This window comes from gamma proteobacterium symbiont of Lampromicra miyakona, from assembly GCF_059730895.1.
On the sequence record NZ_AP035932.1, the window covers coordinates 626,698 to 683,817 of the forward strand.

51 protein-coding genes, 1 tRNA gene and 1 pseudogene (2 of these 53 cut by a window edge) are annotated in these 57,120 nt (G+C 56.9%); 31 read left to right on the forward strand and 22 right to left on the reverse strand.

The window, feature by feature from the left end; translation table 11 throughout:
- A protein-coding gene (locus AC6I8P_RS02935) for a putative bifunctional diguanylate cyclase/phosphodiesterase (protein WP_498030951.1) crosses the window boundary here: on the forward strand, positions 1–102 show its end. The gene continues 1,989 nt to the left of window position 1, outside the view; the window shows 102 of its 2,091 coding nt (coding positions 1,990–2,091); its start codon lies off the left edge, out of view; the stop codon is at positions 100–102.
- 292 nt (positions 103–394) lie between these two features.
- A complete protein-coding gene (locus tag AC6I8P_RS02940) occupies positions 395–1,825 on the forward strand; it encodes an aminotransferase-like domain-containing protein (protein WP_498030952.1) in 1,431 nt (476 codons plus the stop codon).
- Positions 1,826–1,837: 12 nt separating this feature from the next.
- Here AC6I8P_RS02940 and AC6I8P_RS02945 read toward each other — a convergent pair whose 3' ends face one another.
- The 4 genes from AC6I8P_RS02945 to pepA form a co-directional block, all read right to left on the reverse strand.
- Positions 1,838–2,344 carry a GNAT family N-acetyltransferase gene (locus tag AC6I8P_RS02945; RefSeq protein WP_370586218.1) on the reverse strand — a complete coding sequence of 169 codons (507 nt, stop codon included), beginning with the start codon at positions 2,342–2,344 and terminating at the stop codon, positions 1,838–1,840.
- A 63-nt stretch (positions 2,345–2,407) separates the two neighbouring features.
- The gene (locus AC6I8P_RS02950) at positions 2,408–5,263 is read right to left on the reverse strand and encodes a valine--tRNA ligase (RefSeq protein WP_498030953.1); all 2,856 of its coding nucleotides are present in this window, start codon (positions 5,261–5,263) and stop codon (positions 2,408–2,410) included.
- 5 nt (positions 5,264–5,268) lie between these two features.
- Entirely contained in the window at positions 5,269–5,727 is a 459-nt protein-coding gene (locus tag AC6I8P_RS02955; protein WP_021506718.1) for a DNA polymerase III subunit chi, read from the reverse strand.
- A gap of 303 nt (positions 5,728–6,030) precedes the next feature.
- The gene (gene pepA / locus AC6I8P_RS02960; protein WP_021506719.1) at positions 6,031–7,542 is read right to left on the reverse strand and encodes a leucyl aminopeptidase; all 1,512 of its coding nucleotides are present in this window, start codon (positions 7,540–7,542) and stop codon (positions 6,031–6,033) included.
- 267 nt (positions 7,543–7,809) lie between these two features.
- On the opposite strand from pepA, the gene lptF reads away from it, so the two are divergent.
- Positions 7,810–8,910 (forward strand): LPS export ABC transporter permease LptF, encoded by a 1,101-nt coding sequence (gene lptF / locus AC6I8P_RS02965; protein WP_031279533.1) that lies wholly within the window; start codon positions 7,810–7,812, stop codon positions 8,908–8,910.
- Positions 8,910–9,986: an LPS export ABC transporter permease LptG gene (gene lptG / locus AC6I8P_RS02970; protein WP_021506721.1), complete on the forward strand. Its 1,077-nt coding sequence runs from the start codon at positions 8,910–8,912 to the stop codon at positions 9,984–9,986. The genes lptF and lptG overlap by 1 nt, the downstream gene beginning before the upstream one ends.
- Positions 9,987–10,102: 116 nt before the next feature.
- On the opposite strand, the gene AC6I8P_RS02975 is transcribed toward lptG, so the two are convergent.
- From AC6I8P_RS02975 to AC6I8P_RS02985, 3 genes are all read right to left on the reverse strand, one after another.
- The gene (locus AC6I8P_RS02975) at positions 10,103–11,380 is read right to left on the reverse strand and encodes a DUF445 domain-containing protein (protein WP_141496420.1); all 1,278 of its coding nucleotides are present in this window, start codon (positions 11,378–11,380) and stop codon (positions 10,103–10,105) included.
- 23 nt (positions 11,381–11,403) lie between these two features.
- Complete coding sequence (locus AC6I8P_RS02980) at positions 11,404–12,906, reverse strand: helicase HerA-like C-terminal domain-containing protein (RefSeq protein ID WP_498030954.1); 1,503 nt, start codon at positions 12,904–12,906, stop codon at positions 11,404–11,406.
- A gap of 170 nt (positions 12,907–13,076) precedes the next feature.
- Complete coding sequence (locus AC6I8P_RS02985) at positions 13,077–14,648, reverse strand: ABC transporter substrate-binding protein (protein WP_498031150.1); 1,572 nt, start codon at positions 14,646–14,648, stop codon at positions 13,077–13,079.
- A gap of 530 nt (positions 14,649–15,178) precedes the next feature.
- Between AC6I8P_RS02985 and AC6I8P_RS02990 the strand changes: the two genes are divergently transcribed.
- The 3 genes from AC6I8P_RS02990 to AC6I8P_RS03000 are packed head-to-tail and all read left to right on the forward strand — an operon-like array spanning position 15,179 to position 18,967.
- Complete coding sequence (locus AC6I8P_RS02990; RefSeq protein WP_031279537.1) at positions 15,179–15,910, forward strand: gluconate 2-dehydrogenase subunit 3 family protein; 732 nt, start codon at positions 15,179–15,181, stop codon at positions 15,908–15,910.
- Positions 15,911–15,942: 32 nt separating this feature from the next.
- The gene (locus AC6I8P_RS02995; protein ID WP_498030955.1) at positions 15,943–17,712 is read left to right on the forward strand and encodes a GMC family oxidoreductase; all 1,770 of its coding nucleotides are present in this window, start codon (positions 15,943–15,945) and stop codon (positions 17,710–17,712) included.
- 4 nt (positions 17,713–17,716) lie between these two features.
- The gene (locus tag AC6I8P_RS03000) at positions 17,717–18,967 is read left to right on the forward strand and encodes a c-type cytochrome (RefSeq protein ID WP_498030956.1); all 1,251 of its coding nucleotides are present in this window, start codon (positions 17,717–17,719) and stop codon (positions 18,965–18,967) included.
- 111 nt (positions 18,968–19,078) lie between these two features.
- Here AC6I8P_RS03000 and AC6I8P_RS03005 read toward each other — a convergent pair whose 3' ends face one another.
- The 5 genes from AC6I8P_RS03005 to AC6I8P_RS03025 form a co-directional block, all read right to left on the reverse strand.
- Positions 19,079–19,756, reverse strand: coding sequence for a MarC family NAAT transporter (locus AC6I8P_RS03005; RefSeq protein ID WP_021506728.1), 678 nt, complete (start codon positions 19,754–19,756; stop codon positions 19,079–19,081).
- A 540-nt stretch (positions 19,757–20,296) separates the two neighbouring features.
- A complete protein-coding gene (locus tag AC6I8P_RS03010; protein ID WP_021506729.1) occupies positions 20,297–20,932 on the reverse strand; it encodes a hypothetical protein in 636 nt (211 codons plus the stop codon).
- A gap of 95 nt (positions 20,933–21,027) precedes the next feature.
- A complete protein-coding gene (locus AC6I8P_RS03015) occupies positions 21,028–21,507 on the reverse strand; it encodes a carboxymuconolactone decarboxylase family protein (RefSeq protein WP_021506730.1) in 480 nt (159 codons plus the stop codon).
- 12 nt (positions 21,508–21,519) lie between these two features.
- Complete coding sequence (locus AC6I8P_RS03020) at positions 21,520–22,125, reverse strand: FMN-dependent NADH-azoreductase (protein WP_498030957.1); 606 nt, start codon at positions 22,123–22,125, stop codon at positions 21,520–21,522.
- Between the two features lie 11 nt (positions 22,126–22,136).
- Positions 22,137–22,562, reverse strand: coding sequence for a GNAT family N-acetyltransferase (locus AC6I8P_RS03025; RefSeq protein ID WP_021314487.1), 426 nt, complete (start codon positions 22,560–22,562; stop codon positions 22,137–22,139).
- A gap of 120 nt (positions 22,563–22,682) precedes the next feature.
- Here AC6I8P_RS03025 and pdxR (AC6I8P_RS03030) point away from each other — a divergent pair, with 120 nt between their 5' ends.
- Positions 22,683–24,062: a MocR-like pyridoxine biosynthesis transcription factor PdxR gene (gene pdxR, locus AC6I8P_RS03030; protein ID WP_498030958.1), complete on the forward strand. Its 1,380-nt coding sequence runs from the start codon at positions 22,683–22,685 to the stop codon at positions 24,060–24,062.
- Positions 24,063–24,169: 107 nt separating this feature from the next.
- On the opposite strand, the gene AC6I8P_RS03035 is transcribed toward pdxR (AC6I8P_RS03030), so the two are convergent.
- The gene (locus AC6I8P_RS03035) at positions 24,170–24,685 is read right to left on the reverse strand and encodes a YjjA family protein (RefSeq protein WP_211727374.1); all 516 of its coding nucleotides are present in this window, start codon (positions 24,683–24,685) and stop codon (positions 24,170–24,172) included.
- A gap of 249 nt (positions 24,686–24,934) precedes the next feature.
- On the opposite strand from AC6I8P_RS03035, the gene AC6I8P_RS03040 reads away from it, so the two are divergent.
- The 9 genes and pseudogenes from AC6I8P_RS03040 (at position 24,935) to AC6I8P_RS03080 (ending at position 33,222) form a co-directional block, all read left to right on the forward strand.
- Positions 24,935–25,019 (forward strand) — tRNA-Leu (locus AC6I8P_RS03040).
- A gap of 654 nt (positions 25,020–25,673) precedes the next feature.
- Positions 25,674–25,826: a hypothetical protein gene (locus AC6I8P_RS03045; protein WP_481657336.1), complete on the forward strand. Its 153-nt coding sequence runs from the start codon at positions 25,674–25,676 to the stop codon at positions 25,824–25,826.
- A gap of 173 nt (positions 25,827–25,999) precedes the next feature.
- The gene (locus AC6I8P_RS03050; protein WP_481657337.1) at positions 26,000–26,611 is read left to right on the forward strand and encodes a hypothetical protein; all 612 of its coding nucleotides are present in this window, start codon (positions 26,000–26,002) and stop codon (positions 26,609–26,611) included.
- Complete coding sequence (locus tag AC6I8P_RS03055) at positions 26,608–27,750, forward strand: helix-turn-helix domain-containing protein (protein WP_481657338.1); 1,143 nt, start codon at positions 26,608–26,610, stop codon at positions 27,748–27,750. The genes AC6I8P_RS03050 and AC6I8P_RS03055 overlap by 4 nt, the downstream gene beginning before the upstream one ends.
- A 92-nt stretch (positions 27,751–27,842) precedes the next feature.
- Positions 27,843–28,793, forward strand: coding sequence for a hypothetical protein (locus tag AC6I8P_RS03060; protein ID WP_481657339.1), 951 nt, complete (start codon positions 27,843–27,845; stop codon positions 28,791–28,793).
- Between the two features lie 396 nt (positions 28,794–29,189).
- Entirely contained in the window at positions 29,190–29,285 is a 96-nt protein-coding gene (locus AC6I8P_RS03065; protein ID WP_481657340.1) for an integrase core domain-containing protein, read from the forward strand.
- A 67-nt stretch (positions 29,286–29,352) separates the two neighbouring features.
- Positions 29,353–29,607: pseudogene (locus tag AC6I8P_RS03070) on the forward strand (DUF4942 domain-containing protein); the annotation flags it as partial.
- 238 nt (positions 29,608–29,845) lie between these two features.
- Positions 29,846–31,909: an McrB family protein gene (locus AC6I8P_RS03075; protein ID WP_481657341.1), complete on the forward strand. Its 2,064-nt coding sequence runs from the start codon at positions 29,846–29,848 to the stop codon at positions 31,907–31,909.
- The gene (locus AC6I8P_RS03080) at positions 31,906–33,222 is read left to right on the forward strand and encodes an McrC family protein (RefSeq protein ID WP_481657342.1); all 1,317 of its coding nucleotides are present in this window, start codon (positions 31,906–31,908) and stop codon (positions 33,220–33,222) included. Before AC6I8P_RS03075 ends, AC6I8P_RS03080 begins: the two co-directional genes overlap by 4 nt.
- 119 nt (positions 33,223–33,341) lie before the next feature.
- On the opposite strand, the gene AC6I8P_RS03085 is transcribed toward AC6I8P_RS03080, so the two are convergent.
- Entirely contained in the window at positions 33,342–34,532 is a 1,191-nt protein-coding gene (locus AC6I8P_RS03085) for a hypothetical protein (protein WP_481657343.1), read from the reverse strand.
- A gap of 528 nt (positions 34,533–35,060) precedes the next feature.
- On the opposite strand from AC6I8P_RS03085, the gene AC6I8P_RS03090 reads away from it, so the two are divergent.
- Both AC6I8P_RS03090 and AC6I8P_RS03095 read left to right on the forward strand, forming a co-directional pair.
- A complete protein-coding gene (locus AC6I8P_RS03090) occupies positions 35,061–35,939 on the forward strand; it encodes an AraC family transcriptional regulator (RefSeq protein WP_498030959.1) in 879 nt (292 codons plus the stop codon).
- A 143-nt stretch (positions 35,940–36,082) separates the two neighbouring features.
- Positions 36,083–36,412 carry a DUF1493 family protein gene (locus AC6I8P_RS03095; protein ID WP_058757234.1) on the forward strand — a complete coding sequence of 110 codons (330 nt, stop codon included), beginning with the start codon at positions 36,083–36,085 and terminating at the stop codon, positions 36,410–36,412.
- A 37-nt stretch (positions 36,413–36,449) separates the two neighbouring features.
- On the opposite strand, the gene AC6I8P_RS03100 is transcribed toward AC6I8P_RS03095, so the two are convergent.
- Positions 36,450–37,229, reverse strand: coding sequence for an NAD(P)H-dependent oxidoreductase (locus AC6I8P_RS03100; protein ID WP_498030960.1), 780 nt, complete (start codon positions 37,227–37,229; stop codon positions 36,450–36,452).
- Between the two features lie 90 nt (positions 37,230–37,319).
- Between AC6I8P_RS03100 and AC6I8P_RS03105 the strand changes: the two genes are divergently transcribed.
- The 4 genes from AC6I8P_RS03105 to AC6I8P_RS03120 all read left to right on the forward strand — a co-directional run bounded on the left by AC6I8P_RS03105 (position 37,320) and on the right by AC6I8P_RS03120 (position 41,589).
- A complete protein-coding gene (locus AC6I8P_RS03105; protein ID WP_498030961.1) occupies positions 37,320–38,210 on the forward strand; it encodes a LysR family transcriptional regulator in 891 nt (296 codons plus the stop codon).
- 160 nt (positions 38,211–38,370) lie between these two features.
- The gene (locus tag AC6I8P_RS03110; protein ID WP_058776425.1) at positions 38,371–39,240 is read left to right on the forward strand and encodes an SDR family oxidoreductase; all 870 of its coding nucleotides are present in this window, start codon (positions 38,371–38,373) and stop codon (positions 39,238–39,240) included.
- 44 nt (positions 39,241–39,284) lie between these two features.
- Positions 39,285–40,463, forward strand: coding sequence for an arabinose transporter (locus AC6I8P_RS03115; RefSeq protein ID WP_058771424.1), 1,179 nt, complete (start codon positions 39,285–39,287; stop codon positions 40,461–40,463).
- Positions 40,464–40,542: 79 nt separating this feature from the next.
- Positions 40,543–41,589, forward strand: coding sequence for a DUF1176 domain-containing protein (locus tag AC6I8P_RS03120; protein ID WP_421039809.1), 1,047 nt, complete (start codon positions 40,543–40,545; stop codon positions 41,587–41,589).
- A gap of 33 nt (positions 41,590–41,622) precedes the next feature.
- Here AC6I8P_RS03120 and AC6I8P_RS03125 read toward each other — a convergent pair whose 3' ends face one another.
- Complete coding sequence (locus AC6I8P_RS03125) at positions 41,623–42,243, reverse strand: TetR/AcrR family transcriptional regulator (RefSeq protein ID WP_421039808.1); 621 nt, start codon at positions 42,241–42,243, stop codon at positions 41,623–41,625.
- A gap of 231 nt (positions 42,244–42,474) precedes the next feature.
- On the opposite strand from AC6I8P_RS03125, the gene AC6I8P_RS03130 reads away from it, so the two are divergent.
- Positions 42,475–43,704, forward strand: a complete 1,230-nt coding sequence (locus tag AC6I8P_RS03130) for an MFS transporter (RefSeq protein ID WP_498030962.1) — start codon at positions 42,475–42,477, stop codon at positions 43,702–43,704.
- 55 nt (positions 43,705–43,759) lie between these two features.
- Positions 43,760–44,728 carry an alpha/beta fold hydrolase gene (locus AC6I8P_RS03135; protein WP_498030963.1) on the forward strand — a complete coding sequence of 323 codons (969 nt, stop codon included), beginning with the start codon at positions 43,760–43,762 and terminating at the stop codon, positions 44,726–44,728.
- A gap of 49 nt (positions 44,729–44,777) precedes the next feature.
- Here the strand turns inward: AC6I8P_RS03135 and AC6I8P_RS03140 are convergent, their stop codons facing one another.
- The gene (locus AC6I8P_RS03140) at positions 44,778–45,461 is read right to left on the reverse strand and encodes a YecA/YgfB family protein (RefSeq protein ID WP_421039806.1); all 684 of its coding nucleotides are present in this window, start codon (positions 45,459–45,461) and stop codon (positions 44,778–44,780) included.
- Positions 45,462–45,667: 206 nt separating this feature from the next.
- On the opposite strand from AC6I8P_RS03140, the gene AC6I8P_RS03145 reads away from it, so the two are divergent.
- The 4 genes from AC6I8P_RS03145 (at position 45,668) to AC6I8P_RS03160 (ending at position 49,471) form a co-directional block, all read left to right on the forward strand.
- The gene (locus AC6I8P_RS03145; RefSeq protein WP_481658057.1) at positions 45,668–46,687 is read left to right on the forward strand and encodes an isopenicillin N synthase family dioxygenase; all 1,020 of its coding nucleotides are present in this window, start codon (positions 45,668–45,670) and stop codon (positions 46,685–46,687) included.
- 18 nt (positions 46,688–46,705) lie between these two features.
- Positions 46,706–47,488, forward strand: coding sequence for a MetQ/NlpA family ABC transporter substrate-binding protein (locus AC6I8P_RS03150; protein WP_481657348.1), 783 nt, complete (start codon positions 46,706–46,708; stop codon positions 47,486–47,488).
- Positions 47,489–47,599: 111 nt separating this feature from the next.
- Complete coding sequence (locus AC6I8P_RS03155; RefSeq protein ID WP_498030964.1) at positions 47,600–48,937, forward strand: serine hydrolase domain-containing protein; 1,338 nt, start codon at positions 47,600–47,602, stop codon at positions 48,935–48,937.
- Positions 48,938–48,976: 39 nt separating this feature from the next.
- A complete protein-coding gene (locus tag AC6I8P_RS03160; RefSeq protein ID WP_031279558.1) occupies positions 48,977–49,471 on the forward strand; it encodes an RcnB family protein in 495 nt (164 codons plus the stop codon).
- Here the strand turns inward: AC6I8P_RS03160 and pdxR (AC6I8P_RS03165) are convergent.
- Positions 49,461–50,912 carry a MocR-like pyridoxine biosynthesis transcription factor PdxR gene (pdxR, locus tag AC6I8P_RS03165; RefSeq protein ID WP_498030965.1) on the reverse strand — a complete coding sequence of 484 codons (1,452 nt, stop codon included), beginning with the start codon at positions 50,910–50,912 and terminating at the stop codon, positions 49,461–49,463. The two genes, AC6I8P_RS03160 and pdxR (AC6I8P_RS03165), sit on opposite strands and share 11 nt — an antisense overlap.
- 105 nt (positions 50,913–51,017) lie before the next feature.
- Here pdxR (AC6I8P_RS03165) and AC6I8P_RS03170 point away from each other — a divergent pair, with 105 nt between their 5' ends.
- On the forward strand, positions 51,018–51,728 hold the full coding sequence (locus AC6I8P_RS03170; protein ID WP_127834572.1) for a GNAT family N-acetyltransferase: 711 nt from the start codon (positions 51,018–51,020) through the stop codon (positions 51,726–51,728).
- 25 nt (positions 51,729–51,753) lie between these two features.
- Here AC6I8P_RS03170 and AC6I8P_RS03175 read toward each other — a convergent pair whose 3' ends face one another.
- The 3 genes from AC6I8P_RS03175 to AC6I8P_RS03185 all read right to left on the reverse strand — a co-directional run bounded on the left by AC6I8P_RS03175 (position 51,754) and on the right by AC6I8P_RS03185 (position 55,657).
- Positions 51,754–52,560, reverse strand: coding sequence for a hypothetical protein (locus AC6I8P_RS03175; RefSeq protein ID WP_498030966.1), 807 nt, complete (start codon positions 52,558–52,560; stop codon positions 51,754–51,756).
- Positions 52,561–52,756: 196 nt separating this feature from the next.
- Positions 52,757–55,057 (reverse strand): phosphatidylglycerol--membrane-oligosaccharide glycerophosphotransferase, encoded by a 2,301-nt coding sequence (gene opgB, locus AC6I8P_RS03180; RefSeq protein ID WP_127834570.1) that lies wholly within the window; start codon positions 55,055–55,057, stop codon positions 52,757–52,759.
- A 210-nt stretch (positions 55,058–55,267) separates the two neighbouring features.
- Positions 55,268–55,657 carry a tautomerase family protein gene (locus AC6I8P_RS03185; RefSeq protein WP_021506760.1) on the reverse strand — a complete coding sequence of 130 codons (390 nt, stop codon included), beginning with the start codon at positions 55,655–55,657 and terminating at the stop codon, positions 55,268–55,270.
- 120 nt (positions 55,658–55,777) lie between these two features.
- Between AC6I8P_RS03185 and AC6I8P_RS03190 the strand changes: the two genes are divergently transcribed.
- The gene (locus AC6I8P_RS03190; RefSeq protein ID WP_275028065.1) at positions 55,778–56,701 is read left to right on the forward strand and encodes a LysR family transcriptional regulator; all 924 of its coding nucleotides are present in this window, start codon (positions 55,778–55,780) and stop codon (positions 56,699–56,701) included.
- On the opposite strand, the gene AC6I8P_RS03195 is transcribed toward AC6I8P_RS03190, so the two are convergent.
- Positions 56,675–57,120, reverse strand: the 3' portion of a protein-coding gene (locus AC6I8P_RS03195; RefSeq protein WP_262265063.1) for a glycosyltransferase family 32 protein. It continues 574 nt past the right edge of the window; 446 of the gene's 1,020 nt are visible here — the last part of the coding sequence; the start codon falls outside the window, past its right edge — the gene reads right to left on this strand; its stop codon occupies positions 56,675–56,677. The genes AC6I8P_RS03190 and AC6I8P_RS03195 overlap by 27 nt on opposite strands.

Sequence of the window (57,120 nt, forward strand, 5' to 3'; positions counted from 1 at the left end):
ACCCTGCAGGGCTTCCTGCTGGGCAAACCGCTGCCGCCAGAGCGCATCAGCGAGCTGCCGGACTTTGTGAAGGACAAACCCGCGGCGCTGACAGCGGAGTAGGGGCTGTTTTCTGCCGCCTGTAGCTCCTCTCTCTCGCGTGCGTGCTGCGTGTCTTTTCTCCCTCTCCCGCGTGCGCGCTGCGTGTCTTTTCTCCCTCACCCGCGTGCGGGAGAGGGCCGGGGTGAGGGCCAGACCGCACCCAACCCAACAAAAAGCCGCAGCATCCCCGACACCTTCGCTCAGCTTCCAGTCGTACGGTGCAACATCAGTTCTGAATGTCTCTGAGGACGCGATATCCTCTCCGAACCAATCCATGTAAACTGGCGCGCGACATTTCCGCAGCGGAGGCGCCATGGCCAAATACCAGCAGCTGGTAGATCAGCTACGTACGCAAATCGAAGCACGCATCTGGCCGCCGGGTGAAAAGCTGCCGTCGCTGCGCCAGCAGGCGGAGCAGAGCGGGTTAAGCCTGATGACGGTGATGCACGCTTACGAAGTGCTGGAGAGCCAGGGCTGGATTGTGTCGAAGCCGCAGTCGGGCTATTACGTGGCACCGCGCGCGGCGGAGAGCCGTCCGCGTTTGCCAACCCAGGCGATCGCTAAAACCGATCAGGCCGATACCAACAGCTTCGTGTTCGATGTGCTGCAGGCGACGCGCGATCCGGCCATCATGCCGTTTGGTTCTGCCTTCCCCGATCCGGAACTGTTTCCCCAGCGCCAGCTGATGCGCTCGCTGGTGAAGGTCTCGCACAATCTTAAACCCACCGATGCCCTGAATAATCTGCCGCCCGGTAATGAAGCGCTGCGAAAAATCCTCGCCCAGCGTTATGCGCAACAGGGCATTACGCTGTCGCCGGATGACATCGTTATTACCAACGGTGCGATGGAAGCGCTGAACCTCAGCCTGCAGGCGGTGACCGAACCGGGCGACTGGGTGGTGATCGAGAACCCTTCCTTCTATGGCGCGTTGCAGGCGATTGAACGGCTCAAGCTGAACGCGATAGCTATCGCCAGCGATGTGGAGCAGGGCATCGATCTTGATGAGCTGGAGCAGGCGCTGCAGCGCTGGCCGGTGAAAGCCTGCTGGCTGATGACCAACCGGCAGAATCCGCTCGGCTTCACGCTTAGCGCCGGGCGCAAACAGCAGCTGGTGGCACTGCTGACGCGTTATCAGGTGGCGATGATAGAGGACGACGTCTACAGCGACCTGTATCACGGCCACGATAAGCCGTTGCCGGCCAGAGCGTTCGATCGCGAGGGTTACGTGCTGCACTGCGGCAGCTTTTCGAAAAATCTGGTGGCGGGATTTCGCGTGGGCTGGGTCGCGGCGGGGCGCTACGCGCAGCGCGTGCAGCGTATTCAGATGATGAGTACGCTCTCGACCAGCGCGCCGATGCAGCTGGCGCTGGCGGATTTTCTCAGCACCCGCAGCTACGATACGCATCTGAAAAAGCTGCGTCAGACGCTGGCGAAGCGCAAACAGCTGGCACAGCAAGCGCTGCGCCGCGTGCTGCCCGCCGAGGCGCACATCAGCGATACGCCCGGAGGCTACTTTTTGTGGATTACCTTGCCGGAGCAGATCAACACCACGCAGCTGTATCATCTGGCGCTACAGCAGGGCATCAGTATTGCGCCGGGCCAGCTGTTTTCCAGTAGCGAGAGTTTTAGCCACTGCTTCCGCTTCAACACCGCCTGGCCGTGGGATGCACGCGCTGAGGCGGCGGTAGAGACGCTGGGAGCGTTGATTGGTCAGCTGGCGCAGAGTGTTGCGGTAAAGAAGTGAGTGGTTTTTCCCTCACAACACCCGCAGCATTCTCACTTCGCAATCCACGTGGCCGGTACAGCCCATCGCGTCCGCAATCTGTTCAAAGCCCAGCGATTGGTAGAGCTTAATGGCGCGCGTCAGGCTGCCGGTGGTCTCCAGGTAGCAGCGCCGGAACCCGCGCTGGCGGGCAAAATCCATTGCGCGCAGCGCCAGTTCGCGCGCTAAACCCAGCCCGCGCACCGACGGCAGGAAATACATCTTCTGCAACTCACAGATATCCGGTGCGCTGCAGGCGAGCGGTGCCACGCCGCCGCCGCCGACCACCTGACCCTCATGCTCCACGATCCAATAGGCGCTGTCCGCCGCACTGTACAGCTCAAACAACCGATCGAGCTGCGGGTCGGACACGGTATAACCTTTATCCGCCGTCAGGCCGAACTCGGCGGAGACATCGCGGATCACCTGCGCAATCCGCGGATTATCGGCGGCGACAATCGGGCGCACCTGCAGGTTAAGTGGCGTGGCGGTGGTCATCATAATCTTCCGATAGAAAAAAGCCGGGCAGTGCCCGGCTTCGATTAAGCGTCAGGACTGAAGCGCTTACAATGCCGCAATCACGCCCTGCTGTTCAATCAGTTTTGCTTTTGATTGCTCCAGCTCGGCAACGCGCTCGCGCTCTTTCGCCACCACCGCTTCCGGTGCGCGCGATACAAAGCCTTCGTTAGCCAGTTTGGTCTGAATCTTCTCGATCTCGACATCCAGCTTCACCAGCTCTTTCGCCAGACGCTCCAGCTCGGCTTCCTTGTTGACCAGATCCGCCATCGGGATCAGCAGCTCTGCGCCATCAACAATCTTGGTCACCGATACCGGACCTTTCTCGCCGGCTGGCAGAATGGTCAGGCTCTCCAGACGCGCCAGGCGCGACAGGAAGTTGCGGTTCTCTTCAACACGACGCTGCGCCGCCGGCGAGCAGTCGCGCAGCAGCACGTCGAGCGGCTTGCTCGGCGCGATATTCATTTCGGCACGGATATTACGCACCGCCACAATCGCCTGCTTCATCCACTCGATATCGGCTTTGGCCTCCGCATCTTCCTTCGCCGCGTCATACTGCGGGAACGGCTGCAGCATGATGGTATCGTGGTCGATGTTCTTCAGCACTTTTACGCGCTGCCAGATGGTCTCGGTAATGAACGGGATGATCGGATGCGCCAGGCGCAGCAACGCTTCCAGTACCGTCACCAGCGTGTTGCGCGTGCCGCGCAGCTCCGCTTCGCTGCCGCTGTTCATCACCGGCTTGGTCAGCTCCAGATACCAGTCACAGAACTGGTTCCAGGTGAAGTCGTACAGAATGTTGGCAGCGATATCAAAGCGATAGCTATCCAGCGCTTCACGGTACGCTTTCACGGTGCTGTTGAATTCCGTCAGGATCCAGCGATCCGCCAGCGACAGCTTCAGCTCGCCGCCGTTCTGGCCGCAATCCTGATCTTCGGTGTTCATCAGCACGAAGCGGCTGGCGTTCCACAGCTTGTTACAGAAGTTGCGGTAGCCTTCCAGTCGCTTCATATCCCAGTTGATGTCACGACCGGTGGACGCCAGCGCGGCGAGGGTGAAGCGCAGCGCATCGGTGCCGGAAGGCACGATACCGTCCGGGAACTGCTTCTCGGTGCGTTTGCGAATCTTCTCGGCCAGCTGCGGCTGCATCATGTTGCCGGTGCGTTTCTCCAGCAGATCTTCCAGCGAAATACCGTCCACCATATCCAGCGGATCGATGACGTTGCCTTTCGACTTGGACATCTTCTGGCCTTCTTCATCGCGGATCAAACCGGTCATGTAGACGGTTTTAAACGGTACCTGCGGCTTGCCGTTCTCATCTTTGATGAAGTGCATGGTCAGCATGACCATGCGCGCAATCCAGAAGAAGATGATGTCGAAGCCGCTCACCAGCACGCTGGTAGGATGGAAGGTGCGCAGCGCTTCGGTGTTCTCCGGCCAGCCGAGAGTCGAGAACGTCCACAGGCCGGAAGAGAACCAGGTGTCGAGCACGTCGTCATCCTGGCGCAGCGTCACGCCAGCGGCCAGATTGTTTTCCTGACGCACTTCTTCTTCGCTGCGGCCGACATAGACGTTACCGTTGTTGTCGTACCAGGCCGGAATACGGTGGCCCCACCACAGCTGACGCGAAATGCACCAGTCCTGGATGTCGCGCATCCACGAGAAGTACATGTTTTCGTACTGCTTCGGCACAAACTGAATGTCGCCGTTTTCTACCGCTTCCACCGCGACTTTCGCCAGCGGGGCCGTGCGCACGTACCACTGATCGGTCAGCATCGGTTCGATCACCACGCCGCCGCGGTCGCCGTACGGCACCGTCAGATCGTGTGGTTTGATTTCGTCGAGCAGGCCGAGCTCGTCAACGGCGGCGACAATCGCTTTACGCGCGGCAAAACGCTCCATCTTCTGGAACTGCGGCGGAATTTCATCGGAACAGGCATCGCTGACTTCACCGTTTGTGTCGAACACTTCCGCACGCTCGCGGATGTCGCCATCAAAGGTCAGGATGTTGATCATCGGCAGCTTGTGACGACGGCCCACTTCGTAGTCGTTGAAGTCGTGCGCCGGGGTGATCTTCACGCAGCCGGTGCCTTTATCCATATCGGCGTGTTCGTCGCCGACGATCGGAATACGACGGTTCACCAGCGGCAGGATCACCTCTTTGCCGATCAGATCTTTATAACGTGGATCTTCCGGGTTGACCGCCACGCCGGTATCGCCCAGCAGGGTTTCCGGACGGGTGGTGGCCACCACCAGGTAATCTTTGCCTTCGGCGGTTTTCACGCCGTCCGCCAGCGGATAGCGAATGTGCCACATCGAGCCTTTGCTCTCGCGGTTTTCCACTTCGAGGTCAGAGATCGCCGTGCGCAGTTTCGGGTCCCAGTTCACCAGGCGCTTGCCACGGTAAATCAGGTTTTCTTTGTACAGACGGACGAAGACTTCTTTCACCGCGTTGGACAGGCCTTCATCCATGGTGAAGCGCTCGCGCTCCCAGTCAACCGAGTTGCCGAGGCGACGCATCTGGCGGGTGATGGTGCCGCCGGATTCAGCCTTCCACTGCCAGATTTTTTCGATAAAGGCGTCACGACCGTAATCCTGACGCGTTTTGCCCTCTTCAGCGGCGATCTTGCGCTCAACCACCATCTGCGTGGCGATACCGGCGTGGTCCGTACCTGCCTGCCACAGGGTGTTTTTACCCTGCATGCGCTGGTAGCGGATCATGGTATCCATGATGGTTTGCTGGAAGGCGTGACCCATATGCAAGCTACCGGTGACGTTCGGCGGCGGGATCATGATGCAAAAGCTTTCCTGGCTGGTATCGCCATTCGGTTTGAAGTAGCCCTGCTGTTCCCAGTGCTCGTAGAGCGGCTGCTCGATATCTTGCGGGTTATATGTTTTTTCCATATCTGCTATGTCGTTTGCGGCGGGGGTGGCGTCGCCGTATTCAATTGGAAACCAACGCTGCGATACGCTTTATAGCGGTCGCGCGCCAGTTGTTTCAGGGATTCTTCATAAGGTACGAAGTCTATCACTTCATGGAAACCGGTAGCAAAATCTGCAAACTGCGGCAGCAGGCTGATCAGCAGATCGCGCGGCGCACTGCCGCGTCGCTGCGGCCAGGCCAGCTCAACCGGCGCGCCGTAGCGCGGGCCTTCGCCGGCCAGGTTGTGCGGCACAAAAGCGTTGGCCGGACGCTGCCACAGTGCTTCATCCAGCCGATTGGCCTGCTGTTCATCTTCGCAGGCAATCAGGATGCGCTTACCGTCTCGCCAGCGGCTGGCGGCCAAATCGCACACCAGCGCTTCGATGGCGCTTAAGCCGTCGCTGGCGCTTTCAGACTCCATGACGAAGAAGGTGGCGTTTTTCATGGCAGGTTATTTCCATCAATGACAGTGGGGCGCATTGTGCGACAGTAAGATTGCGGCGTCCAATAATAAGGTCGCCATCAATGGCGACCCTGTAAACCGTGCGGCTGATAATCAGGTCGCCATAAATGGCGACCCTACACCCGTAGGGTGCGCATTCATGCGCACCGTATCAATGGCCGCACGGTATTTAACGCATTTATACGCACCATCACACCCGTAGGGTGCGCATTCATGCGCACCGTTCCAATGGCCGCAGGGTGTCAAACGCATTCATACGTACCGTCTCAGCATTCGCTCCGGCTCTTAATCGTCGCCGTTCAGGCCAGCGCGGTTCAGCAGGAACTGCGACAGCAGTGGCACCGGACGGCCGGTCGCGCCTTTGGCTTTGCCGGAGCGCCAGGCGGTGCCGGCGATATCCAGGTGCGCCCAGTTAAACTTGCGTGCAAAGCGTGCCAGGAAGCAGGCGGCGGTAATTGCGCCGCCCGGACGGCCACCGATGTTAGCCATATCGGCAAAGTTAGATTCCAGCTGCTCCTGATACTCATCGGCCATCGGCAGACGCCACGCGCGGTCGCCCGACTGCTCTGATGCGCTGATCAGCTCGTGCGCCAGCGGATTGTGGTTCGACATCAACCCGCTGACGTGATGGCCCAGCGCGATCACGCAGGCACCAGTCAGGGTAGCGACGTCAATCACCACTTCCGGATCGAAGCGCTCAACGTAGGTCAGCGCATCGCACAGCACCAGCCGGCCCTCGGCATCGGTATTCAGCACTTCAACCGTCTGACCGGACATGGTGGTCAGCACGTCGCCCGGACGCATCGCGCGCCCGTCCGGCATGTTCTCACAGCCCACCAGCACGCCGACCACGTTCAGCGGCAGATTCAGCTCCGCCACCATGCGCATCACGCCGTACACCGACGCCGCGCCGCACATGTCATATTTCATCTCATCCATCGCCTCGGCAGGCTTGATGGAGATGCCGCCGGAGTCAAAGGTTAGCCCTTTACCTACCAGCACGATAGGGCGCGCATCGGCGTCGCTGCTGCCTTTGTACTCAATCACTGACATCAGCGACTCGTTGTGCGAACCGGCACCGACCGCCAGATAGGCGTTCATGCCCAGCTCTTTCATCTGCTGTTCGCCAATCACGCGGGTGGTGACGTTTTTGCTGTACGCATCGGCCAGCTGACGTGCCTGCGATGCCAGATACGCGGCGTTACAAATATTCGGCGGCATATTGCTCAGGTCTTTCGCCGCTTTGACGCCGGCGGCAACGGCCAGACCGTGCTGAATTGCGCGCTCACCGCTGGTCAGCTCACGGCGGGTCGGCACGTTGAACACCAGCTTGCGCAGCGGACGGCGCGGCTCGACTTTGTTGCTTTTCAGCTGGTCGAAGTTGTACAGCGCCTCTTTAGAGGTTTCTACCGCCTGGCGCACTTTCCAGTAGGTATTGCGCCCTTTAACGTGCAGTTCGGTCAGGAAGCACACCGCTTCCATTGAACCGGTGTCGTTCAGGGTATTGATGGTTTTCTGAATCACCTGTTTGTACTGGCGCTCATCCAGCTCGCGCTCTTTACCACAGCCGATCAGCAGGATACGTTCGGACAGGATATTTGGCACATGGTGCAGCAGCAGCGTCTGACCCACTTTGCCCTCCAGCTCACCGCGGCGCAGCAGCGCGCTGATGTAGCCATCGCTGATCTTATCCAGCTGCTCGGCAATCGGTGACAGACGACGCGGTTCGAAAACGCCAACCACAATGCAGGCGCTGCGCTGTTTTTCCGGGCTACCGCTTTTTACACTGAACTCCATGCACTCTCCTGAATCTTAAAGACAACGGCCTTAGCTGTCGTTAGAATGTAGCGCGTTCGTAACCCATTAATTTGTTGCGACGCCATGACAATTTAACGCCGGCGGCCATAATGAGTGGGGTGACAATGTGTTGTTTTTTCACCACCCTAACGCGTTCGTCATACTATTTTAGCTACCATGACGGCCATTGATGAAGAAAAATGGCTGATAAGCGTTGAAACTAGCGATTTTCCTGCAAAAAGACAAGTTTTCACAGGCGTACTAAGCGTGATCATCATTAGATATCTGGTTCGGGAAACGCTCAAAAGCCAGCTGGCTATCCTGTTCATCCTGCTACTTATCTTCTTTTGCCAGAAGTTAGTCAGGATTTTGGGTGCGGCGGTGGATGGCGAAATCCCAACAAATCTGGTTCTGACATTGTTAGGACTTGGCGTGCCTGAAATGGCACAACTTATCCTGCCCCTAAGCTTGTTTCTGGCGATTTTAATGACCCTTGGGCGGCTGTACACCGAAAGTGAAATTACGGTGATGCACGCCTGCGGGCTGGGTAAAGGTGTCCTGATTAAAGCGGCGATGATCCTGATGCTGTTCACCTCGCTGGTGGCGGCGGTCAACGTGATCTGGCTTGGCCCGTGGTCCTCGCGCTATCAGGATGAAGTGACACAAAATGCCAAAGCCAACCCGGGAGCGGCTGCGCTGGCGGCGGGGCAGTTCCAGACCTCCAGCGACGGCAATACCGTGCTGTTCGTCGAAGACGTGAAAGGCAACAAGTTCGGCAGCGTGTTCCTGGCGCAGCTGCGACCGAAGGGCAATGCACGGCCATCGGTGGTGCTGGCCGACAGCGGTCACATGGAGCAGCACAAAGATGGCTCGCAGACCGTGACGCTGGACAAAGGCACGCGCTTTGAAGGCACGGCGCTGCTGCGTGACTTCCGTATTACCGACTTCGTCAATTATCAGGCGCTGGTGGGGTACAAAGAGGCGGTGCTCGATCCTAACGATGCCGATCAGGCCGATATCAGCACGCTGATAAAAACCAAAACGCCGCAGTTCCAGGCGGAGCTGCACTGGCGTCTGACGCTGGTGTTCGCTGTGCTGGTGATGGCGCTGATGGTGGTGCCGCTCAGCGTGGTTAACCCGCGTCAGGGCCGCGTGCTGTCGATGCTGCCGGCAATGTTACTCTACCTGATCTTCTTCCTGCTGCAGAGTTCGCTGCGCTCCAACGCGGCGAAAGGCCGGTTTGATCCGGCGATCTGGATGTGGGTGGTCAACCTGGCGTATCTGGCGCTGGCGGTGGCGCTCAACGTATGGGATACCGTACCGATGCGCCGTTTCCGCGCGCGCTTTAGCCGTGGAGGATCCGTGTGATGTTTAAGGTCCTTGACCGCTATATCGGCAAAACCATCTTCAACACCATCATGATGACGCTGTTCATGCTGGTGTCGCTGTCGGGCATCATTAAGTTCGTCGATCAGCTGCGTAAAACCGGGCAGGGCGCATATACCGCGCTGGATGCCGGTTACTACACGCTGCTCAGCGTGCCGAAAGATATCGAGATCTTCTTCCCGATGGCGGCGCTGCTGGGCGCGCTGCTGGGGCTGGGCACGCTGGCGCAGCGCAGCGAACTGGTGGTGATGCAGGCCTCCGGCTTTACCCGTCTGCAGGTGGCGCTGGCGGTAATGAAAACCGCGATTCCGCTGGTGCTGCTGACCATGGCGGTGGGCGAATTTGTCGCCCCGCAGGGCGAGCAGATGGCGCGTAACTACCGGGCGCAGCAGCTGTATGGCGGCTCGCTGGTATCGACGCAAAACGGCCTGTGGGCGAAAGACGGCAACGACTTTATCTACATTGAGCGCATTAAAGGCGACAACGAGATCGACGGCGTCAGTATCTATCGCTTTACCGACCAGCGGCGTCTGCTGAGCGTGCGCTATGCTGCCACCGCGGTCTGGAATAAAGATCGCAAACTGTGGGAGCTGTCGCAGGTGGATGAGTCGGACCTGAAAGATCCGAAGCAGATTACCGGTTCACAGAGCCTGAGCGGCGAATGGAAAACCAATCTGACGCCAGACAAGCTGGGCGTGGTGGCGCTGGACCCGGACGCGCTGTCGATCAGCGGTCTGTATAACTACAGCAAATATCTCAAACAGAGCGGCCAGGAATCCGGGCGCTACCTGCTGAATATGTGGGGCAAAATCTTCCAGCCGCTGTCGGTGGCGGTGATGATGCTGATGGCGCTGTCGTTTATCTTTGGTCCGCTGCGAAGCGTATCGATGGGCGTGCGCGTGGTCACCGGCATCAGCTTTGGCTTCCTGTTCTACGTGCTGGATCAGATCTTCGGGCCACTGAGTCTGGTGTACGGTTTGCCGCCGGTGCTGGGCGCGATTCTGCCAAGCGGCGCGTTCTTCGCCATCAGTTTGTACCTGTTGCTGAAGCGGCGGTAGTGATGGTTGCAGGGGCGCGATTCAGGGTGCCCCTGTCATTCCCGCACCGTTACCGTAGGGTCGCCATTCATGGCGACCTTTTTTTATTCATGGCGACCAGGTCGATGCCCGCACCGTTAGCGCAACGTCTGCACCCAGCCCGGCAGCTGCGACAGCAAAAACAGCACCAGGCCAATGGTACCGCCCACCAGCGTGCCGTTGATGCGGATAAACTGCAAATCACGGCCAATGTTCAGCTCAATCTGTTGCGACATCTCGCGCGCATCCCAGCTCTTCACCGTATCGCTGATGTGACGGGTGAGAAAAGCCGCAAACTCCGGCGCGACACTGCGCGCAGCGTCTTCCAGATGCTGATTCATTGAAGTACGCAGTGCTTCATCGGCGGCGAGCGTTTCGCCCAGCCACAGCGCCGCCAGCCGCACCCGCTCCTGCACGCGCGAATCGTCACTGTTGAGGTCGCTCTTCAGCCAGCGGCGCAGGTCCTGCCACAGCTCGCCGATATAACGGTTAAACGACTCATCCTCTTTCAGCCAGTATTTGATGGTCTCAGCCCGTTCGGCCATCTCCGGATCGCTTTTCAGTCGCTCTATCAGGCGCTGTACCGCGCGGTTAAAACCGAGGCGGAATTCGTGGCCCTGGTCGCGCGCCACTTCATCCAGAATCGAATCCACCGCGTTGGCGACCAGCTCGGCGCTGTGTTCGCCCAGCCATTCGGTCGGCAGCACTTTGGCCTTGATCGGATGTTCGCGTTTCAGCCAGCGCACAATCTGCAGCGCGATAAACTCGCGCGTGCCGGGTTTGTGCAGCAGACGCAGCAGCTGTTGCACAGCTGCGTCCAGCAGCTCCTGATGGCGATTGTTTTTGGTCAGGCTGTCCAGCAGCAGCGCGCTGGACTGGGTCAGATCGACCTTATCCAGTGCGCGATGCACCGCGCGGCGCAAAAAGCGCTGAATACGCTGATCGTCAGTAAGATCGAGGAAACCGCGCATCACCTGCAGCAGATGGCGACCAATGCGATCGGCGTTGCCCGGCGTATTGAGCCACTGCGCCAGCAGCTGTGACGGATCGTGGCGGCGAATCAGTGCCAGCAGCGAATCGGTATCGAGAAACTTCTCCTGCACGAAGCGGCCAAGATTCTCGCCGATGCGATCTTTGTTGCGTGGAATGATTGCCGTATGGCGCGAGATGAACGGTACCGGCACGCGACGAAACAGCGCCACCACCGCAAACCAGTCGGCCAGCGCACCGACCATCGCCGCTTCGGCAATCGCCTTCAGCCCCAGCACCCAGAACGTGGGCGGCAGAAACAGCGTCACGACAAAGGTCGCGGCGGCGATCAGCAGCAGCGACAGGGCCAGACGCTTGCTCCGTTTTAATTGTTGATATTTATCCATACCACGATCATAGCAGAGGGCGATTAACGGCGGCGTCCACCGAGCAGACTGCCCAGCACGCCGCGGATGATCTGATTGGTCACCTGGCGCGCCGCGCTTTTCGCCACGCTCTGCACTACGCCGTCGCGCTTGCCGCCGCGCGGCCCGGTGCTGCCGAACAGAATCTCTTTCAGCCCGCCCAGAATGCCGTCATCCACCGCCACGCTATTGCCTTTGCTGGGCGGCGCATCGGCCTGCTGCGGCGCGGCCTGCACGCCTTGCTGTAACATTTCGAACGCCGATTCGCGATCGACGGCACTGTCGTATTTGCCGTACAGCGGCGAATGGTTGATCAGGCTGTTGCGTTCATCAGGAGTGGCCGGCCCCATGCGCGAGCCCGGCGCGATCACCATGGCGCGCTGCACCATCGACGGGCTGCCTTTCTCATCGAGGAAGGAGATTAGCGCCTCGCCGGTGCCCAGCGCCTGAATCGCCTCCACGGTATTGAACGCCGGGTTGGCGCGCATGGTTTCGGCGGCGCTTTTCACCGCTTTCTGGTCTTTCGGCGTGAAGGCACGCAGCGCATGCTGCACGCGGTTACCCAGCTGACCGAGCACATTATCCGGAATGTCCGCCGGGTTCTGCGTGACAAAGTACACGCCAACGCCTTTCGAGCGAATCAGGCGAATTACCTGTTCCACTTTCTCCAGCAGCACCGGCGGCGCGTCGTTAAACAGCAGATGCGCTTCGTCAAAGAAGAACACCATCTTCGGTTTGTCCAGATCGCCGGCTTCCGGCAGCTGTTCATACAGTTCCGCCAGCAGCCACAGCAGGCTGGTGGCGTAAAGTTTCGGCTGCTGATAAAGCTTTTCCGCCGCCAGGATATTGATGAAGCCTTTGCCGTCAGCGTCGCAGCGCATCCAGTCACGGATATCCAGCATTGGCTCGCCAAAGAAGTGTTCAGCCCCTTGCTGCTCCAGCGCCAGCAGGCCGCGCTGAATGGCGCCCACCGAGGCGCTGCTGATATTGCCGTACTGCGTCTGAAATGCTTTGGCGTTGTCACCGATATATTGCGTCATGGCGCGCAAATCTTTGAAGTCCAGCAGCAGCAGGCCCTGATCGTCGGCGATACGGAAGATAATTTGCAGCACGCCGGACTGCACCTCGTTGAGGCTGAGCAGTCGCGCCAGCAGCAGCGGGCCGAGATCGGACACCGTCGCGCGCACCGGATGGCCCTGCTGGCCGAAGATATCCCACAGCATCACCGGATTTTTCTGCGCCTGCCAGTCGGTGACGCCAATCTTTGCCAGCCGCGCCAGCAGCTTTTCTGAACCGTCGCCTGGCGCCGCGATGCCGCTGAGATCGCCTTTGACGTCGGCCATAAACACCGGCACGCCGATGGCGGAAAACGATTCCGCCAGCTTTTGCAGCGTCACGGTTTTACCGGTGCCGGTCGCGCCGGTTATCAGTCCGTGACGGTTAGCCATGGCGGGCAGCAGATGCAGTTGAAGGTCAGGCGTCTGGGCGATCAGCAGTGGGGTAGTCATGATGGTTGCGTTCTCCGGCATTGCGTAATGACTCAAAGAATAGCAAGCGGTGCGCGGGAGAGAGAGGGATATTTGGGTGAAAAATAAGGGGGTGCCGGTTGCTGCCCGCGCGATCGGCCCCTTCTCCCGCGGGCGGGAGAAGGCTGGGATGAGGGACAGCGCGCACCAACCTACCTCTTCTCTACCGCATCGAAAAACAGCAGGCTCACGCCGATGCCCTGCTGCACGTGGCTGACATTATTCCGCACCGCCACCTGCTGCGCGCCCTGCAGCATCACCACGAACGGGGAATCCTGCTGCACGCGCTGTTGCAGTGCGGTATACAGAGCGCGGCGCTGGCTGGCGTCGCTCTCACCGGCTGCGGCGCGCGTCTGCGCGCTCAGTTCGGGAATCTCCCAGCCGACGCGCCACGCCAGCGTTTTCGAGCCGCCCGGTACGTTATAAGCAAAGGCGCTGGCGTTGGTATTTGGATCCACATAGTCCGCGCCCCAGTAAATAAAGATCGACTGGAAGTCACGGCCGCGCATTTTGCTCCACAGTTCCGATTCCGCCACCGGCTGCAGTTCAATCTGCACGTCGGCTTTGGCAAAGCTGGCCTGCAGCGCCTGCGCCACGTCAATGTACGGCGGCTGGTTGATCACCGTCAGCGAAAATTTGCTGCCGGGCCTGATACCGCCCTGCGCCAGAATCGCTTTGGCTTTGGCCACATCGTAATGGAACGGCTGATTCTCCAGCGCGCCATCAAAGCCCTGCGGCAGGAAGCTCTGGTGAATACGGTACTGGCCTTTCAGCAGATCGCGTGAAATGGCGTTGTAATCCACCAGCCAGCGCGCCGCCTGCCACAGCGCCGGATTACCCAGCGCCGGCTGGGCTTTGTTTTGCGTATTAAACGCCAGGTAATAGACCAGGCTTGACGGGAATGCCTCGATGCGCAGCTGCTGGTCGTTTTTCAGCGCATCGATCTGGTCCGGGCCCAGCTGATAAGCCACATCGACATCGCCCTGCTGAATCAGCAGGCGACGCGCACCGGCATCGGCCACGCCTTTTAACAGGATACGTTTTAACTGCGGCTGCGGGCTGGCGTGCGGATTTGCGCTCAGCACCAGCGCCTGTTGCGGCACGTATTGCTGGATGCTGAATGCGCCGCTGCCTGCGGAGTGAGTGTGCAGCCAGCCGTTGCCGCTGTCGTTGGCGGTGATGTGCTGCTGCACGGTTTTGCTGTCCACCACCGAGGCTACCGGCGCGGTCAGCAGGCGCAGCGCCAGGTCCTGACCAATCTGCGCCGGCCACTGAATCTCCAGCTGATGATCGTTCACAACCCGCAGCTGGCTGGCGATGTTGTCCGCCGTCCAGCCAAACTCAGCGAGAATAAACGACGGGGCTTTATTGAGCTGCACCGCGCGCGTCAGCGAAAACACCACGTCCTGCGCGGTCACCGGGTTACCGCTAACGAAATGCGCATCCGGTTTCAGATTGAACACCAGGCTGTGCGGCGTGCTGCCGGGCTGCCATGAGGTGGCGAGCAGCGGCGCGAGTTTTTGTGGCGCATCGCGATCGGCTTCTACCAGCGTCTGATAAATATTGCGCTGCACGCTGTTGCTGACGGTCTCAAAACTTTCTGCCGGGTCGAAGCTGATAATGCCGTCGAGCGGCACGGCCACCACCAGCGTGTCTTTTGGCGTGGCGGCCTGCAGGGTAAAGGCGCTGCTGAATAAGGTGAACAACAACAAGAGTGCTCGCATCATGTTTATCCTGAGTGATTGATTCAGCGACTTTATCGCTGTCGCGCTGCAGGCTAAATGCCGGTTTGTTCTGAGCTGTGCCGGAAATAACAATTAATACCGGAAATTAACTAATGGCGTTATTTTTGTGCGCGCGCTGTCATATTCAGGAAATAAACTGGTCAGGCGTTGTTCATTTAACCAGTAAGCTGTTATTGATAAGAATAAGCTCTGGTATGGAAGTATGATTTTTTCTGATTAATTAAGCTGAGCGACTATTTCTCACGCCGATTTGTTTCAGTCATTTGCCCAGTCTCTGGCGCTAATCTCCTGGCATTTGTACGGTTAAAAGCGCAATTCCCGCTGCGAAAGCGCGTCCACAGCATATGGCGATTTTCTGCCAGGTTGATGGTTTCTCATCAAAACACATTTCTAATTTAATGGTTACATCCTGAAATATCTGTATCCATAAGATTGCCAGCTTGTTTGCCGATTTATAAATCTATTAACAAAAATAATTTCCTTTCTTAGCAAGTGAGAGTCGTCGTGCCATGCTTTTAGAAAAACCGACCACCAGACGTAAGTTTTTACTTGGGTCGTTGCTGGCTTTGCCATTAAGCGACCTGGTTTTAAAAGGACTGACTGCAGCCCAGGCTGCGGAAATGGCAGCACCGGACCTTGCCGACTATAAACCGATCTTTTTTAGCGCTGAGGAGTGGCAATTTATTCTGGCCGCCACCGATCGCCTGATCCCTGCCGGTGGCAACGGCAAAGCGCCGGGTGCGCTGGAAACCAACGTGCCGATCTTCATTGACCAGCAGCTGCACAGCCCGGAGTTCGGCGCAGAGATCTACCTGCAGGGGCCGTTTGACGTGCACGCGCCCGCCACCATGGGCTATCAGATCCCGTTCACGCCGCAGCAGATGTATCGCACCGGCATCAAACTGGTGGAGCAGTGGACGCAGAGCACCTACCACAAAGCGTTCTCTCAACTGACGCTGGCAGAGAAAGACGCGGTGCTGACCAAAGTGAATAAAAACGACGGTATCGACTTCGCCGCGCTGGGCGAACCGAACCTGAAAGCCTCGCAGTTCTTCAGCCAGCTGCTTTCCGATACCAAACACGGCTACCTCGCTGACCCGATGTACGGCGGCAACAAAGGCATGAAAGCCTGGATCGCCATCGGCTTCCCGGGGGCACGCGCCAGCTTCACCGAGTGGGTGAAGCAGCACAACGTGCCGTATCCGCTCGGACCGGTCAGCCTGATGGGCGAACGCGCCTGAATCCCCGTATTTGGTATGTGAGACAGAAAAACATGGCACAGATTACAAAGAAAGAAGTCGACGTCGTGGTGTGCGGCCTCGGCTGGGCCGGCTCGCTGATGAGCATCGAGCTGGCAATGGCCGGACTGAACGTGCGCGCCCTTGAGCGCGGCGGCGAGCGCGACTACCCGGATTTCGCCTACCCGAAACCGGCCGATGAGTACGCCTATAACGTGCGCAACAAAGTGTTCGCCACGCCGAAAGAGGTGGCGGTCACCGTGCGTTACAACATGGACCAGACGGCGCTGCCAACCCGTAAATGGGGCGCGTTTGCCCCGGGTACCGGCGTCGGCGGCGCGGGCATGCACTGGACGGCGGTACTGATTCGCCCCACGCCCACCGATATCAAACTGAAAACCTACGTCGATCAGGCCTATAAGCCCGGCATCCTGCAGGATGACATGCGCGTGATGGACTTCCCGTTCACCTGGGATGAGATCGAGCCGTATTTCTACAAGTTTGAGCTGATTTGCGGCCAGTCGGGCACCACCGGCAACCTGCGCGGGCAAATTCTGGAAGGCGGCGACCCGTTTGAAGGCCCGCGTTCTGAGCCGTATCCGCTGCCGGCGCTGGACGATACGCTGAATAACGTGATGTTCAAAGAGGCGGCGAAGAAGCTGGGCTATCATCCGTTCCCGAACCCGTCAGCCTGCGTCTCGCGCGCGTGGAAAAACCCGTACGGCAACCAGATCGCTCCCTGCAACTACTGCGGCTACTGCTCGAAATATCCGTGCCTGAACTACTCAAAAGCCTCGCCGCAGACGGCAGTGATGGATGCGCTGAAGCGCATGCCGAACTTCTCGTACGAAGTGCACGCGGAAGTGTACAAAGTGGTGCTGCACGACGACGGCAAAACTGCGAAAGGCGTGCTCTATTTCGATGCCGACGGCAACGAAGTGTTCCAGCCGGCGAAGATTGTGGTGCTCTCCAGCTTCCAGCTGTACAACGTGCGCCTGATGCTGCTGTCCGGCATCGGCAAGCCCTACAACCCGATTACCGAAGAGGGCGTCGTCGGGCGTAACTATGCGTTTCTGTCCAACGGCGGCGCCACGCTGTTCTTCAAAGACAAGAACTTCAATGCCTTCGCCACCGCTGGCGCGACCGGTCAGATGTTTAACGACATCTCGCCCGGCAACTTCGACGGTCCGGGACTCGGCTTCCTGGGCGGCGCCAAAATCCACAGTTCGCAGGCAACCGGTACGCCGATTGGCACCGCGCTGCCGAAAGGCACACCGAGCTGGGGCATGGGGTACAAAGAGGGTCTGGAGCAGTGGTACAACCATTCGATGAAGATCAGCATCACCACCACCTGCCAGTCGTACCGCGATATCTATCTGGATCTGGATCCGCACTACACCGACCATCGCGGTCAGCCGCTGCTGCGCATGACCTTTAACTGGAAACAGAACGAGCTCAAGCTGCAGCAGCACCTGAAAGGCATCGTTGGCGATATCGCCAAAGAGCTGAATCCGGACAGCATGAGCATGAGCTTCCTGCCGATGGGCGCTGACTTTGACCTGACCAAATACGTCTCTACCCACAACGTGGGCGGCGCGGTGATGGGCGACAACCCGAAAACCTCGGCGCTGAACAAGTACCTGCAAAGCTGGGATGTGCACAACGTGTTTGTGCCGGGCGGTAACGCCTTCCCGCAGAACTTCCAGGCGAACCCGACCGACACCATCGGCGCGATTACCCTGATGGCGGCGCAGGCTATTAAAGAGCACTATTTGCAGAATCCCGGCCCACTGGTACAGGCATAAGCACATGAAATTAAAATCATTGTTAATCGCTCACGCGGTGCTGCTGGGCAGCTGTGCGGTGCAGGCGCAGGCAGCAGATGACGCATCACTGATTAAAAAGGGCGAGTATCTGGCGCGCCTCGGCGACTGCATGGCGTGCCACACCGTGGCGGGCAAAGCGGATTACGCTGGCGGGCTGGCGATTGAGTCGAACCTCGGCACCATTTACTCCACCAACATCACGCCGGATAAACAGCACGGCATCGGCAACTACAGCGAGCAGCAGTTCTCGGACGCGGTGCGCAAAGGCGTACTGCCGGACGGCTCGCGCCTCTACCCGGCGATGCCGTACCCGGATTACGCCAAAATCAGCGATGAAGACCTGCACGCGCTGTACGTCTACTTCATGCAGGGCGTGAAGCCGGATAGCGCGCAGCCGCCGGAAACAAAGCTGAGCTTCCCGTTCAGCCAGCGCTGGGGCATGCGTTTCTGGAACTGGGCGTTTACCTCAGACAAGCCGTTCCAGGCGATTGGCGGTGCGTCAGCGCAGGTTAATCGCGGTGCTTACATCGTGGAAAGCCTCGGCCACTGCGGCAGCTGCCACACGCCGCGCGGCCTCGGCATGAACGAGAAGGCGCTGGACAGCAGCGACGATCGCTTCCTCGCCGGCGGCAGCCTGAATAACTGGGAGGTGCCGTCGCTGCGCGGTGTGCCACGCTGGAGCGAGCAGGAGATTGTCGATTATCTGCAAACCGGACGTAACGATAAAGCCGCGGTGGGCGGCGAGATGACGTCGGTGGTGGAGCACTCCAGCTCGCACATGACGGATGCCGATCTGCAAGCAATTGCCGCTTACCTGAAGTTCCTCGGTGGCAATCCGCCGCTGCAGGCGTACGACGTGCAGGCGCAGCAGAAGACCGAAGCGAAGCTGACGGCGGCGAAGAATCTGTCCGAAGGCGAGCGTCTGTATCTCGACAACTGCGGTGCCTGTCACTTTGTCACCGGCAAAGGCGCACCGGGCATCTTCCCGGAGCTGGATCAGGCCACTATCGTCAATGCGCAGGATCCCAGCGGGTTGATTCACACCATTCTGGTCGGTGCGCAGCAGCCCTCAACAGAGAAAGCGCCGTCGACGCTGGCAATGCCGCCGTTTGCGTATCGTCTGAGCGATGATGAAGTGGCGCAGCTGGCCACCTTTATTCGTCAGGGCTGGAGCAACCACGCGCCGGCAGTAACGAAAGAACAGGTGGCGGATGTGCGGAAAACGCTGCACTAAAACGTAGCGGCGCGACCTGTCGCGCTGTCCTGATGGCAATGCCCGGCGTCGCGTGATGGCGGGCATTGCGCGATGAATCACGCCGCTACCGTACGGTGTGATTTTTTATTTTTAATGAAAGGTGTGCGCCACTTCCAGCACGCCGTTGATGACAAATTGCACGCCCATACACACCAGTAAAAAGCCCATCAGGCGCGAAATTGCTTCGATGCCGCCTTTGCCGACCAGCTTCATGATGGCGCCGGAGCTGCGCAGCGAAATCCATAAAATCACCGCCACCGCCAGGAACGTCAGCACCGGCGCGATGGCCACCACCCACGCTGGGAAATCGACGCCGGCTTTCACCGTCGAGGCCGAACTGATGATCATCGCGATGGTGCCCGGTCCGGCGGTGCTCGGCATTGCCAGCGGCACAAAGGCGATATTCACCGTTTCGCGCGGGTCGTCGCTGGCGTCGAGTTCATCCAGCTTGTGTTTGGCCTCCACCGAATGCCCGACTGGTTTGGCGGGAAACAGCATGCGGAAGCCGATAAAGGCGACAATCAGCCCGCCGGCCATGCGCAGGCCGGGAATCGAGATGCCAAAAGTGTGCAGCACCGCGTTACCGGCGTACCAGGCGACCATCATAATCAGGAACACGTAGATCGACGCCTGCAGCGCCTGGCGATTGCGTTCCTGAAAGTTCATGTCACCCGCGAGGCCGAGAAACAGCGCCACGGTGGTTAACGGGTTAGCAAGCGGCAAAATCACCACCAGGCCGAGCCCAATGGCTTTGAACAGTTCCAGCATGATTTATTCCACATCCAGGTGCGCCCATAATGGCGCGGTTAACAGGCACATCATTCAGACGCGCTCTTATTGCACCCAACCTGTAGCGGCGCAATTTATTGCGCATCAGACAGCGATGCAGCTGTCCAGGGCGCGCGAAAAATCGCGCCGCTACAGAATGTGCGATTAACGGGGGGCAGAATCAGTCATCTGCATTCCCCGTCGCGGCGCAAAGCATTCAGACGCGCTCTTATTGCACCCAACCCGTAGCGGCGCAATTTATTGCGCATCAGACAGCGATGCGGCTGTCCAGGGCGCGCGAAAAATCGCGCCGCTACAGAATGTGCGATTAACGGGGGCAGAATCAGTCATCTGCATTTCCCATCGTGGCGCAAAGCATTCAGACGCGCTCTTATTGCACCCAACCCGTAGCGGCGCAATTTATTGCGCATCAGACAGCGATGCGGCTGTCCAGGGCGCGCGAAAAATCGCGCCGCTACAGAATGTGCGATTAACGGGGGCAGAATCAGTCATCTGCATTCCCTGTCGCGGCGTAAAGCATCAATGCTTCGGCGTTTCCATCGCTTCCAGCAGCTCGGGGAAAAAATCTTCCAGCAGATCCGGCGTCATCAGCTCGGGATAATGAATCAGATGCTCGCGAATGCGTTCATTCACGTCTGGCAACAGGCGCTGGGCGGCGTCGCTGGCGCTGATTTTCTTCTGCTTCATCAGGCGCAGCACGTTATCCGGCAGGTTATCCTCATCTTCCTCGCTCTCTACGCCTTCCAGATCGTCCAGCTCATCCAGCAACTCCATCAGCGCTTCAATCTGCGGCGTGCGTGATTGATACTCTGCCGGCTTCTCGTTCTCCAGATAGCGCAGCAGCGCGCGCACCGGCGAGCCGTCCGGCGTGGCGGGCGGTTCACTGGCGAACCAGCTAAGCAGCGCATGCTGGCTCACCTGATGCACGTGATAACCGTTGTCCACCAGCTCATCGGCGAGGATATCGGCGGTGTCGTGCTCAATCAGGCAAATGTGGGTGCGACCCGGCGTGAACTGCTCCAGCCATTGATAAATCTCCTCAATCACGCTGTCGGCGTAATGAAACGTCTGGCTGAGGTAGCTGTCATCCGGCTGGTGAACGCAGATGCGAATCAGGTCGGGATCGAAGTAAATCGCAATGTTGATGCCTTTCATGCGCGGTGTCCTGTGTGGTGCAAAACTTCACTATAGCGTCAGGGCGCGCAGAAAAACATGCTATCGCCAGCAGCCGCAGCCACTGGCGATAAAAATTACCGCAAATCAGCACGATCCAGCCCGTAAGCGCTGTCGAGCGCGCCGGGTGCCATCTGCGACAGGATCATCAGCCGGTTCCAGGTATTGATCACCGCGATCTTAAAGGTCAGCTCGCTGATCTCCACCTCGGAGAAGTGCGCGCGCAGCTCGCCGTACAGCGCCTCGTCAACGCCGTGCTCGCCAATGCGCGTCAGCGCTTCGGTCAGGGCAAAGGCGGTTTTCTCCCGCGCGCTGAACAGCGGCGATTCACGCCAGATCGCCACATGGTGCAGCCGCAGCTCGTGCTCGCCGTCAATCGCCGCCTGCTTGATGTGCATATCGAGGCAGAACGCGCAATGGTTGAGCTGCGAGGCGCGGATATCCACCAGATGCCTGAGCGACTTCTCCAGCGACGCGCTGGCGACGCTGTTCGACAAATCCGACATCGCTTTGGCCAGCGCCGGGGTGGTTTTGAAATGGTTAACGCGTTGAGTCATGATTTTCCTCCGTCAGAACAGACGTTCAATGGTTTCGAGTGCTTCGGGTAACGCGCGGGCACGGCTGAGCGGATCGTGCGTGCCGTCGACGCGGATAAACTGCACATCGCTGATACCGATGTACGCCAGCGCCGCGCGCACGTACGGCGTGAACTGGTCATCCTGCATAAAGGGCCCGTGGGCAAACACGCTGCCGCTGGCCATCACGCAGTAAACTTTCTTGTCGCTCACCAGCCCGACTTTGGTGCCTTCAGGCGTAAAGGCGAAGGTACGGCCGGCGCGGGTAATATGGTCGAACCAGGCTTTCAGCACCGACGGCAGCCCGAGGTTCCACATCGGCGATGAGATAACCAGGGTGTCGCAGGCAAACAGCTGATCCACCAGTTGTTCCGAAGTGCGAATGGCGTCACGCTGCGCTTCATCACGCGCCTCCGGTGGGGTAAAAAAAGCCCTGATGGTAAAGGCATCCAGATGCGGCAGCGGCTGTTGCGCCAGATCCAGCACCGTCTCATGCAGATCGTGATGGCGGCTGCGCAGCTTTTCGATCAGACGCGCCGAGGCGATGCGCGACGCCGATCCCGTCAGATCCGGGCTGACTTTAATGTGCAGCACATTCATGCAGTGATTCCTCATACGATAGAGCGATAAAAATGCAGGCCGAGCGCCTGATAGCCGCAGCGCTGATAAAACGCCTGCGCCCGGGTATTACTGATTGCGGTATCCAGCACCATGCGGCTACAGCCGTACTCACGCGCCAGCACCGCTAAGCCGTCGAGCAGCGCGGCGCCGAAGCCCTGACCGCGCAGCGCTGGATCGCTCACCAGGTCATCGACGTAGCAGAAGCTGCCGTGGATAAAATTCTCCAGCAGGCGATAACCGGCCAGCACCGCTGGCTGTCCCTGATGTTCGATACCGGCGAGGCGATAACCCTGCGCCTGCTGACGCTGCGCCTGGGCGATAAACTGCGCCTCATCCGCCAGCCGCCCGCGCAGCGCACGCATCAGCGGGTAGCAGCGCGCGAGTTGTTCTGCGGTGGCGTAATGCACAATCTTCATGGCTGTCATCCGTATTGCGGGGGGAATGCCTGCATCTTAAACTGCTATGTCTGAGCGAACAGGGCCATTACGCGTGAAAACAGGTAGGACATAGCGCAGTGGCTGAGAAAGGAGTGACGCGTGGGTTACAAAGAGATTTACCAGCGCTTCCGGCAGCAGATTCTTGCCGGACAGCTCCGGCCGGGCGATCGCGTACCGGCGATCCGCATGCTGGCGGGCGAACTGCAGGTGGCGCGCAAAACGGTGGAGGCCGCCTATGAAATCCTCATCGGTGAAGGCTATTTTGTCAGCCAGGGCGCGAAGGGCACGCGCGTCAATCCGCAGCTGAAGCTGGCGAGCGCAGCCACGCCAACGCGCGCACCGGCGACGACGCCCGCGCTGCTGCCGGTGACCGAGGGCAAAGGCGAGCTGCGGCTCGGCATCCCGGCGCTGGACGAGTTTCCGCACAAGAAGTGGCGGCTGATGTCGGCGAAAGCGGCGCGCAGCCTGCGGCCGGACGAGATGATGATACCGCCGGTGATGGGATATGCGCCGCTGCGGGCGGCCATCGCCAGCTACCTGAACATTTCGCGCGGCCTCAACTGCCAGCCGGAGCAGATCTTCATCACCAGCGGTTACCGCGCCAACCTGCGGCTGATTCTGGCGGTGCTGGCGCAGCCGGGAGACAAAGTGCTGTTCGAAGATCCCGGCTACTTCTTCGGCCAGCAGCTGCTGAAGCGCATCGCACCCAACCTGCACTATGTGCCGGTGGATGGGCAGGGCGTCGACGTGGATTATCTGCTGCGCTATCACGCCGACGCGCGCTTTGCGGTGGTAACGCCAACGCACCAGAGCCCGCTGGCGGTCAGCCTGTCGCTGCCGCGCAAGCATCAGCTGCTGGCGTGGGCGCAGCAGCATGACAGCTGGATTATTGAGGATGATTACGACGGCGAATTTCACTACACGCGTAAGGTGATTCCGGCGCTGAAAAGCCTGGATGTGCACGACCGGGTGATCTACACCGGCACCTTCAGCAAAACCATGATGCCGGCGATGCGCATCGGCTATCTGGTGATGCCGCAGCAGACGCTGGCGCAGTTCGGCGAGCTGGGCGAGATTCTGGAAACCGGCCTGCCGCTGCTGCCGCAGAAGATCCTCGCGCAGTTCCTCAGCGAAGGGCATTTTTATCGCCACATTAAGAAGATGCGCATCCTGTATCAGCAGCGCCGCCGCATGATGCTGGAGGCCATCGAAGCCAGCTTTCCGGGGCTGTTTACCTTTGAGCTGACCGACGGCGGTATGCACATCGTGGCGTTTCTGCGGCGCGGCACGCAGGACGTGGCGCTGGCGACGCTGTGGGCGCAGCAGGCGTTGTACGTGCGGCCGCTGTCGGGCTGGTACGCGCAGACGCAAAAGCGCTATGGCCTGGTGATTGGCTACACCAATATTCAGTCGTTTGAACAGGCGAGGGCGCTGCTGGCGCGCGTGGCGAATGCGACGCGGGCGTTGCTGGCGATATAGCGGCAACGTGAGGAGAAGAGGGCGCGGGGGACAGCCCGCGCCGGCTGGCATAAGGTGAGCGGCGATTCAGACGGCAGGAAGGCGGCCTCTGAACCTGCGCGAAGGAATCACATGCCGATGTATTTTTTGCCCTGCTTCAGCACTACATCACAGGCTTTGGTTTTCAGCTTCTCACCCATCGGCGAGTTGCTCAGGCTCTGCAGATTCAGCTGCTGGCCGTTGCCGGTGTTCAGCAGGCCCTGAATCCCCTGCTGGTAATCGGTTTTCTGCTGCTGCGCCGTGGTGCTGCTCAGGCCCAGCTTGCTCAGCACCTGATCCTTCACTGACTTCACGTTGTTATCCACCACGTTGTGCTGCACGCAATATTCCATCACCCCGGCGGCGTTGGTCATGCTGTTGGCGCTCACCGCTTTATCGCCGCCGTTCAGCAGGCCGCTGAGCGAAGAGAGCGACAGCCCGCCGTTCTGCGTGCTGCTGGTGGCGGTGTTGCCGCTGTTCTGCTGCGACAGCTGCGATGCGGCGCTGCTCAGCTGATCCTGCCAGCTCGCCGCCGATGCGCTACCGGCCACCAGAGCCGCCGCGATACCCCATCCCCAAACTAATCGTTGTGTTGCTTTTTTCATCTCAACCTCGTTGTGCTTATACGTCTGACTGCGTCAGTTGTGGTTAAGAGGCATGCGGCGGCAGAAAGTTCCGGAGAAGTGGCCGCCGCGCGCGAGTTTGGGAGTGTTCCGGAGGCGATTGCTGGGGTTTTACGCAGCGTTTTTGGCAGCGCTGCTTTTTTCGACGCTTAGCGCACATCCCCATCGATTCCGGTTGCGCCGCAAGCGCGTAACGGTATAATCGCCCACGTTTTCCGCATCCTCTTCAGTGCCGAAGTGGCGAAATCGGTAGACGCAGTTGATTCAAAATCAACCGTAGAAATACGTGCCGGTTCGAGTCCGGCCTTCGGCACCAATAAAGAAAAAACCCTTTATAAGCAAAGGGTGACTCAAATTACTCTACCTTTCCTGCCTGTGTTTTTTGGTTGAATAATATCACCAACGATTGCCGCCATGTTTGGTAGTGGCTTTTGAGATGTTATCACGCAGCGGCAAGTAGTTTCCTTGCTCAACCCTGTACAAAATGTGAACGGTCAGAGTTGAGGACTTAATTTTATGTCACTGGTCTATCCGTTGCGCTTTTCCTTTGAAGCCGGAAGACGCCGCCAGCGTCTCTAATCCTTTTCCCATAACCCTTGTCAATGTGGCTCGCGCTTCGTGTGGTGCTCCATGATGCAACACGTCGAGATGACGTTGCAGCGAATAAACAGGCTTAATGTTGGGAAGACTAACCAGAGCGGGAAAGAATCCGGCTCTGCCACAGTTTCAGCCATCGGATCACAGAGGCTACCTGATAAGAAGCCATGATAAGGCGTCATCATTCTCGCGAAGGGATCATACTTGCTGATGTCGCTTCGCACCGCCTCTCCTTATGTGCCCAACACGGCACGTAAAAGTCACTTATTGCCTTCGGCATCATTTGGTAGGGTATTTTAGTATCTAAATTTGTCACTGCGAATTTCTGTAGCCTGCCTTTGTGGGCCAGCAGCGGGCCGACCTAGCGGCAATCATGGTGAAGAATGCAGCAGTAACCAAACGCAACAACCGTAAAATTCACGCTCGTAAGTTTATTGCAACACCGGAAGGTAAAGCCTGCCTTGAACAGAAGAAGTCAGAAGAAGCGGAGTTAAAATTGGTGGCAGAAGCCAGCAAATTCATCTAACCGTAGATGACTAAAAGGGGATTGCTAATGCTCTACCAAAGTTTTTGGTCTCGTAAATGTGCCTCCCGCACAAATCTTTACCTACCAATTGTGGTTCAATCTAATTTTCACGGTTGACAAAATTTATGTTTTTCGTAAATATGGTTGACAAGATTTTACCAAGGTAAGCCGTTATGAGCAATTATCGAACAGTATTAATGACCGCCTTTGATGTAAATCATCGTAGTTCCATGACTCGTTCTATATCTCAGGCTTACCTGATGTCTGCCGAGCGTAGCCGCGAATTTGGTGTGTTTTCTCGTGAGGCACAACCGTATCTTCGCTGGTTCTATTGTGAAGCATTACTGGAAAAAACAGCTATCAATCTTGGGTTGGATTTTCACGCCGCACCAAATGCAGCCCGTAACTGCCGACACTTATCGATTAAGTCTAACAACTGGACTCTCACGGCTCACCATGTTAACGGACCGGGACAATTACCGCGTAAGGCTCGCTACCGAGCTGCATATGCACAAAGCATGAATTACGATCTTTTTGAAGGATTCGAAGACAGCGATAATGCGCTTCTAAGTGTAGGTGGTCACGTTTATCTATTACATGATGGCGTTGGTAGTTCCTTGGGGGCGATAAGTTTGACCATTCCTACTCCAGATTTGCGTGCTGTGCTGTATGCTGAACCATTAGAGTTGGTTTCTTCTTATGAAGTTGAGGAAGAAACTATTGAAGATGAACTTGATGAAAAAATCGCCCTTAGGGTCGATGAATTGCTAAGAAAACAAAAATGAATGTAAGCCCGCTTATTTCGCAGAATCGTGACAAATTAATCAATCCTGAACGTCTTACCGAGGCAAGGGAGGCTAAAGGGTTAACTATGGCTGACCTTGCGCGTTTGCTTGAGATCTCTCGGCAAGCTATTTCTGCGTTTGAGAAAGGACTGAAAAACCCATCCCATGAGACATTAAATCAGATTTCAAGGGTATTGAGTTTCCCTGAGGCTTTCTTTTTAGCTGCCGAGTCTTCACCCAGTATTAAAGGTGCTGTCCATTTTCGTAGTCGCGCTTCTGCAAGTAAAAAGGAACGCTTGATGGGCACAACGAAGGGAAGATGGGTGTCAGGTATACTCTCTAATCTGCTTCAATATGCAATTTTGCCTGAATTGAAATTACCGCCTATTGATATTGATGATTTTGAAATGCTCACGCCAAGCGATCTTGAGCATATCGCAACGCAAACCCGTAGATATTGGGGATTGGGTGATGGTCCGATTAAAAACCTTACTCAACTTCTTGAAAATAAAGGTGTTGTTGTCTCAAATATTCATGCCGGAGATAGGGTGGATGCCTTTTCATTTTGGACTAACTCCGGGCCAGTCATCGTTGCTGATAAAAATAGTACGGCAGTGCGGTTGAGATTTACTATTGCTCATGAATTGGGACATTTGATATTGCACCGTTCGGTTCAGGACGATTATCTTGACGATAAAGAGCTTTTCAAGAAAGTGGAGAAACAAGCGGATTACTTTGCTTCTTGCTTCTTGCTTCCTGCTTCCACATTTGGCAATGAGTTTTTCTCACCAAATTTGCAGGGATTAATAAAGTTAAAAGAACGTTGGGGAGTTTCGATAGGAGCAATCACTATGCGAGCATCGAGCTTGCATCTGATAAATGACAATCAAAAAGAGTATGTTTTCAGACAACTAGCACCTTACCGTAAAAAAGAGCCTTTGGATGACATTATCAAGCATGAAGAGCCTAAGTTAATCAATAGACTTGCTCATCTTCTTGATGAAAATAATATAATTTCTAAAGGTGAACTTTACGAGATGTCAGGGTTGCCTGATGCTGATTTTGTCACTATAACAAAAATTTCGAAATCTGAGATCTTTTCTGACAAAGAAAATGTCGTCTCTATAAAGCTAAAATAATAGTAAGATTTTTTTATCAGGGAAAAACACTCAGGAGTTTATCAAGTGCTCTGAGTGTTTTATTTCGATTGATACTACACACGGAGTTTAAGATGGCTATTAGAAGAATTGCATACGCATATTATGATCCAGAGTGGGTGAAACTTTCGCACTCACTCGCTGCTCTAAAAAGAAATACCGTTGAACCTCTGGCTTATTTGTCTCATATGAAAGGATTCCTTTTTTGTCCTTCTTGTTATGAGCATCTTACACGAGTACCAGCAGATCCTGAAAAGGAAATGACATCTAACGAAGTTCCTGCATATTATAAACATCTTAAAGATGACGATGCACCACCATGTAGTTTACGATGCGGTTCAATACAATATAAAAAATATGCTACACAAGAAGATGCAAAAAAGGCCATTGAAGATGAAGAACTAATAGTTATCAGCGGCTTTCTCCAGACCCGTCCTGAAAATAATCCAAGGGCCGATTTTGGAGGGGATGAAGTACCTATCGACTCTCATTTTGAGAGAGAGGATGGAAAAGAAGTTTCTCTTCCAATAGCTCGCCATAATGGTGAATCTTTCCGCGTCCCAAGTCAGATAACCAGTATCCAGTCTTTGTGTGCAAACTTCATTCACAATTATTATCGTGAAATATATCTTTTAGACGAAGATGGAAGAGCTAAAAGATATAGGTTTTGTGACTCTCTAAAAAATATAAATGAACTTAGAGAAAAATGTGATGAACCTCGATTTTTATTTGGTTCGGTTTTCAGGGTTGAGAAATTTAAAGGGCACTCTAATATTTGGCTAAGGATTGACAATAGCACGCTATATCGTGATTTTCGTATAAGAATAACAAACGACACAGCTGAGGGGCGAGGTTTTTTGAACGATAGAAATGTTGGTCGCATCGCAATATTTTACAGTAAAGTTCATGGGGCTGGATTGGGTTTCATTACACCTGAGTTAGGGTGGGGTGAGGTTGCTTTACTGCCAGACAAGTATGATGATTTTTTAAATCGCGTCTATCATGAAGAAGATACAGATAATTAAAAAAATACCATTATCATTGCATAATGATTAGCATAATATTAACTGGCTTCGAAAGGATTCGTTGCCAGTTTATCTGTGAGCATTATTTTTCTTCCTATAAATGGTTCTCCCAGCAGGGCTATAAATTTTCTTAGTGCCACTATGCGTTCCATCATCATTACCATTCCTCACCGAGAGAAAACTCCTCCGATAGTGTATCCGCAGTCTTTTGCGTGAATCCGATATAAAACAGGGAGGCGGCGGGGTTGGCCTGGCCCAGTAAGTTTGTAATGTGCTCAAGTGGTGCGCCGTTATTAAAGAGGATGCGGCTTTTGCTCTTGCGTGGTGTGCGGCTTCCCACATCCTCGAAATCTGCATGGCGTCCGCATTTCCCGTATTCAGTCAAAACCGCATTGTGTGAAACTGGCTGCCCGGTGCGAAATCGAGGCCTGGCACATACACTATAACCAGAGTCGTCCCCATTCTGCACTGGGCTGGATGACCCCATCCTAATTCGCCGAAAAATCTGCCGGTTGCCAGAATAAGCAACCAACCTGAAGCCGGTTATTCCTGATTATGCATAGATCATATTCGGGGTCAGGGTCACTGGGGCTTAAGTCTTAACTGGTGTTGGCGACTGGATCAACTGGCGGACCTGGAGAGAATGCTGTTTCTGCTGGATGGCAAACCCATGCCTGACAACCTGAGTGATATCTCCACCTGGTTGATGGAGCATATTAGAGATAATCCGGCTAAGAACCTTTACGAAGATGGATTTTTTAGAATGCGTTACTTTCAGAATAGTACGGCTCATTTAACATTAAAATGTCTGTAGTTGATTGAAAGGATGAATGAAATTATTGCGAAGAACTATTCGGGGATGCTGGGACAATAGCAGTAATTTTAAAGTCGTTGGATATCGAATTGAGCGTTTCTTTGACTAAAGTTCTGAATTTAATGAAAAATATCTAATAAGTTCTTTTGATTCCTATGACAGATAGTGGTTGAATTAAGATTAATCCGATAAGATGTGAATGTCCCATTTCTCAAATGCCCTACACACGGAGTAAGTGATGGTTCAGGATTTCGCTGCATTAGCCCCTTTCTTTCGTTCTCATATTGCAAAAAATAATCAATACAACCCAAGTTGGGGAAAGCCCTATCACCAGTTAGTAGAGCAGATCCAGGCCGAAAAACCCAATTTCTCGGCGGATACGATCCGGCAGATTTGGTACGAACGCAGCAATGGTATCACTAGCCTCAGGCAGGGTGGCATGTCTCTGTTTGAATTCGAAAATGCGCAGGACGAGTTGCTCGATCTTACTCGGCAGATTGCTAAAGGATGCACGCAGGAGAGTTATGAACGGGTGATTGAGCGCTTGATTCAACTGAAGATAAACGGAGTATTGAAAAAGGTCTACCGGGCGCTTTGCCATCGTGCTTTTGCTGCGTTCTACCCGTCGCAAATTACCAGCATCGTGAATATCAGCAACTTTTTCAGCAGTTATAACTACTGTAATAACTATTTTCATCTAGGTCTCCCTCAAGGGCAGGCGTGGTTCGTCAGCAATCTGGTACTGAAACAAACCTTGCACCAGGCGCTGGGGGATGATGTCGACCCTATTGAACTGAATATGTCACTCTGGCATCTCTACGAGCAGGTGATCCCGAAGAAGAATGATATTGCCTCTATTGGCAGCGAGGCTGATGTGGCCGAGGACGATCAGGAAGAGGAGATTGCCACCCCACAACTGCCCAAAAATACGATCCTATACGGCCCTCCAGGCACCGGTAAAACGTACCGTACTATCGATCTAGCTGTCCGCGCTTGCGATCCTGCAGCTTATTCCCAGCAGTTGGGTAAAGATGAAAGCGAAAGGCGTCGCGAGCTGAAAACGATTTATGATCGTCTGGTTGCTGAAAAACGAGTTCGTTTTATTACCTTCCATCAGAGTTTTGGCTATGAAGAGTTTATCGAGGGACTAAGAGCCGAAACCACCGAAGATGGCGACGTTAGCTACGAAATCAAACCGGGCATTTTTAAGCAAATTTGTGAAGATGCCACTTTTGGACACGCCGGGGTTCAGCAGAAGCTTGATGATGCGCTAATCCGTCTGCAAGAGCGTCTGGCTGAAGAGGGGAATATTACCCTGAAAACGCAGCATGGTAAGGCCTTCCAGCTTGCTTACAAACTCAAGACCTGCTTTGGCATTTTCCCGTCGCAATCGAAAAAAGCGGATTTAGGGAAGGGTTACAATGCTTACCTTAAAGATATCCGTCTCATGTACCAAGACCCGCAGATAAAAGTACACAACCCGTCCTATGTGAGAAGTATCCTTAATTACCTGATTGAAAAGGAAAAAATTCCTGCACACTCAGAGGAGGCGGAACCGGAAATGCGGCAAAACTACGTCCTGATTATTGATGAGATTAATCGTGGCAATATCTCCAAAATATTCGGTGAACTGATCACCTTAATAGAGACTTCTAAACGTGCCGGAGAGCCAGAGGCGTTGAGTGTGATGCTGCCTTATTCCCATGACCCGTTTAGCGTACCGAACAACCTCTATCTGATTGGCACCATGAATACCGCCGATCGTTCGCTTACCGCACTGGACACTGCCCTGCGTCGTCGATTCGAGTTTCAGGCCATGCTACCTGACACCGATGTTCTGAAAGACACCGTTGTTAAAGGTATCGACCTGAAACGTCTGCTACAGACCCTGAATGATCGTATCCAGGTGCTGTATGACCGTGAGCATAGCCTGGGCCATGCCTTTTTCATCCCGGTTGTTCAGGCGAAGGATGATGAGGACCTGGCATTTGAGCGACTCAAACGGATCATGCGAAACAAGGTGCTGCCGCTGCTGGAAGAATATTTCTACAACGACTGGCAAAAAATCCGTATGGTGCTGGGTGATAACCAAAAGGATAACAAATCACACCTTCAGTTTGTGCGTGAGGCAAAAGACCAGAAACAGTTTGCCGACCTCTTTGGTCTGAGCGGGACCGATGAACTGCATGAGATCGGTGCCAGCTTCCAGCTTACTCCTGAAGAAGATGAGGTTTGGGATAATCCGCTGGCTTGGCAACAAATCTATGTTCCATATAAAGAGGATGCGGAGCCGAGGGAATGAGATCGCGGCAGAGTTTTACAGTCTTTGAATATGGATATCTGGTCAATGACAAAGACAGCGGGCGCGTAAATTATGCGCTCGCACTGCCTGCACATCTGTTCGAGTGGCTTGAACAGCGCTGCCTGAGGGATGACGCGGATAATACCCATCGTCTGCTCACCCTGCGTAGTCAACGTGGCGTGAAAACGCTGCAGGTAAGAAACTATGCTGGCGTTATCTCTCTTCCGGGAAATGCGTTTATCGAAGTGTTGCCTAAAACCGGGCGGCATGATGATAACGTTGACACCGCACGCCAGCAGCTTTTGATGATGCTGCGTACGCTAAAATCCTTTCGTCATATCGCCACGTCCGAATCCAGTGTCAGAACCTCGAAGATGCCGCTGATGGATATTTTTATTCAGCAGTTTATCGATAGTTTGCAGCAGATTGTGAGGAAGGGCCTCACGTGCGACTATATACGCCAGCAGGAAAATCTCCCCTGGATGAAAGGAAAGTTAAGGGTCTCAGCGCAGCTAAGCAAAAACTGCGTGCGTCGGGGTCGTTTTCAGGTGGAGTTTGATGAATACAGCGCCGATCGTACTGAAAACCGGATACTCAAAACTGCGATTGATAAAATCTATCGCCAAGTCAGCAATCCTCAACTACTCCTGCAGCTCAACCCCTTGAAGATGTATTTTGACGACATTACACCTGTTGGTGATGTCAGTGTTGCCTTCGACCAGATTCATCTCGACCGGCATATGAACCATTATGAACATGCGTTGGCATGGGCGAAGCATATTCTTCTGGGGCAGTCGCCTCACTGTATGCAGGGTGATGCTAACGCTATTTCACTGCTTTTCCCAATGGAGGCTGTTTTTGAATCTTTTGTGACTGCATGGATGCGTCATCGTTATAACGATAACTGGCATGTGAAGGCACAGGTAGATTCGCATACCTTGGTTCGTCTCAATGGTAAAGGAGTATTTAAGCTTAGGCCCGATATCTATCTACAACTTCGTGGGGAGTATGAGGAGCAGGTGATGATTTGTGACGTTAAATGGAAAATGGTGGAGGGAGGAAAGGCGACACTCGAACAGTCGCAGGCTGACCTTTACCAGATGCTGGCCTACGGTGTGAACTATCAGGAGGGAATAGGGGATATGCTGCTGATTTATCCTTCGCATGAGGGTTTTAGTCAGCCGTTACCTCATCCCTATGAATTCAGCCATCAAAAGGAAAACCCACTGCGTTTATGGGTTGTGCCATTTTTCATTGGTGACAGTTTGCAAACTTCTGGCCTGCGTTTCCCTGATGAGAAAAGCTTGATTTAAAATCCCTGCTATTCTCTTTCCCATAGTTGGCCATATGATTGATGGGTAATTCCCTCCCAGCATCGCGGCGATGTTCACTTTTTTTCTTGAATGGACATCGCTGCGCATTACTTGCTAGTTTACTTTTTGTTTTCTGCCTGTGCTAATTTTTCAAGTGTAAGCAGTTCCTGACTCTTTACCCTACGGCATTGAGAAACAGCATCCTGAAGTTTGCCACGAACGCTATTATCATAGTCGGTATCGAACAGTTGGTATTGAAGACTATCGTGGTATGATTGAATGATATTTAGTGGACAGATAAGGCGTATATCTCCGAGTGAATAAATTTTTACTGCCTTAAGTAAATAGTATTTCTCATCTGAAGAGCGCACGCCCTGCCAGGCTGAATCTCTAAAATATTCAGCAGGATATGAGGCAGTCGGCACCCCATAAAAATGAGGGTTCAGGTCCATTATTCCTGATGTTTTAAGGAACATCGTTAGTATCAGTGCTGGTACCATATGCACAAACGTAAAAATTATGAATAGTATTCCAGCCATGATTCCACCCGTAACCGTCACCTGATGTAACAAGCTGGTGCGGGTTCTTAACCTGAGGAAAACAACGCCGGGAATAAGTGAGAAAATAATCAGGAAAATGGATAGCGCTATAACAGTCAATGCCTGCCAGATCTCGTTTGTTCCGTCCGGAAACTCCAGCGTACGAAGAAATAACTCAAGAGGGAAAATATATATGCAGGCTGTAATGGAGAAGAGCACTGGTTGTAAAACATGCATGAAAAGAACCTTTTTTATCTTCTTCCACTTACCCTCTGTGCTTATCTGTCTATAAGTAATAGAGCCATTGAACCACAGGGAAAGTATAAAGCTGCAAAGCCAAATAGTACTTAACTGAAGTGACACATCCTGTGCAACTTCTTTTCCTGCGGTATGCATGAGAAAAAAATAGCCAAAAAATATCAATGTTGAAAATAGTGAGGTTAGAAGAACGATTTTGATATTGTTTTCTGTCACCTCATTCCGGAAACCACTTTCCCCCTGATAGTTGGAAATAAAGAGTCCTGTCAGTAGTGAGGGCATAAATAATACAATGCAAAAAAGGAGCATGCTGACACACGCAAAGACCATCAGATAACTAAACAATGATGAAAAAGAGATGCTGTCAAAAAAAAGTCCTGTTTGTCCAATACGCGCAAGGTGCGACCATACAAACAATGCTGCAATAGAAGTTGATGCGAATGCAGGTGTAAGGATTGTTAAAAACCAAGCGCGTAATTTTATAAATCCTCTGTTTGTTCTGTTATTTTCCATATTCTGTTATCCATCCAAGGTTGACATGTGTTCTAGCTAATGACTCCATTTTGGATTATAGCTCACTACCTTTCTCTCAGGTGATTATGTTCAGTTGTTTCCCTTGAGGGAAACAGCTTTTCCTACCTATGTTTTGCATTCAAAGTTATGTAGGTGTTCTACTAATACGGCTCTATACATCACTAGTGATATCTTTTTTTATATCGATTTCAACTTGTGGCTGCAAGCAAGATAGAACTATTTATTCATGCTTATAAATTACATTGACATCAGTCGGTTGTGTGAGTAATTCGAGTCCGGCCTTCGCACCATTTAGCATTAACCGTTCATCTATCCTATTTAGTGCCTAAAAAGCATGAATCCCGAACCTGCTACGCCCTCAAATAATCGCGCAGCATAAGCGCATAATCATCCCCAATCATTCCCTACAAAAATCTTCCCCGCTCTTTACTCTCCCTCAAAACTCCGCAAGATCCATCAGGCCCACTCCCAGCTACACGGGCATACTCATTCCCCAGAGAGGATGCTATGCCAGTAAACAAAAACGATCACCGTGAGACCTACCGCAAGCGCTTTGACAAGGTGTTCGACTACATCGAACGCCATCTTGATGAAGCGCTGCTGCTGGAGCAACTGAGTGAAGTGGCGCACTTTTCGCCGTACCACTTTCACCGCCAGTTCAGCGCCTGGTGCGGCATGCCGCCGGGGCGTTACATCCAGTTGATGCGGCTCAAACGGGCGTCGTACCGGCTGGCATTCAATCCGCACGAGAAAATCATTGAGATTGCGCTCGATGCCGGTTTTCAGCATGCCGAATCATTCAGTCGCGCCTTTAAACAGGTATTTGACGTGACGCCGAGTGAGTTTCGTCAGCAGCCGGTGTGGATTACCTGGCATCAGCGCATGCCTCAGCCACCCGTCAAACGGAGAGAGAGTATGTCAGTTGAGATTAAAATGTTTCCCACCACGCCGGTGGCGATGCTCACCCATCACGGCGATCCGCAGCGCATCAACGAAACTGCGGCGCAGTTTATTGCCTGGCGCAAAAGCAGCGGAGCGTCGCCGGTGCGCAGCAGCCAGACGTTCGGCGTCGCGCCGCACGATCCGGCCAGCACGCCAGCCGCGGATTTTCAGTATCATCTCTGCGGTTCGGTGACTGCACCGGTTAACGAAGACAACGCCTTTGGCGTCGTTAACAGCACCATTCCCGGCGGACGTTGCGCGGTGCTGCGTCATCACGGCTCGCACAGTGCACTGACCGAGCTGGCGCGATCGCTCTACAGCGAATGGTTGCCGGCCAGCGGTGAAGAGCTGCGCGATTTCCCGCTGTTCTTCCACTATCACAACTTCGTGCATGAGGTGGCGGAACACGAATTGCTGACGGATATCTATCTGCCGCTTAAATGATAAGGGTCCCGGTAGCAATGGCTATCGGGATTTTTATGCAGGATTGCGATACGTATTCACGGCTGACATTTTTTTCCTCCTGCCTCGCGGCAAGGCATGGCAAAATGCCCTGCGATCCTATCAGCACAGGCGAAGAAGCGACGATGACAGAGCAACTCGAACAGCGTATCTATGAACTGGTGCGGCGCTATGACGGCGTGTATCTGTTCAAGCAGAAAACGCTCACGCCGCAGATTGATATCGACAGCGATCTCAACTTCGAGCGCGACGAAGCCGCCGCGCTGATGGAGGAGTTTTTCAGCGAGTTCGCGGTCGATCGCGCGAATTTCGCCATTGAAACCTACTACCCGGACGAACCGTCGCTGGCGCAAATCCTCAACCCGTTCAACAAACGTGAAGTGCCGGTGGTGCCGGATTTCACGCTGGGCATGCTGATTGCGTCGGCGCAGGCGGGGCGCTGGCTGTTTGAATAATGCGGCAGCGCGCCGCTGCGGTTTGGCGGCCTGCGGCTCAGCGCGCCACGTGCACGCCAAATCCGCGCTCGCCTTCCGCAAGATCCTCGCACAGCGTCAGCGCCGGAATCGCATATTCACCACCGTTCTGGCGACGGAAGGCAATCGGTTGATCCTGCGCTAAGCGATCCAGTCGTTGCGCCAGCGCGACGCACCAGTCAGCAAAGCGTTCCTGCGCCGACTTCTGCACGCGATACAACACCAGCGGTGGCAACACGCTGAAGCCGGGATAGAACAGCATGCCGTGCTGGATCGGGAACAGCAGATCCTCTATCGGGCCGTTGATGCCGCGCGGCGCGTAGTGCGACTCCCAGCCGCCGGTGGTCACCACCAGCATGGCGCGCTTGCCAGCGAGCGTGCCTTCGCCGTAGCGGTCGCCCCAGTGATGATCGTTGTGCTCGCCGACGCCATAGGCAAAACCGTTGGCATACACGCGGTCAAACCAGCCTTTCATGATTGCCGGCATCGAAAACCACCACAGCGGAAACTGGAAAATCACCGTGTCGGCCCAGCGCAGTTTCTCCTGCTCGGCGGCAATGTCCGTTGCCTGCAGCTGGTTGTCGTAGGCGAAACGCGAATCCAGCGTGGCATCAAAATGCGCGCTCACCGGGGGCGCCAGCGTATCGGCGGCATCCAGCTGCGCTTTCCACTGCATGGCGTACAGATCTGACACCTGCACCTGATGGCCCGTCTGCTGCAGATGATTCACGGCAAAGTCTTTCAGCGATCCGTTCAGCGAGCGCGGTTCCGGATGGGCATACACAATCAAAACATTCATGGCGGTATCCTGTGAGATGAAAACCGCTGCAGGTTAAGCCAGTGCTGGCTATAGTAGAAATCAATTACTGATATCTCAGGTATAGCTAGCATGAATATGCACGCGCTGGATTTGAATCTGCTGCACACCTTAGACGTGCTGCTGGTGGAGCAGAACGTGACGCGCGCGGCGCAGCGCCTCAATCTGTCGCAGCCGTCGGTAAGTGCTCAGCTGGCGCGCCTGCGGGTGCTGTTTGACGATCCGCTGCTGTTGCCTGGTCCGCGCGGCATGCTGCCCACCGCCCGCGCCGAGGCCCTGCGCGAGCCGCTGCGTCTGGCGCTGGAAGCGCTTGAGCGCGCGGTGGCACCGCCGGCAGCGTTCGATCCGGCACGCGCGGAGCTCACCTGGTGCATTGCCGCCACCGATTACATGTCATCGGCGCTGATCCTGCCGGCGCTGAAACTCATTCGTGAAGCGGCACCGCGCAGCCGCATGGCGGTATTCGCGCTCAATCCGCCACAGGTGGCGCAGCAGCTGGAGAAGGGCGAGCTGGATATGGTGTTTCACACCGGCGACAACGCGCCGCCGACGCTGCATCAGCGCCGCTTGTTCAGCGAGCGCTACGTGCTGGCCGGCCGGCGCGATCATCCGCAACTGCAGCAACCCCTGACGCTGGATCGCTTTTGCCAGCTGGAGTTTGTGATGGTTTCGCCGGATGGCGGCGGCTTCAGTGCAGCCACCGATCGCGCGCTGGCCAGGCTCGGCCGCACGCGCCGCGTCGCGCTCTCGGTGCCGCATTTCCTGTTTATGCTCGACACGCTGGCCAACAGTGATTTGGTCGCCGTGCTGCCGGAGCGCCTGGTGCGAAACGCGCCGCAGCTCCGCGTGCTTGCACCGCCGCTACAGATTGAAGGGTTTGACATCCTGATGCTGTGGCACGAGCGCCTGCATCGCGATCCCGCCCAGCAATGGCTGCGCCAGCAAATTGTGGCGGCGCTGTAAACCTGAACTCTCGCCGAATAAGTCGCGGTCTTCATGCCCTAAGGCCTTGTCCGACAAGGCTTGCTCCTGCATTGCTGATGCGATTAGCGCCACCGCTCCACAGCACGCATCATATCAACACGACGAAATACTCGCGTTTTAACGTGCAGGAGAAAAGACCATGCAGATATTTGTCACCGGGGCCACCGGCTGGGTAGGTTCAGCGGTGGTGGAAGAGTTGATCGCGGCGGGCCATCAGGTGACAGGGCTGGCGCGTTCGGCGGAAAAAGCCGTGGCGCTGGCCGTCACTGGCGCACAGGTTATTCGCGGTTCGCTGGAAGATGCTGACGTGCTGCGTGACGCCGCGCAATCCGCGGACGCCATCATTCATACCGCGTTCAACCACGATTTCTCGCGCTTCGTACAGAACTGCGAGCAGGATCGCCAGGTAATCGAGCTGCTCGGCGAGGCGATTGCCGGATCGGATCGCATGCTGCTGGTGACGTCCGGCCTGTCCGGTATGGCGCGCGGGGCGACGGAACTGGATCAGCCGCAGCCGGTGTCACCGCGTCAGTCGGAAGCGGCGGCGCAGGCGCTGTCGCAGCGCGGCGTGCATGTGGCGACAGTGCGGCTGGCGCCGTCGGTACATGGCCTCGGCGACCACGGTTTTGTGCCGATTCTGGTGCGGCTGGCGCGTGAGAGCGGGATTTCCGCCTGGTGCGGCAGCGGTGAGAACTGCTGGTCCGGCGTGCACCGTCGCGATGCGGCGCGCGTCTATCGGCTGGCGCTGGAGCAGGGCGTCACCGAACGCGTTTATCACGCGGTGGCCGATGAGGCGGTGCCGTTCCGCGCAATCGCGGAGACGATTGGACGCCAGCTCGGATTACCCAGCGGCGAGCGCGACCGGGCACATTTTGGCTGGTTCGCCAACATGGCGGCGGGCAACATGGCGGTCTCCAGCCAGCGCACGCGCACGCTGCTGGACTGGTCTGCAACCCGCCCGGACCTGCTGAGCGAGCTCGATACGCCTGCCTATTACACCCATCTCTGATATCACGCTGCCGCTGCGCGCGGCAGTTTTTCTGGATTATATCGATGAAAAATAATGTATTTATCACCTTGCTGCCGGTGACGCTGGCGGTGTTTATCGCTTTTCTCACCATGGGGATGCAGCTGCCGGTGCTGCCGCTGCATCTGCAGCAGAACCTCGGCATGGATACGCTGGCGATCGGCACGGTCATCGGCGCGCAGTTTGTCGCGTCGTTGCTGACGCGTTCGTGGGCGGGCAACTTCGCCGATATGCGCGGCGCGAAACGTGCGGTACTGGCCGGGCTGTTGGTGGTGGCAAGTTCCGGCGTGATCTACCTGATTTCGCTGCTGTTCGTTGATCGGCCTGCCAGCTCGGTGGCCATCCTGCTGCTGGGGCGTGTGGTGCTGGCGCTGGGCGAGAGCCTGCTGGCCACCGGCGCGCTCGGCTGGGGACTCGGGCTGGTGGGACCGGCCAATGCCGGTAAAGTGATGGCGTGGATCGGTATCGCGATTTACGGCGCCTGGGCGCTGGGTGCGCCGCTGGGCGTGGCGATTTATCACGGCTGGCACTTCACCGGCATCGCCATGGCTATCATCGTGGTACCGCTGCTGCCGCTGATGTTTATCACCCAGGTGCGCGCCGTCGCGCCGACCTCGACCAAACGCACGCCGTTCTACAAAGTCATGGGCGCGGTGTGGCGGCCGGGACTGGGTCTGGCGCTCGCCAGCGTCGGCTTTGGCATGATCACCGCGTTTATCGCGCTGCTGTTTGCGGCCAGGGCCTGGGGCAACGCGTCGCTGGCGTTCACCGCGTTTGGCGTGGCGTTTATCGCGGCGCGCCTGTTCTTTGCCCATCTGCCGGATAAGCTGGGCGGCGCGCGCGTCGCGCTGGTATGCGTGCTGATTGAAGCCTGCGGTCAGCTGCTGATTTGGGGCGCTGATGACGCGACGCTGGTTTATCTCGGCGCGGCGCTGACCGGTTTTGGCTATTCGCTGGCCTTTCCGGCGTTCGGCGTGGAAGCGGTGCGGCGTGCACCGCCGCACACCCGCAGCCTGGCGATGGGGGCTTACGTGGCGTTTCTCGATATCGCGCTGGCGGTCACCAGTCCGCTGGCGGGCGCGCTGGCCGCCCACCGCGGTGTGGCTTCGGTGTATCTCGCTGGCGCGATTGCCGTGGCGCTGGCAATGCTGGTGGCGCTGAGCCTGATGGCGCGTCAGCCACAACCACAGGCAGCGATGGAATAAGACCCGCCGCAAAAAATTCACTTCTCCCGCGCCGCAAAAATCATCACACTAGCCACCTTTACCATTAGGGAGAGATGGCATGAAAAGCCGATTGCTGCTGGCACTGATGCTGTTCGCCAGCCTGAGCACGCCGTTGTGGGCCGACGAAGGCGTCTCGTTTAGCCATAAAGACTGGGAGCTGGCTTGTGATAATACGCTGACCTGCCGCGCCGCCGGCTACAGCGCCGAAGAGGGCGCGGGCGGATCGGTACTGCTGACGCGCGCCGGCGGGCCAGACAGCCTGACGCACGGGCGCGTGGTGCTGGCCGATACCGGCGACGATGATGCGCAGCAGGTAAATGCGCTGGCGCTGTGGATTGACGATCGCGCGCTGGGCGAAGTCAGCAAAGCGGAGAACGATGAGTGGACGCTAAGCGACGCGCAAACCCAGGCGCTGATCGCCGCCATCAAAGGCAGCGCCAGAGTGGAGTTTCGCGGTGCGGCCGAGCCGTTTGAGCTCTCCGGCAACGGGGCTTTTGCCACGCTGTTGAAAATGGACGAGGCGCAGGGCCGGCTGAACACGCCGGGCGCGCTGGTGCGCAAGGGCAATCAGCCGGAAGCCAGCGTACCGGCGGCACTGGCGATGCCGGTGATCCAGCAGGTCCAGGTGCTGAAAGCCGCGCCGCGCCCGCTGACGCCGGACGAACTGGCACAGGTCAAGCCAAAGCTGATTGCCTCGCTGACCGATGACGACAGCTGTGACAATCTCGCGCCGTCCGACGATCAGCCGGAAGAGGGCGCAGAACCGCCTACGCTGACGCCGGTGGATGCGCAGCACGTGCTGATCGCCGCACTGTGCTGGCGCGGGGCTTACAACGAAGGCTATGGTTTCTGGCTGCTGGATAACGCGCTGCAGAGCACGCCGCAGCTGATCACCGATTCCGGATCTGATTATCATGACGGCGTGATCAGCGAGGCGCAGAAAGGGCGCGGCATTGGTGACTGCTGGAGCACTGCGGCATGGGTGTGGGACGGCCGCCAGTTCGTGCAGAGCAGCGAGGCCACCACCGGCATGTGTCGTGCTATCCGCGCCGGCGGCGCATGGCAGCTGCCAACGCTGGTCACCGAAGTCAAACCGGCGGGGTAATACTCAGCGCGCGTCGCCAGACGGCAGGGATGCTTAATCCGTCACGGATTTTGCCGCATCCCACACGGTCATGACGTGGGCGATGGCGGTATCAATTTGCGCGCCGTTGACGCCATCGCGCACCAGCACCGACACGCCCAGCAGAAAAGCGTCGAGGGCGATGGCAAGGGCGGCGGCATCGGTGTCGGCGCGCAGTTCGCCGCTGTCGATGCCGCGCTGCACGCAGGCCGTCATGCCTGCCAGCGTGCGGGCACGGGAGCGCGCCAGCGGCTGCGTGACATCCGCGTGTTCGGCGGAAGGTGCACTCATCACGCCCAGGCCGACCATACATCCCAGCGGATGGCCAGACTCACACTGCATGCTTGCAGAGCGCCGCAGCGCGGTCTCCATTGCGGTACGGGGCGGCAGGCTATTATCCCACAGCGGCTCCACCACTTGGGCGTAAGTCGACAGATAGCGCTGCACACACTCCTGAAACAGCGCCTGCTTCGAGCCAAAAGCCGCGTAAAAGCTCGGTGCAGAAATACCGCCGGCAATTCCCGCCTTCAGCTGTGTTAACGATGTCGACTCATAGCCGTGCTGCCAGAAAATCTTCATCGCCTGTTCAATGGCCGCATCACGATCGAACGTACGCGGCCGTCCCATAGTGGCCATCTCAGTGCTCCGTTAAGCTCAATGTTTAAATACTAATCGATACATAAGTCGTTGACAACGGTCTCGCACGTCAATTAATGTATCGATTAGTATATATTTGTGCCGGCGGGCGGCGGATAGCGTATCCGCAGGGTTGTTCCTGAACCGTAACAGGTTGTCGCACTTCGCCAATTTATATACTGATCGGTACATATAATTTCAACGACAGGCGCGCGCCTCACCTGCACGCTGATGACATCGGGAACGCTGATTGTGACGACTTTGAATACCGCCGCGGATAAAACCCGGCCGCTACCGCTGGGCGCGCTGCTGGCGCTGGCCATGACCGGTTTTATCTGCATCATCACCGAAACCTTACCGGCCGGACTGCTGCCGCAGATGGCGGCGGGCCTCGGTATTTCCACCGCGCTGGCCGGGCAGACCGTAACCGTTTATGCGCTTGGCTCGCTGCTGGCGGCGATTCCGCTGACCATCGCCACTCAGGGCTGGCGTCGCCGTAACGTGCTGTTGCTGGCTATCGTCGGTTTCCTGATTTTCAACTCCATCACCACGTTCTCGACCCACTTCGTACTGACGCTGGTGGCGCGCTTTTTCGCCGGCGCAGCGGCGGGACTCGCCTGGAGCCTGCTGGCCGGCTATGCGCGGCGCATGGTGCCGGTCCATCAGCAGGGCAAAGCGCTCGCCGTGGCGATGGTCGGCACACCGATTGCGCTGGCGCTGGGCGTTCCCGTCGGCACCTGGCTGGGCACGGCGGTGGGCTGGCGCACGGCGTTCGGCATCATGTCGGCGCTGACGCTGCTGCTGATCGGCTGGGTGCTGCTGCGGGTGCCTGACTATCCGGGACAAAGCAGCGATCAGCGTCTGCCGCTGCGCACGGTGTTCATGACGCCAGGCGTGCGTCCGGTGCTGGGCGTGGTGCTGGCGTGGATGACGGCGCACAACATTCTCTACACCTACATCGCGCCGTTTGTTACCCAGGCGGGTCTCGCCGGGCAGGTGGACAGCGTGCTGCTGGTGTTTGGCATCGCGGCGCTGGCGGCTATCGGTCTGGCCGGTCGCCTCGTCGATCACCACCTGCGCGTCGCCGTGCTCGGCAGTCTGGCGCTGTTTGCGCTGGTCTCGCTGCTGTTCATCTGGCTGGCGCGCTTGCCGCTGCTGGTTTATGTCGGCGTGGCGCTGTGGGGGCTGACGTTTGGTGGTGCGGCCACGCTGCTGCAAACGGCGCTGGCGGATGCGGCGGGCGAGGGCGCGGATGTGGCGCTGTCGATGAACGTGGTGGTGTGGAACAGTGCGATTGCCGGCGGCGGTCTGGCCGGTGGCGTGTTGCTTACCCACTGGGGCGTGGCGTCTTTCCCGCTGGCGCTGCTGTTGCTGCTGGCGATTGGCTTCATCATCGCACTGCAGGCGCGTCAGCACGGTTTCCAGGCCGGCGCGCGGCACCAGCGCGTACAAGGTCACTGACCAGCCGTGCGCATATGAAAATTTAATTCACTGTTTTAAATGGCATTATCACAAAATGGAGATCAATCACGTGTTCAAAAAATTACTGTTAACCCTGCTGCTTACCTCGGCCGCGCTGTTTTCCGCCGCCAGCACCGCCGCGGATGAATTCCCGCTGCCCGCCGGTTTCACCAGCAGCTATCAAACTGTGGATGGCGTGCGCCTGCATTATGTGAAGGGCGGCAGCGGACCGCTGGTGTATCTGGTGCACGGTTTCGGACAGACGTGGTACGAATGGCACCAGCTGATGCCGGAACTGGCAAAAAACCACACCGTCGTGGCGGTGGATCTGCCGGGGCTGGGGCAGTCTGACGTGCCGCATTCGTATCGCGCCACCGATGTCGCGCCGCTGCTTTATCAGCTGGCACAGCACTTTGCCGGCGGCAAAAAGTTCGATCTGGTGGCGCACGACATTGGCATCTGGAATACCTATCCGCTGCTGGTGAAACATCAGGACAGCATCCGCCGCGCCATCTTTATGGAAGCGCCGATCCCGGATGAAAGCATCTATCAGTTCCCGGCCTTTACGCCCGAAGGCGAATCCCTGGTGTGGCACTTCAGCTTCTTTGCGGCGCAGGGACAGCTGGCTGAACAGCTGATCGCCGGTAAAGAGCGCCTGTTCTTCGAGCATTTCATCAAAGAACATGCCGCCAACAAAGCGGTGTTCACCCCGGCGCTACTCGATCTTTACAGCAAATCCTATGCAAAACCGCACAGCCTGAATGCCGCCTTTGAATATTACCGGGTGCTGAATCAGGGAGTGGCGGACAATAAAGTGCTTTCCCGCGAGAAAATTGCCGTGCCGATGCTGGCGATTGGCGGTGGCGGTCACGGCGGACTGGGTGCCTATGAGCAGCAGGTGGTCAGCCGCTACGCCTCGCACGTCACCGGCAAAGTATTACCTGGCTGCGGTCACTGGTTACCTGAAGAGTGCCCCGCGCCGCTGAATGCGGCGGTGATGGAGTTTCTCGCGTCCGGGAAATAACGCGGTGCGCAGGCCAGTTTTAGCGCTGGCCTGCGTTGACGTGAATGTCTCAGGCTTTATTCAGGCAGCACTGCTTAAACTTTTTGCCGCTGCCGCACGGGCAGGGATCGTTGCGGCCGGTTTTTTCACCGGCAAAATGCGGCAGCTGCTGAGCCGGATCGGGCTGCGCCATGCGCTGTTCCTGCCAGTATTCGTGCAGTTCCAGCGCCGCCGGACGAATCGCCTCGATGCTGGCCTCAAACGCGTCCGGGGTGAAGGCTTCACGCTGCGCCAGCTGCGCTTCACTGCCGTGCAGCGCAATCGCCTGCAGCGCCGGTTGCTGTGCCGCCGGCAGCTGCGCCCAGTCCGCATCCAGCGCCACGCCGCGCATGTAGCCGTAGCACCAGTCTTCCACCACGGTAAACAGCTGGCCTTCCATCTCCTGCTCGCCGAACAGCGGATCGAACTGCTCCGGATACTCCGCCAGCCGCTCGGCGATGTCATTGAAGTGCTGGAAAGTCAGCGCCATGAAGCGGTCCATTTCGCGCGCGTTCGCCCACTGAGGAATCTTCTTCTCACCGCCCCAAATCGCCACCAGCCATTCGCTCGGTTCGATATCGTTCGGGCCGGAGAGCAGGGCGGTCAGCATGCCGTCCAGTTCGGCGGTGTCCACCACGGAGTGTTCGTTGCCATATTTTTCCAGCATGTCATCAAGCCAGTTCAGCTCTTTTTCGGTTAACGGACCCTGATTCATCCGGCGTCTCCTGCGGTGTGCATTGGTGGGCAAAAATTGCTGGGCGCGATTATAGCGGCAGCGCGCCGGATTTACCGCTTTTTGCATATCGATAGCCGAAGTGCGCCTAAAAAGGAATCGCCATAACTTATCGCGCAACAGTATTGGCGGGAAACGGCGGCGAATGTCAGCGTAAACGCAGGATTTACCGATAGCGAGGAGACAACATCATGGCGGATACTCTGCCAGTACTGGATCTGGCCCTGCTGGAACTACCCGACGCAGAGCAGGCAGCTTACCTGGCGCAGCTGCGGGAGACCGCACGTGACGTCGGTTTTTTCTATCTGGTTAATCACGGCATTAACCCGCAACTGCTGCACAACGTGCAGAGTATCACGCGGGCGTTTTTTGCCCTGCCGCAGGCGGAGAAGCAGCGCGTGGCGATGATCCACTCGCCGCATTTTCGCGGCTACAACCACGCCGGTGTGGAATACACCCGCGACCAGCGCGATCAGCGTGAACAGTTTGATATCGGTGCCGAACGCGCGGCGCTGACGCTGCAGCCGGGCGATCCGGCGTGGAAACGGCTGCAGGGGCCTAACTTATGGCCGGAGGCGTTACCGCAATTGCGTCCGGTGATGCACGCCTGGCAGCAGGCGATGACCGCCATCGCGCTGCGCCTGTTGCGGGCCTTTGCCAAAGCGCTGGCGCTGCCGCCGGATGCGTTCGACGCGTTGTATGGCACCCAGCCTAATGAGCACATCAAGCTGATTCGTTATCCCGGTCAGGCAGCAGAAGCCAGCAAGCAGGGCGTCGGCGCACACAAAGACTCCGGCTTCCTCACCTTTTTGCTGCAGGACGATCAGCCCGGTTTACAGGTGGAAGTGTCACCCGGTCACTGGGTGGATGCGTTGCCAAAACCGGGCGCGTTTGTGGTCAACATCGGTGAACTGCTGGAGATTGCCAGCAATGGGTATCTGCGCGCCACCGTGCACCGCGTGGTGTCGCCGCCGGCTAATCGTGAACGCGTGTCGATCGCTTTTTTCCTCGGTGCGCAGCTGGACGCCGAAGTACCGCTGTATCAGTTGCCGCCGCAGCTGGCGGCAGAAGCCCACGGCCCGACCAGCGATCCTGACAATCCGCTGCTGCGTGAAGTGGGCTGGAACTACCTCAAAGGGCGTCTGCGTTCCCATCGCGATGTGGCGCAGCGCTATTACGCTGATGCATTAAGCACAGTGAAATCATAAGAAACGTAAGGAAAGCCCATGCAGAAAACGATGATAGCGTCACTGGCCCTGATGGCCCTGTTCAGCAGCGTGGCGTCCGCCGCGGCACTGCGCGTGGCCGCCGATCCGGTGCCGCACAGTGAGATTCTCAACTACATCAAACAAACCGACAAACAGCTCGATCTGAAGGTGATCGAGCTTAACGGCAATTTAAACGCCAACGAGCTGCTGGCGCGTGGCGACGTCGATGCCAACTATTTCCAGCATGTGCCTTATCTGCGCGATCAGGAAAAAGCGCTGGGCGAAAAATTTGCCGTGGTGGCGAGCGTGCATATTGAGCCACTCGGTATCTACTCGCACAAAGTGAAATCACTGAAAGATTTGCCTGATGGCGCGCAGGTGGCGGTGCCCAACAACGTGACTAACCTGAGCCGCGCGCTCTATCTGCTGCAGGCCAGCGGCCTGATTACGCTGAAAAGCCGCAGCGCCACGACGCTGGTGACCACGGCGGACATTAGTGACAACCCGCACCATCTGAAGATCATTGAGGTTGAAGCGCCGCAGCTGCCGCGCGCGCTGGATGATGTGCAGCTGGCGATTATTAACGGTAACTATGCCCTGCAGGCCGGGCTGGTGCCATCGAAAGACGCGCTGGCGCTGGAGCAGGCAAAGGATAATCCGTATGCCAACGTGCTGGTCACCACGCCAAAGCTGGCTAATGACCCGCGCATACTCGCGTTAGCGAAAGATCTCGAATCAAAGCAAACTGCTGAATTTATCAACCAGCACTATAAAGGATCGGTTATTCCGGTTAATCAATAATGCCCGGCGCCACCTGTGGCTGACAGGTGGCGCACCCGCTGTTCTGTGGTATATTTCGCCACCAACACCAGTGGCACCTGCTGCATAACATAAAAAATAACTTATCAATTGATGGCTATTTACCGCTTCGTCAGACTTCAGCGACTGACGCTTTCCCGCGCGCTGTATCGCCTGTTACTGCCAGCCCTGTGTCTGCTGCTCAGCGGCTGCGGGACACTGTCGCAAACGTCCGCACCGGTGAGCGATCGCGTGTACCTGTCCCACGCCACCTTCCATGAAAACGTCGATGACATTGTGCGCCACTACATGCAGCAGAAGCAGGTGACGGGCATCAGCATCGCCATCATTCACCAGCGCGGCGCGCCGCAGTTTTACAGCTATGGCGTCACCGATGCGCGCCAGCGCTATCCCATCACGCCGGATACGCTGTTTGCGCTGGGCTCGCTGAGCAAAGGCATTACCGCGGAGGTCATTATCGGGCTGGTGGATCGCGGGGAGCTGCACTGGAACGACACGCTGGCCACGCTGCTGCCGTGCGGCGTGCCGCTGAGTGAGGATGCAAAACGCATCACGCTGCTGCAGCTGGTTACCCACACCTCAGGGCTGCCGCGTCAGGATATGGATCTGCCGATGTTCCTGAAATTTATGGCTTACCTGCGCAGCGGCGAGAACTTTTACGGCAATCTGGATAGCGATGCCGTGCTGAGTTATCTGGCGGATTTCAGCGCCCCCGCACACCCGGCGGCACAGTACTCCAATCTCGGCTATGCGCTGCTGGGCTACATTCTGCAGCATCGCCTGCATCAGGACATTGAAACGCTGGCGCAGCATCAGCTGTTTGGTCCGCTCGGCATGACCAGCAGCAGCTTCCATCCACAAACCCTGCGCGGCTATCCGTGGCGCGCGCTGGGCCACGCCGGCGATCAGCCGAAACTGATCGCGCGCGGTCAGCTGACGCCGGACTGGGCCTTTCGCGGCAATATGGTGGCGGCCGCCAGCCTGTACAGCAATGCGCGCGATCTGATTCGCTACCTCGATGCGCATCTGCACAGCGATGCACAGGGCGCGCTCGGCCAGGCGCTGGCGCAGGTCAATCATCCTTATGAGCAGCATGGCAATCAGGCGCAGAATATCGCCTGGGTAACCGATACCTATGGTCAGCAGCAGATCACTTATCAGGTGGGGTATATTGGCGGTTATGCCAGCTTTATTGGCTACGATCGCGCCCACGGCAATGCCATCGTGGTGCTGCAAAACGCCTTCAACTGGAGCAACTATCTCGGCATTGCGCTGCTGCGTGATTTGGCGCGTAAAGATCGCCGGGTGCTGAACACGGTTGCTTGCAATTTTGCTGCTCAGCAAAGCGCGCCGCCTGAGGTATGCTGTGGAGCGAAATTTGACGCGCAAAGCGCGGCGCGGGAACCTTCCGCACGTGGCGCTTGTCAGTAAATGGGACAGTTAAATAATTAACCAGAGTGGAAATCACCAATGCGCAGGACACACGTCACCCTTCTTTCAGCAGGAATTTTTCTGGGCGCTTTAAGCCTGACGCCAGCAGCGCTGGCAGAAGGTGAGCAAACCGATAGCGTACCGATGCCGCCGCAGGTGCAGCAAACCGCACCGGACGCCTCAGCGCCAGCGGCCACCAGCGATGCGCCCGCCAGCAGTGAACCGGCAGAATCCAGTGGCGATGTCGCGCCGATTCGCCCGTCACAAAACGGTCCGGGTGAAGCGCCATCCGCCGCCAATAATTACGATCTACACACTATCATCATCGATTACAAAGAGTATAAAGTCGGTGACGTCGTGCCGGATGAGTACCGTAAAAAGCAGTACACCATCGTTGAGTGGCAGCCGCGCCACCTGCCTGCACCGCAGGAAGGCACGCACTGGGCTTACATCAACGCTAACTACATCCTGATCACCGACGACAGCGGCAAGATCGTGATGGGCAAATCCGGCGACATTTTCTTCAAGGGTTAATGCCCGGCAGCAGGCGCGCTAACTGCGCCACGCCTGCCATTATCTGACTGGTGCTGGTATTACCGTATCCCAGCACCAGTCCCTGCTGTTTTTGCCCGCCCAGATAAAAGCCGGACAGCGCGCCAGGCGCATAGCCATGGCGAAACAGCTGCGCCGTCAGCGCCACATCATCCACCGTATCCGCCAGCGGCAACACCAGATGCATGCCGCACTCACCGCCCAGCAGCGGCACCTGAGTACCATATGTCTCCTGTAGCGCAGCCCGCAACGTGGCCTGCCGCTGACGATACAGACGGCGCATTTTGCTCAGGTGGCGATTGAAATCCCCGCTGCGTAAAAACAGCGCCAGCGCCTGCTGTTCCGGCCGGTTACCGCCGCGTAACAGCTCATGCAAGGCCGGCCGCAGCCGTGGCAGTAGCGGGGCAGGCAGCACCATGTAGCCGATGCGCAGCGCCGGAAACAGGGTTTTGCTGAAGGAGCCGATGTAAATCACCGGCGTCGGCTGCGCCATGCCCTGCATCGCGGCGATGGGCTCGCCGCTGTAGCGAAAATCGCTGTCGTAATCATCTTCGATAATCCACGCCTGATGCCGCTGTGCCGCCGCGAGCAGCGCCAGCCGGCGCGCGGCGCTCATGATCGCGCCGGTGGGATACTGATGCGTCGGCGTGGTGTAAATCAGCCGCGGCGGGCGCTGTTGCCAGTCCTGCGCTGTCGGTGCCAGTCCCTGCGCATCTACGGCAATCGGTTCGATCTGCAGATCGCCGAGGCGCATCGCCGCTTTGGCGCCGCGATAGCCCGGCTCTTCCACCCAGCCGGTGTCACCACGATTGGTGAGCAGCGCGACGCATAGCGTCAGCGCCTGCTGCGCACCTTCGGTAATCACAATCTGCTGCGGCGCACAGCGCACGCCGCGCGCCAGCGCCAGATGCTGCGCCAGCGCCTCACGCAGCGCCAGCTCACCCAGCGGATCGCCATAGCCCAGCAGCTGTGCCTGCTGCGCGGTTTGATTGAGCGCGCGACGCCACTGCGCCAGCGGGAAATGCGCCAGCGCCGGCGTGCTCGGGCGCAGCGCCAGCTCCTGGCTGGAGAGGCGATGCAGCGAGTGCAACCGGGAAGCGCGCGCGGAAACCGGCCAGTCGGCGCTGTCGTCGGACGCCTGCGCTGGCAGCGGCGTGTGCGCCAGTCGGCTGACGCGGCTTCCCTGGCGGTCGCTGAGGATAAATCCTTCCGCCTGCAGCTGTGACCAGACGGCGATCACCGTATTGCGCGACACCTGCAGTTCAGCCGCCAGCTGGCGGGTCGCCGGCAGGCGAGTGCCCGCCGCCAGCTGACCATTCAGTATCGCCTGGCGCAGCCGCTGATACAGCTGCTGTTGCAGCGTCAGGCTGCCGTCGGCCTCTAACGGTGCCAGCAGCAGCGAATGCCGGTTTAATGCGCGCATTGGCGCCTCCGTGGATCTATCGATTTGTCACATTGTGGCGCTTTTTCCTGAACCAGCAAAGTGGCACGCTGCACGCTGTCACTCTCACACAGAAGGAATCGCCGTATGTCATCGCAGACCAATCGTTATGGACAACCCATCGGCCCGGCGCTGGAGGCGTGGCAGCCGCGCCCGCTGCCGCAGGGGCAGATTTTCACCGGACAATATTGCCGGCTGGAGCCGCTGGATGCCGCACGTCACGGTCGCGAGCTGTATGCGGCTTATGCGCTGGCGGAAGATGACCGCGACTGGACCTGGCTGCCGGTCGGGCGCTTTGACGATGAAGCGTCTTATCTGGCGTTTGCGCAGCAGTGCCAGCAGAGTCCGGATTACCTGCACTTCGCGGTTATTGACCGGCAAAGCGGGCAGGCGATCGGCTCGCTGGCGCTGATGCGCATTGAACCGCAGCACGGTGTGATGGAAGTCGGCTTTGTGGTGTTCTCTCCGTTGCTGAAGCAAACCCGCATGGCCACCGAAGCCCACTATCTGCTGATGCGTTACGCCTTCGAACAACTCGGCTATCGTCGCTACGAGTGGAAATGCGACAGCTGTAACCAGCCGTCGTACAACGCCGCACTGCGGCTGGGCTTCCGTTATGAAGGCACGTTCCGTCAGGTGGTGGTGTATAAAAATCGCAGCCGGGATACCGCCTGGTTCTCTATCATCGACAGCGAATGGCCGCAGGTGAAGTTGGGCTTTGAGCGCTGGCTGGCGGCAGACAATTTCGACGCCCGTGGGCAGCAACGCGCCAGGCTGGAGACATTACGTCAGGCCTGACGCGCGCGCCGGGCTGGCTACCCGGCTAACCGGCAAAAATATATTTGGCGGCTGACAACACAAAGGCGCTGGCCATCGCCATCATCAGCCGCCGATGCCAGAGATTATCGCGTTTGAGCTCATTGAAACCGAGCTGCATGCGATGGTCGAGATCCAGCAGGCGCTCATCCACTTTTTCAAAGCGTTTATCAATTTGCCTGAATTGCTCATCCATCTTTTCAAAGCGTTTATCAATTTGCCTGAATCGCTCATCGATTTGTTCAAAACGCTGATCGATTTTCCTGAATTGCTCATCGATTTGTTCAAAGCGTTGATCGATTTTCCTGAATTGCTCATCGATTTGTTCAAAGTGTTGATCGATTTTCCTGAATTGCTCATCCATCTTTTCAAAGCGTTGATCAATTTTCCTGAATTGTTCATCGATTTGTTCAAAACGCTGATCGATTGTCCTGAATTGCGCATCCACTTTTTCTAAGCGTTTATCGATTTGCTTGAATTGCGCATCCATCTTTTCGAAGCGTTGATCGATTTGTTCAAAGCGTTGATCAATTTTCCGGAATTGCTCATCGACGTTGTCAAATCGCAGCTCAATGGCTTTAAACGTATGGCGGACCTCATTTTCAAAATGCCTGAGGCTCTGTGCCAGTTTATCGACACGTTGCGAGGTGGCGTGATTTGCCCGCATCACGCCTTCCATAGCCTGCAAAAGGTGCGTTTTGGTCAGGCTGTTTTCCTGCTGCATTTCGGCAAAAATGTCGACCATCACTTCGGCCTGGTGATCGGCCACGCCCGCCTGCTGCAGCGCTTTGAATGCCTTATGGGTGTTCATCATCGTCGGTATCATCCCTGTTGCTCCTGGTCGCCTTTCCTGTTGCCTGCAAGGTTATCCAGGTGGTGATAGTTGCACCATGTGATGATGTGGATTTTGCGCGACGTCTCGAAAAATATCAATTCGTACAATGAGTAACGCTAAGCGGCAATAAAAAGGGCCTGCACGCTGGCAGGCCCTGGTCTGGCACGCATTTTTATCACTTTTCGGGCTGCGGAATTATTTTTATCTCCGCCATGCCGATACCGAGTTTGCGTGGATCCTGACCGGTAATGTTGCCGAGATTAGACAGCTGTGGTTCTGGCGGCGTGATGATCAGGTTGCGGCTGGCGCCGGGGTTGGTGAAATGCAGCGTTTGCGTGGAGAACGCGTCACCCAGATTGAGCTGCTGCACTTGCTCGCCGACGCGCACCGGAATCGGTCGATGGGCGTTAGCCCCATAGGCGCGTGCGGTGATCACCACGTCAAAACGCGCCGGCAGCGGATCGACATATTCAATGTTCACCTCCGGCGCGAGGTTGGCGTTCGACCAGCGCCCCCAGCTTTCCGGCCGTGAAATACCGCTAAAGCGCTTCACGCTGGCCGGCGCGCCCGGCACGGTCAGCAGGAAGCTGTCCGCCTGGTAGCGAATGGCATTATCCTCGATGCGCATTTGCTGCTCGTTGAGCTGGTAGGTCGCCGCGCTGACCTTCACCTGCGGGAACTGCGCTTTACCCTGCCACACCGGCTGGTCGATGCGCGTCACCGTGGGCTGTCCGCCGGTCTGGCCCATCGCCAAGCAGAGATCGGTCGAGAGCGCCAGCGCCGGCTGCCACAGCCGGCCCATTTTGAAGCAGCGATCGACCCAGACAAACTTATCGCTGGCGGCAAAATCGGCCAGCTGGAAGCGCAGCGGCGCGGCGTATTCGCCTTCCGGCAGCGGCTCTACCTGATGATCGGATACGCGGAACAGGATCGGCAGCCTGAACGTCGCGCCCGAGAAGCTAAAGGTATTTTTGGGCTGGTCGATGGTGAACGTCTTCATCTGGCTGGGGAAATTCCACAGCTGAATGATATCGGCTTTCCACGCCGTGACCTTCTTCGCCATGTCATCGAACTGGCTGGAGAGCGAGGCTGAAGACAGCCCGCTGCGGCCAAGGCCAATCGCGTTATCCCCGCCGAGAATATCCAGCACCGTGGCGCCGTTATCCAGCGTGCTGCGCTTGCCGTCCAGCACCTCGGCCTGCGGCTGGTCGCCGCGGATCACCATAAACAGATCGCGGCGCGGCTGCTTGATCAGATACTGATGCGCCGTGTTATTCATCGCCAGATGATCGGAACTCACCACAATCACGGTGTTTTTAAACCACGGCGAGGCTTTGATGCGGGCAATCAGGCGCGCCACGTGCTCCTGGGAACAGGCCACCGCGCTAAACGACTGATTGGGTTTACCGTCATAGCTGTAACTTTTGCGCTGGCAGCTGCGCGAAATAAAGCCGTCCGGATGGTGAGTGTCCACGGTGAGCGTAAACAGCGCAAAGCGTTTCTGCTGACGCGACAGCTCCTCATACTTTTCAAACACTTCATCCATCACCGTATCGTCGTAAAAGCCCCAGTTGTTACGGTAGCTGGGGTCGGCGACGCGGCTCTTCAGCTCCTGCGAGCCGTACATGTTGGCGGCATCAAAACCGTGCGACAGCAAAAAGGTGTCTTTGCCGGCAAAGCGCAGGTCTGCGCCCTGAATAAACCAGTTCTCATAGCCGGAGTGTTTGAGGATATCGCCGAGGCAGATATTTTGCGGATAGAAGCTGGAAAGCGAAGCCGAGGCGTTGCCGTCGAACGGCGCAAATAGCGGAATACCGCACTGCGACGCTACCATGCCGGCGATGGTGTAATCGGTGCCGGGCAGTTGCTCGGTGTTGCTGAAGTCAATGCTGTGATCTTTTTCGCGGCTGAGTTCCGGTGCCAGGCCAGGAAAAGCCTGTTGATCGAAGTAGGTGCGCTCAAGGCTTTCGCCGTAGATATACACCAGGTTGAGCTTCGGCGCGTTAATCTGCTTATTCGGCGTTTTGTAATAGGTTTCGAAATCCGAATCGGCCTGACGCGCGTGAGAAGCGATCAGCTCTTTCACCTGGCGAAACGCCGGCGTGGTTTGCACCGAGCCGGCAGCACAGGCGATCGCCAGCAGGCTCCAGCCGAGATGATGCGGACGTTTATGCCGGCGCAGCACCCAGGAGAGAAAACAGAACAGTAAAAACAGGCCGATGATCAAGCCAAGCGCCGGTACCACATATTTGCTCACGCCCGCGCCGGTCAGGCTGTTGGTCAGGGTGTAGAGCACCGCATCGTTGATGCCATCGCCGGTAAAATAGTTGCTGGCATACAGCGTGGCGTTGAGCACGATGAACAGGGTGAGCAGCAGCAAGATCAGGATAAACCAGAATTTATTTCGCCCGGCTTTATACGAATAGACTGCGATCGCAGCCAAAAAGAGCACTATTGAAAGCAACTCCAACGGCAGATCCTCACATTAAGTAAAAAGAACGCGTTACCTGCGTCTGCGGCCCTCTGCGGGGGTTTTGCGTCAATCTATATTGGCTGTCACAGGGCTGCAACACATCCAACCAGATTTGTGCGATGCATTGCGAATCGTTTAAGGCGAGTTTAGGCGGAGTCTGATTTAGTCTGGCAGCAACCGGCGCGCTGCTGCCAGCCAGGGCGGGCGCGGGCGTTACAACTTACCGGTGAGATACTGCGCTTCGCCGTCGGCAAAGCTCCAGTCACCTTTGCTGTTGGTGATAAAACTGATCATCAGATCGTTGCCCTGCACGCCACAATTCTCCCGCAACTCGCGCGCTAACTCTGCCATGAAGTGCGTTTTCTGTTCTTCACTTCTTGGGCTGGTGTACACGCGTACCATCACCAGATTGTCGCTGCGCGCAAAGCCCAGCCCGGTATCCTGAAAGACCATCTGATAACGCTTGTTTTCATGAACAATCTGGTAACGATCGCGCGCCGGAACCTTAAATGCCGTGAGTACTGCGCGATGCGCGGCGTCGAGTAAGGTGCGAATCTCTGCTTCAGAACGGCCCTGAATAACATCAAAAGTCAGTAACGGCATCAATAAATCCTCGTTTTTGCCCACGCGGAAAGAGTAGGATGAAACGCTATGCTGCCGCTTGCTGCCGGAAAGAAAAAGCGCGCTGATTAAAATGATTATTTATTATTTTGAACAATCCTGATGAAAGAAATTAAAACCGATGCACTCTGGGTGCATTTGCACTGGCTGACGGTGCTGGCGGAACAGGGCAGTTTTACCCGCGCGGCTGAACGCCTGGATGTCAGTAAAGCGGCGATGAGCCAGAAAATCAAAGAACTGGAGCAGATGGCGGGCGTGGCGCTGGTGCAGCGCACCACGCGCAGCGTGCGGCTGACGTCGGCCGGTGAAAAGCTGGTGGACGACCTGCGTGAGCCGTTTGCGCGCATTGCGCAGAGCTTCTTCAGCGTGCGTGACGAAGCCGGGCCGGTGCGCGGCCTGGTGCGCATCAGCGCGCCGGTGGCGTTTGCCCGGCAGCAGCTGGTGCCGATTATCGGCGACTTTCTGCGCGACTACCCGCAGGTGCGGTTGCAGCTTAACGTCAGCGATCGGCTGGTGTCGCTGGGCAGCGAAGGATTCGATCTCGCCATTCGCCACAGCCAGCAGCTGCCGGAAACGCACGTCGCGCTGCCGCTGTGTGAAACGCGCACGCTGCTGGTGGCCGCGCCGGATTATCTGACCCGTCACGGTACGCCAGATACGCCGCAGGCGCTGCAGCAGCATAACTGCCTCTATTATCCGCGCGGGCTGGAGTCGCCGCAGTGGCGCTTTCGTCTGCACAGCGATGACAACGAAACGGTGCAGGTGAAGATTCAGGGTAATTTCGCCACTAATAACAGCGAGTCGATTCGTGACGCTGCGCTGCAGGGGCTGGGCATTGCCATGCTGCCGGACTTCAGCGCCAGCGCGGCGCTGGCCAGCGGCACGCTGCAGCAGGTGCTGCCGGAGTGGCAGGCGGTCGATGCCTTTGCCGACCGCCTGTGGGTGGTGCGGCCTTACGCAGCGCAGGTACCGCGTGCCGTCACCACCTTTATCCACTGGCTACGCACGCGCTTTGTTGATGGGTGAGGCCAGCGGCGCGCTGAGCGGTGCTGTGGGCTGCATCATCGCCCCCAGCAGGCTGCGACGGTTATAGTTACCGAGACGCAGATTGAAGTCGAGATGCAGCTGCTCAATGCCGCTCAGCTTGATCACCGGCGGCGGCGTATGCGGGCGCTGATGGAATAGCACCGTGTGCGCAAAGGCGTCACTTTGCCAGTTGCTCAGCCGCTGATAGTAATACGCGTTGGCCTCACATTTACGCAGATACAGGTTCACGCGGCGATGTTCGCGCATCGCCGCCTGCTGCGCCAGCGAACCCAGCTGCTGTGCGGGCTCGGCGATTTTCTGAGTCAGCAGGGCAAAATCATCGCGCTTTGCCAGCTCATTAAAATAGTTGTGCGCCCCCAGATGCTTGATCGGCGCGTACTGTTTTTGCCACTCGCGAA

Coding starts and splice junctions, on each gene's coding strand:
- AC6I8P_RS03150 (WP_481657348.1), top strand. CDS start 46,706: ATGCAGAAAACGATGATAGCGTCACTGGCCCTGATGGCCCTGTTCAGC.
- AC6I8P_RS03055 (WP_481657338.1), top strand. CDS start 26,608: ATGAATGTAAGCCCGCTTATTTCGCAGAATCGTGACAAATTAATCAAT.
- AC6I8P_RS02950 (WP_498030953.1), bottom strand. CDS start 5,263: ATGGAAAAAACATATAACCCGCAAGATATCGAGCAGCCGCTCTACGAG.
- AC6I8P_RS03010 (WP_021506729.1), bottom strand. CDS start 20,932: ATGAAAGGCATCAACATTGCGATTTACTTCGATCCCGACCTGATTCGC.
- lptG (WP_021506721.1), top strand. CDS start 8,910: ATGTTTAAGGTCCTTGACCGCTATATCGGCAAAACCATCTTCAACACC.
- AC6I8P_RS03175 (WP_498030966.1), bottom strand. CDS start 52,560: ATGATGAACACCCATAAGGCATTCAAAGCGCTGCAGCAGGCGGGCGTG.
- AC6I8P_RS03120 (WP_421039809.1), top strand. CDS start 40,543: ATGAAAAGCCGATTGCTGCTGGCACTGATGCTGTTCGCCAGCCTGAGC.
- AC6I8P_RS03125 (WP_421039808.1), bottom strand. CDS start 42,243: ATGGCCACTATGGGACGGCCGCGTACGTTCGATCGTGATGCGGCCATT.
- AC6I8P_RS03190 (WP_275028065.1), top strand. CDS start 55,778: ATGAAAGAAATTAAAACCGATGCACTCTGGGTGCATTTGCACTGGCTG.
- AC6I8P_RS02985 (WP_498031150.1), bottom strand. CDS start 14,648: ATGCGAGCACTCTTGTTGTTGTTCACCTTATTCAGCAGCGCCTTTACC.
- AC6I8P_RS03155 (WP_498030964.1), top strand. CDS start 47,600: ATGGCTATTTACCGCTTCGTCAGACTTCAGCGACTGACGCTTTCCCGC.
- AC6I8P_RS03000 (WP_498030956.1), top strand. CDS start 17,717: ATGAAATTAAAATCATTGTTAATCGCTCACGCGGTGCTGCTGGGCAGC.
- AC6I8P_RS02995 (WP_498030955.1), top strand. CDS start 15,943: ATGGCACAGATTACAAAGAAAGAAGTCGACGTCGTGGTGTGCGGCCTC.
- AC6I8P_RS03085 (WP_481657343.1), bottom strand. CDS start 34,532: ATGGAAAATAACAGAACAAACAGAGGATTTATAAAATTACGCGCTTGG.
- AC6I8P_RS03135 (WP_498030963.1), top strand. CDS start 43,760: ATGGAGATCAATCACGTGTTCAAAAAATTACTGTTAACCCTGCTGCTT.
- AC6I8P_RS02975 (WP_141496420.1), bottom strand. CDS start 11,380: ATGGATAAATATCAACAATTAAAACGGAGCAAGCGTCTGGCCCTGTCG.
- AC6I8P_RS03080 (WP_481657342.1), top strand. CDS start 31,906: ATGAGATCGCGGCAGAGTTTTACAGTCTTTGAATATGGATATCTGGTC.
- AC6I8P_RS02990 (WP_031279537.1), top strand. CDS start 15,179: ATGCTTTTAGAAAAACCGACCACCAGACGTAAGTTTTTACTTGGGTCG.
- AC6I8P_RS03140 (WP_421039806.1), bottom strand. CDS start 45,461: ATGAATCAGGGTCCGTTAACCGAAAAAGAGCTGAACTGGCTTGATGAC.
- AC6I8P_RS03025 (WP_021314487.1), bottom strand. CDS start 22,562: ATGAAGATTGTGCATTACGCCACCGCAGAACAACTCGCGCGCTGCTAC.
- AC6I8P_RS03090 (WP_498030959.1), top strand. CDS start 35,061: ATGCCAGTAAACAAAAACGATCACCGTGAGACCTACCGCAAGCGCTTT.
- AC6I8P_RS02955 (WP_021506718.1), bottom strand. CDS start 5,727: ATGAAAAACGCCACCTTCTTCGTCATGGAGTCTGAAAGCGCCAGCGAC.
- AC6I8P_RS03075 (WP_481657341.1), top strand. CDS start 29,846: ATGGTTCAGGATTTCGCTGCATTAGCCCCTTTCTTTCGTTCTCATATT.
- AC6I8P_RS03130 (WP_498030962.1), top strand. CDS start 42,475: ATGACATCGGGAACGCTGATTGTGACGACTTTGAATACCGCCGCGGAT.
- AC6I8P_RS03185 (WP_021506760.1), bottom strand. CDS start 55,657: ATGCCGTTACTGACTTTTGATGTTATTCAGGGCCGTTCTGAAGCAGAG.
- AC6I8P_RS02945 (WP_370586218.1), bottom strand. CDS start 2,344: ATGATGACCACCGCCACGCCACTTAACCTGCAGGTGCGCCCGATTGTC.
- AC6I8P_RS02940 (WP_498030952.1), top strand. CDS start 395: ATGGCCAAATACCAGCAGCTGGTAGATCAGCTACGTACGCAAATCGAA.
- AC6I8P_RS03045 (WP_481657336.1), top strand. CDS start 25,674: ATGGTGAAGAATGCAGCAGTAACCAAACGCAACAACCGTAAAATTCAC.
- AC6I8P_RS03005 (WP_021506728.1), bottom strand. CDS start 19,756: ATGCTGGAACTGTTCAAAGCCATTGGGCTCGGCCTGGTGGTGATTTTG.
- AC6I8P_RS03035 (WP_211727374.1), bottom strand. CDS start 24,685: ATGAAAAAAGCAACACAACGATTAGTTTGGGGATGGGGTATCGCGGCG.
- AC6I8P_RS03110 (WP_058776425.1), top strand. CDS start 38,371: ATGCAGATATTTGTCACCGGGGCCACCGGCTGGGTAGGTTCAGCGGTG.
- pdxR (WP_498030965.1), bottom strand. CDS start 50,912: ATGCGCGCATTAAACCGGCATTCGCTGCTGCTGGCACCGTTAGAGGCC.
- AC6I8P_RS03100 (WP_498030960.1), bottom strand. CDS start 37,229: ATGAATGTTTTGATTGTGTATGCCCATCCGGAACCGCGCTCGCTGAAC.
- AC6I8P_RS03050 (WP_481657337.1), top strand. CDS start 26,000: ATGAGCAATTATCGAACAGTATTAATGACCGCCTTTGATGTAAATCAT.
- AC6I8P_RS03105 (WP_498030961.1), top strand. CDS start 37,320: ATGAATATGCACGCGCTGGATTTGAATCTGCTGCACACCTTAGACGTG.
- AC6I8P_RS03115 (WP_058771424.1), top strand. CDS start 39,285: ATGAAAAATAATGTATTTATCACCTTGCTGCCGGTGACGCTGGCGGTG.
- AC6I8P_RS03060 (WP_481657339.1), top strand. CDS start 27,843: ATGGCTATTAGAAGAATTGCATACGCATATTATGATCCAGAGTGGGTG.
- AC6I8P_RS02980 (WP_498030954.1), bottom strand. CDS start 12,906: ATGACTACCCCACTGCTGATCGCCCAGACGCCTGACCTTCAACTGCAT.
- AC6I8P_RS03020 (WP_498030957.1), bottom strand. CDS start 22,125: ATGAATGTGCTGCACATTAAAGTCAGCCCGGATCTGACGGGATCGGCG.
- AC6I8P_RS03170 (WP_127834572.1), top strand. CDS start 51,018: ATGTCATCGCAGACCAATCGTTATGGACAACCCATCGGCCCGGCGCTG.
- AC6I8P_RS03095 (WP_058757234.1), top strand. CDS start 36,083: ATGACAGAGCAACTCGAACAGCGTATCTATGAACTGGTGCGGCGCTAT.
- AC6I8P_RS03015 (WP_021506730.1), bottom strand. CDS start 21,507: ATGACTCAACGCGTTAACCATTTCAAAACCACCCCGGCGCTGGCCAAA.
- pepA (WP_021506719.1), bottom strand. CDS start 7,542: ATGGAGTTCAGTGTAAAAAGCGGTAGCCCGGAAAAACAGCGCAGCGCC.
- AC6I8P_RS03160 (WP_031279558.1), top strand. CDS start 48,977: ATGCGCAGGACACACGTCACCCTTCTTTCAGCAGGAATTTTTCTGGGC.